The organism is Larkinella insperata, assembly GCF_026248825.1.
Lineage (GTDB): Bacteria > Bacteroidota > Bacteroidia > Cytophagales > Spirosomataceae > Larkinella > Larkinella insperata.
Genome location: NZ_CP110973.1, coordinates 1,441,446 through 1,499,116 on the forward strand (window position 1 = coordinate 1,441,446; position 57,671 = coordinate 1,499,116).

Annotated in this window: 45 protein-coding genes (2 of these 45 cut by a window edge); 25 read left to right on the top strand and 20 right to left on the bottom strand. The window is 54.1% G+C overall.

Annotation, left to right across the window (positions count from 1 at the left end; genetic code table 11):
- Nucleotides 1–238, top strand: the 3' portion of a protein-coding gene (locus OQ371_RS05820) for a cytochrome b5 domain-containing protein (protein WP_265992843.1). Its footprint begins 17 nt before the window's first position; the window shows 238 of its 255 coding nt (coding positions 18–255); its start codon lies beyond the left edge, outside the window; the stop codon is at nucleotides 236–238.
- A 20-nt stretch (nucleotides 239–258) separates the two neighbouring features.
- The gene (locus tag OQ371_RS05825; protein WP_265992844.1) at nucleotides 259–1,125 is read left to right on the top strand and encodes an N-acetylglucosamine kinase; all 867 of its coding nucleotides are present in this window, start codon (nucleotides 259–261) and stop codon (nucleotides 1,123–1,125) included.
- Nucleotides 1,126–1,204: 79 nt separating this feature from the next.
- Here the strand turns inward: OQ371_RS05825 and OQ371_RS05830 are convergent, their stop codons facing one another.
- Nucleotides 1,205–7,393 carry a putative Ig domain-containing protein gene (locus tag OQ371_RS05830; RefSeq protein ID WP_265992845.1) on the bottom strand — a complete coding sequence of 2,063 codons (6,189 nt, stop codon included), beginning with the start codon at nucleotides 7,391–7,393 and terminating at the stop codon, nucleotides 1,205–1,207.
- 495 nt (nucleotides 7,394–7,888) lie between these two features.
- Nucleotides 7,889–8,998 (bottom strand): glycosyltransferase family 4 protein, encoded by a 1,110-nt coding sequence (locus OQ371_RS05835; RefSeq protein WP_265992846.1) that lies wholly within the window; start codon nucleotides 8,996–8,998, stop codon nucleotides 7,889–7,891.
- Between the two features lie 244 nt (nucleotides 8,999–9,242).
- On the opposite strand from OQ371_RS05835, the gene OQ371_RS05840 reads away from it, so the two are divergent.
- The 10 genes from OQ371_RS05840 (at nucleotide 9,243) to OQ371_RS05885 (ending at nucleotide 19,697) form a co-directional block, all read left to right on the top strand.
- Nucleotides 9,243–10,316: a ferredoxin--NADP reductase gene (locus tag OQ371_RS05840; RefSeq protein WP_265992847.1), complete on the top strand. Its 1,074-nt coding sequence runs from the start codon at nucleotides 9,243–9,245 to the stop codon at nucleotides 10,314–10,316.
- Complete coding sequence (locus OQ371_RS05845) at nucleotides 10,316–12,097, top strand: M3 family oligoendopeptidase (RefSeq protein WP_265992848.1); 1,782 nt, start codon at nucleotides 10,316–10,318, stop codon at nucleotides 12,095–12,097. Before OQ371_RS05840 ends, OQ371_RS05845 begins: the two co-directional genes overlap by 1 nt.
- An 87-nt stretch (nucleotides 12,098–12,184) precedes the next feature.
- Nucleotides 12,185–12,430 (top strand): hypothetical protein, encoded by a 246-nt coding sequence (locus OQ371_RS05850; RefSeq protein WP_265992849.1) that lies wholly within the window; start codon nucleotides 12,185–12,187, stop codon nucleotides 12,428–12,430.
- 117 nt (nucleotides 12,431–12,547) lie between these two features.
- Nucleotides 12,548–13,288 carry a glycosyltransferase family 2 protein gene (locus OQ371_RS05855; protein WP_265992850.1) on the top strand — a complete coding sequence of 247 codons (741 nt, stop codon included), beginning with the start codon at nucleotides 12,548–12,550 and terminating at the stop codon, nucleotides 13,286–13,288.
- 225 nt (nucleotides 13,289–13,513) lie between these two features.
- Nucleotides 13,514–14,587, top strand: coding sequence for an NAD-dependent epimerase/dehydratase family protein (locus tag OQ371_RS05860; RefSeq protein WP_265992851.1), 1,074 nt, complete (start codon nucleotides 13,514–13,516; stop codon nucleotides 14,585–14,587).
- 64 nt (nucleotides 14,588–14,651) lie between these two features.
- On the top strand, nucleotides 14,652–16,325 hold the full coding sequence (locus tag OQ371_RS05865) for a hypothetical protein (protein WP_265992852.1): 1,674 nt from the start codon (nucleotides 14,652–14,654) through the stop codon (nucleotides 16,323–16,325).
- A 7-nt stretch (nucleotides 16,326–16,332) separates the two neighbouring features.
- A complete protein-coding gene (locus OQ371_RS05870) occupies nucleotides 16,333–17,283 on the top strand; it encodes a glycoside hydrolase family protein (RefSeq protein WP_265992853.1) in 951 nt (316 codons plus the stop codon).
- A gap of 321 nt (nucleotides 17,284–17,604) precedes the next feature.
- On the top strand, nucleotides 17,605–18,582 hold the full coding sequence (locus OQ371_RS05875; protein WP_310586614.1) for a glycosyltransferase family 2 protein: 978 nt from the start codon (nucleotides 17,605–17,607) through the stop codon (nucleotides 18,580–18,582).
- Nucleotides 18,579–19,340: a glycosyltransferase family 2 protein gene (locus OQ371_RS05880; RefSeq protein WP_265992854.1), complete on the top strand. Its 762-nt coding sequence runs from the start codon at nucleotides 18,579–18,581 to the stop codon at nucleotides 19,338–19,340. The genes OQ371_RS05875 and OQ371_RS05880 overlap by 4 nt, the downstream gene beginning before the upstream one ends.
- A 90-nt stretch (nucleotides 19,341–19,430) precedes the next feature.
- Nucleotides 19,431–19,697, top strand: a complete 267-nt coding sequence (locus OQ371_RS05885) for a hypothetical protein (protein WP_265992855.1) — start codon at nucleotides 19,431–19,433, stop codon at nucleotides 19,695–19,697.
- A gap of 51 nt (nucleotides 19,698–19,748) precedes the next feature.
- Here the strand turns inward: OQ371_RS05885 and OQ371_RS05890 are convergent, their stop codons facing one another.
- The 4 genes from OQ371_RS05890 to OQ371_RS05905 all read right to left on the bottom strand — a co-directional run bounded on the left by OQ371_RS05890 (nucleotide 19,749) and on the right by OQ371_RS05905 (nucleotide 25,021).
- The gene (locus OQ371_RS05890; RefSeq protein ID WP_265992856.1) at nucleotides 19,749–21,080 is read right to left on the bottom strand and encodes an MFS transporter; all 1,332 of its coding nucleotides are present in this window, start codon (nucleotides 21,078–21,080) and stop codon (nucleotides 19,749–19,751) included.
- A 92-nt stretch (nucleotides 21,081–21,172) separates the two neighbouring features.
- Nucleotides 21,173–21,595, bottom strand: a complete 423-nt coding sequence (locus tag OQ371_RS05895; RefSeq protein ID WP_265992857.1) for a DoxX family protein — start codon at nucleotides 21,593–21,595, stop codon at nucleotides 21,173–21,175.
- Nucleotides 21,596–21,803: 208 nt separating this feature from the next.
- Nucleotides 21,804–22,928, bottom strand: a complete 1,125-nt coding sequence (locus tag OQ371_RS05900; RefSeq protein WP_265992858.1) for a lactonase family protein — start codon at nucleotides 22,926–22,928, stop codon at nucleotides 21,804–21,806.
- 128 nt (nucleotides 22,929–23,056) lie between these two features.
- Nucleotides 23,057–25,021: a glycoside hydrolase family 97 protein gene (locus OQ371_RS05905; protein WP_265992859.1), complete on the bottom strand. Its 1,965-nt coding sequence runs from the start codon at nucleotides 25,019–25,021 to the stop codon at nucleotides 23,057–23,059.
- 172 nt (nucleotides 25,022–25,193) lie between these two features.
- On the opposite strand from OQ371_RS05905, the gene OQ371_RS05910 reads away from it, so the two are divergent.
- Nucleotides 25,194–27,266, top strand: a complete 2,073-nt coding sequence (locus OQ371_RS05910; protein WP_265992860.1) for a S9 family peptidase — start codon at nucleotides 25,194–25,196, stop codon at nucleotides 27,264–27,266.
- Between the two features lie 173 nt (nucleotides 27,267–27,439).
- Here OQ371_RS05910 and OQ371_RS05915 read toward each other — a convergent pair whose 3' ends face one another.
- The gene (locus tag OQ371_RS05915; RefSeq protein WP_265992861.1) at nucleotides 27,440–28,297 is read right to left on the bottom strand and encodes an AraC family transcriptional regulator; all 858 of its coding nucleotides are present in this window, start codon (nucleotides 28,295–28,297) and stop codon (nucleotides 27,440–27,442) included.
- A gap of 87 nt (nucleotides 28,298–28,384) precedes the next feature.
- Between OQ371_RS05915 and OQ371_RS05920 the strand changes: the two genes are divergently transcribed.
- Nucleotides 28,385–29,320 carry an NADP-dependent oxidoreductase gene (locus OQ371_RS05920; RefSeq protein WP_265992862.1) on the top strand — a complete coding sequence of 312 codons (936 nt, stop codon included), beginning with the start codon at nucleotides 28,385–28,387 and terminating at the stop codon, nucleotides 29,318–29,320.
- Nucleotides 29,321–29,394: 74 nt separating this feature from the next.
- Here OQ371_RS05920 and OQ371_RS05925 read toward each other — a convergent pair whose 3' ends face one another.
- Nucleotides 29,395–30,330, bottom strand: coding sequence for a ring-cleaving dioxygenase (locus OQ371_RS05925; RefSeq protein WP_265992863.1), 936 nt, complete (start codon nucleotides 30,328–30,330; stop codon nucleotides 29,395–29,397).
- Nucleotides 30,331–30,348: 18 nt separating this feature from the next.
- Complete coding sequence (locus OQ371_RS05930) at nucleotides 30,349–31,686, bottom strand: FAD-dependent oxidoreductase (RefSeq protein WP_265992864.1); 1,338 nt, start codon at nucleotides 31,684–31,686, stop codon at nucleotides 30,349–30,351.
- Nucleotides 31,687–32,204: 518 nt separating this feature from the next.
- Between OQ371_RS05930 and OQ371_RS05935 the strand changes: the two genes are divergently transcribed.
- Nucleotides 32,205–32,384 (top strand): hypothetical protein, encoded by a 180-nt coding sequence (locus OQ371_RS05935; RefSeq protein WP_265992865.1) that lies wholly within the window; start codon nucleotides 32,205–32,207, stop codon nucleotides 32,382–32,384.
- Nucleotides 32,385–32,469: 85 nt separating this feature from the next.
- On the opposite strand, the gene OQ371_RS05940 is transcribed toward OQ371_RS05935, so the two are convergent.
- Complete coding sequence (locus tag OQ371_RS05940; protein WP_265992866.1) at nucleotides 32,470–32,793, bottom strand: cupin domain-containing protein; 324 nt, start codon at nucleotides 32,791–32,793, stop codon at nucleotides 32,470–32,472.
- 172 nt (nucleotides 32,794–32,965) lie between these two features.
- On the opposite strand from OQ371_RS05940, the gene OQ371_RS05945 reads away from it, so the two are divergent.
- Genes OQ371_RS05945 through OQ371_RS05955 form a run of 3 tightly spaced genes read left to right on the top strand, consistent with a single transcriptional unit; the run spans nucleotide 32,966 to nucleotide 36,924 of the window.
- A complete protein-coding gene (locus OQ371_RS05945; protein ID WP_265992867.1) occupies nucleotides 32,966–33,751 on the top strand; it encodes a 2Fe-2S iron-sulfur cluster-binding protein in 786 nt (261 codons plus the stop codon).
- Between the two features lie 18 nt (nucleotides 33,752–33,769).
- A complete protein-coding gene (locus tag OQ371_RS05950; protein ID WP_265992868.1) occupies nucleotides 33,770–34,777 on the top strand; it encodes an FAD binding domain-containing protein in 1,008 nt (335 codons plus the stop codon).
- A gap of 20 nt (nucleotides 34,778–34,797) precedes the next feature.
- Nucleotides 34,798–36,924: a xanthine dehydrogenase family protein molybdopterin-binding subunit gene (locus OQ371_RS05955; protein WP_265992869.1), complete on the top strand. Its 2,127-nt coding sequence runs from the start codon at nucleotides 34,798–34,800 to the stop codon at nucleotides 36,922–36,924.
- 46 nt (nucleotides 36,925–36,970) lie between these two features.
- Here OQ371_RS05955 and OQ371_RS05960 read toward each other — a convergent pair whose 3' ends face one another.
- The gene (locus OQ371_RS05960; protein ID WP_265992870.1) at nucleotides 36,971–37,360 is read right to left on the bottom strand and encodes a DoxX family protein; all 390 of its coding nucleotides are present in this window, start codon (nucleotides 37,358–37,360) and stop codon (nucleotides 36,971–36,973) included.
- Between the two features lie 309 nt (nucleotides 37,361–37,669).
- Here OQ371_RS05960 and OQ371_RS05965 point away from each other — a divergent pair, with 309 nt between their 5' ends.
- From OQ371_RS05965 to OQ371_RS05985, 5 genes are all read left to right on the top strand, one after another.
- The gene (locus OQ371_RS05965; protein WP_265992871.1) at nucleotides 37,670–38,713 is read left to right on the top strand and encodes an NAD(P)-dependent alcohol dehydrogenase; all 1,044 of its coding nucleotides are present in this window, start codon (nucleotides 37,670–37,672) and stop codon (nucleotides 38,711–38,713) included.
- Between the two features lie 61 nt (nucleotides 38,714–38,774).
- Nucleotides 38,775–39,749, top strand: a complete 975-nt coding sequence (locus OQ371_RS05970; RefSeq protein ID WP_265992872.1) for an aldo/keto reductase — start codon at nucleotides 38,775–38,777, stop codon at nucleotides 39,747–39,749.
- Nucleotides 39,750–39,909: 160 nt separating this feature from the next.
- Nucleotides 39,910–40,812 carry an alpha/beta hydrolase gene (locus OQ371_RS05975; RefSeq protein WP_265992873.1) on the top strand — a complete coding sequence of 301 codons (903 nt, stop codon included), beginning with the start codon at nucleotides 39,910–39,912 and terminating at the stop codon, nucleotides 40,810–40,812.
- Between the two features lie 181 nt (nucleotides 40,813–40,993).
- The gene (locus tag OQ371_RS05980; protein ID WP_265992874.1) at nucleotides 40,994–43,465 is read left to right on the top strand and encodes a TonB-dependent receptor; all 2,472 of its coding nucleotides are present in this window, start codon (nucleotides 40,994–40,996) and stop codon (nucleotides 43,463–43,465) included.
- 84 nt (nucleotides 43,466–43,549) lie between these two features.
- Nucleotides 43,550–44,629, top strand: coding sequence for a fatty acid desaturase family protein (locus OQ371_RS05985; RefSeq protein WP_265992875.1), 1,080 nt, complete (start codon nucleotides 43,550–43,552; stop codon nucleotides 44,627–44,629).
- Between the two features lie 4 nt (nucleotides 44,630–44,633).
- Here the strand turns inward: OQ371_RS05985 and OQ371_RS05990 are convergent, their stop codons facing one another.
- Together OQ371_RS05990 and OQ371_RS05995 are read right to left on the bottom strand one after the other, a co-directional pair.
- The gene (locus OQ371_RS05990) at nucleotides 44,634–45,761 is read right to left on the bottom strand and encodes a carboxypeptidase-like regulatory domain-containing protein (protein ID WP_265992876.1); all 1,128 of its coding nucleotides are present in this window, start codon (nucleotides 45,759–45,761) and stop codon (nucleotides 44,634–44,636) included.
- A 153-nt stretch (nucleotides 45,762–45,914) separates the two neighbouring features.
- A complete protein-coding gene (locus tag OQ371_RS05995; protein WP_265992877.1) occupies nucleotides 45,915–46,349 on the bottom strand; it encodes a DUF4345 domain-containing protein in 435 nt (144 codons plus the stop codon).
- 276 nt (nucleotides 46,350–46,625) lie between these two features.
- On the opposite strand from OQ371_RS05995, the gene OQ371_RS06000 reads away from it, so the two are divergent.
- Entirely contained in the window at nucleotides 46,626–47,639 is a 1,014-nt protein-coding gene (locus tag OQ371_RS06000; protein WP_265992878.1) for a hypothetical protein, read from the top strand.
- 27 nt (nucleotides 47,640–47,666) lie between these two features.
- On the opposite strand, the gene OQ371_RS06005 is transcribed toward OQ371_RS06000, so the two are convergent.
- The 5 genes from OQ371_RS06005 to plsY all read right to left on the bottom strand — a co-directional run bounded on the left by OQ371_RS06005 (nucleotide 47,667) and on the right by plsY (nucleotide 53,280).
- Nucleotides 47,667–49,226 carry an ABC transporter permease/substrate-binding protein gene (locus OQ371_RS06005; RefSeq protein WP_265992879.1) on the bottom strand — a complete coding sequence of 520 codons (1,560 nt, stop codon included), beginning with the start codon at nucleotides 49,224–49,226 and terminating at the stop codon, nucleotides 47,667–47,669.
- Between the two features lie 2 nt (nucleotides 49,227–49,228).
- Nucleotides 49,229–50,182: an ABC transporter ATP-binding protein gene (locus OQ371_RS06010; RefSeq protein ID WP_310586615.1), complete on the bottom strand. Its 954-nt coding sequence runs from the start codon at nucleotides 50,180–50,182 to the stop codon at nucleotides 49,229–49,231.
- Between the two features lie 4 nt (nucleotides 50,183–50,186).
- Nucleotides 50,187–51,083, bottom strand: coding sequence for a DUF1207 domain-containing protein (locus tag OQ371_RS06015; protein ID WP_265992880.1), 897 nt, complete (start codon nucleotides 51,081–51,083; stop codon nucleotides 50,187–50,189).
- Between the two features lie 55 nt (nucleotides 51,084–51,138).
- On the bottom strand, nucleotides 51,139–52,518 hold the full coding sequence (locus OQ371_RS06020) for a dipeptidase (protein ID WP_265992881.1): 1,380 nt from the start codon (nucleotides 52,516–52,518) through the stop codon (nucleotides 51,139–51,141).
- Nucleotides 52,519–52,620: 102 nt separating this feature from the next.
- Complete coding sequence (gene plsY / locus OQ371_RS06025) at nucleotides 52,621–53,280, bottom strand: glycerol-3-phosphate 1-O-acyltransferase PlsY (protein ID WP_265992882.1); 660 nt, start codon at nucleotides 53,278–53,280, stop codon at nucleotides 52,621–52,623.
- 779 nt (nucleotides 53,281–54,059) lie between these two features.
- Between plsY and OQ371_RS06030 the strand changes: the two genes are divergently transcribed.
- Nucleotides 54,060–54,785 carry an alpha/beta fold hydrolase gene (locus tag OQ371_RS06030; RefSeq protein WP_265992883.1) on the top strand — a complete coding sequence of 242 codons (726 nt, stop codon included), beginning with the start codon at nucleotides 54,060–54,062 and terminating at the stop codon, nucleotides 54,783–54,785.
- Here OQ371_RS06030 and OQ371_RS06035 read toward each other — a convergent pair.
- Complete coding sequence (locus tag OQ371_RS06035) at nucleotides 54,782–56,692, bottom strand: tetratricopeptide repeat protein (RefSeq protein WP_265992884.1); 1,911 nt, start codon at nucleotides 56,690–56,692, stop codon at nucleotides 54,782–54,784. The genes OQ371_RS06030 and OQ371_RS06035 overlap by 4 nt on opposite strands.
- Nucleotides 56,693–56,698: 6 nt before the next feature.
- Nucleotides 56,699–57,671: the 3' end of a sigma 54-interacting transcriptional regulator gene (locus OQ371_RS06040; RefSeq protein WP_265992885.1), read on the bottom strand. It continues 1,082 nt past the right edge of the window; the window shows 973 of its 2,055 coding nt (coding positions 1,083–2,055); the start codon falls outside the window, past its right edge; it ends in the stop codon at nucleotides 56,699–56,701.

Genomic DNA, 57,671 nt, shown 5'->3' on the forward strand with positions numbered 1-57,671 from the left:
GGAATCTTTAAAAGAATACACCCGTTCGCAACTGGCGCTCCGCAACGGCTCCGACCGCGACGAAATCTGGTGTGCTTACCGGGGCATTATCTACGACGTTTCAGCCAGCCGACTCTGGCGCCAGGGCAAGCATTACGAGCACTGGGCCGGTCAGGACCTAACCGACGAACTGGCCGATGCGCCCCACGGCGAGTGGGTTTTTGGCCGCTTTCAACCCGTCGGGAAATTAATCAGTTAATCAGCAAATTTCAGTCCGAAATGATTCTCATCGCCGACAGTGGCTCCACCAAAACCGATTGGCGTACCATCGATCCGCGGGGTCAGGTGGGTCAGGCCCGAACCATTGGCTTCAATCCTTATTACCAGGACAGTGCCGCCATCGCGGCCGAACTGCAAACCAATCTGTTACCAGCCGTTCAAGAAACGGTAACCGATGTTTTTTATTATGGCACCGGCTGCAACAGTGAAGAATCGTGTGGGATTGTGGAAAAAGCCATCCGAACGGTGTTCCCCGACGTTAAAACCGTTGCGGTCAGCAGTGATCTGCTCGGGGCCGCCCGCGCACTCTGTGGCCACGAAACCGGCATTGCCTGCATTCTCGGAACAGGCTCCAACGCCTGCCTGTACGACGGCCGCGACATTGCCCAGCTGAGCGGCACGCTGGGCTTCTGGCTGGGTGACGAAGGCAGCGGTGGGTACCTGGGGAAAACGCTGGTGACGCGGTTTCTGCACGGTCAGTTGCCGCAGGATCTGGCCGACAAATTCCGGAAACGGTACCCGAAAGTAGATCGGCTGACGGTCCTGGATCATGCCTACAAACAGCCTTTCCCCAACCGGTATTTTGCGGGTTTTTCGAAGTTTCTGTTTGACAATCGCAGCCATCCGGCAGCGTACCAGATCGTTTACGACGCGTTCAGTCTTTTCTTCGACACCTACATCCGGAAGTTTTCCGACTCCGCCCAGTTGCCAATTCATTTTGTGGGTTCCGTTGCTTTCTATTACAGCGATATTCTGCGGCAGGTTGCCAACGACAAAGGCCTGACCCTCCGGCGTATTCTGGAAAACCCCATTGCCGGGCTAACGCTCTACCACCAGGATGCCGAGTCGTTATCGTCCGAAAGCTAGCGAATTACGATTGCCCCAAACGAAAAAAGCACCAGATCGTGCGGTGCTTTTTTCGTTTGTGAGATGAATGGCCTGACGGTTATTGCTTCAGCACTTTGATGACTTTCAAAACGCCTTCTTCGTTCTGAATCCGGAGGAAATACAGACCCGTGGGCAGTTGCAGCGTTTTCACGTCGAGCGCTACCTGACGCCGGTTGTTTTCAACGGTATTTCCCTGCAGTTCCCACTGACCACCGGCGGTGGATGTCAGCGAGAATTGATACGGCATGGCTTCCGATTGAGCGGGCAAGCTAACCGGCAGCGTCAGGTTGATAACCTCCCGAACCGGATTCGGATACACCTGCCAGGCTTCACCGGCGGCTTCGGCATTTCCTGCCATCCGACCCCCGCCCGATACAAACGAGAACGTAACGTTTTTGGTAGTGATCAACTCTCCGGTTCCGTTCGGTCCCGTAAAGGCCGCCAACCGAAGCACGTATTTCCCGGCTTCCGGCTTCATGCCGTTATCATCCCCGAATAAGCCATATGGCCCGTCGTTATCGACGTTGTTCTTTGACGATGTTCCCGTTAGTTCGAAGGCAATGCTGCCCACCGGCACGTTTGCGGTGGTGAACAGGTCCACGGCATTGGGCAGGTTGCGCACTCCAACGGCGTCGTTATCGTTCAGCGTTTGAATGACCTGACGCGAAGATTCATTTCCGGCTTTCATCAGTTGAACGGTCAGCTCGGGTTCGCGCACGGTCAGTTTGAACCGGATGCTGTGACTTTTCTGATCTTTCGTACTTTTCACCGTCACCGTGTATTCACCGGCTTTCTGGGGTTTGCCGCTCACTTTCCGGTCGGCCGCGGTGAAGCCAATGCCTTCCGGCAGACCGGTCACGTCAAGCTGTGAACCCGCTCCTACCTCTTCCAGCGTCGTGCTGTACGACACACCTTTGACAATAACCTGATCTTTGATGGGCGCATAACCATCCGCGCAAACCGTCGTGTAGCTGTACGTAACGACTTTCTGGCTTTGCCGGGCTTCAAGCACCAGCGTACTTCCCTCCCGCATGGTGAGGTCCAGCGTCTGCGTGGCTCCAGTGGTCCAGTCGGTTACGCCGGTCACCCGGTATTCAATCCGGGTTTTATCCCCGCCCTTGGTCCGGAACGTAATTTTTCCGGTCTGGCAATTGTAATCGGGAGCCAGCACCGCTAGCGCAGAATCCGTCGGGGGGGTTGGTTCTGCCGGGGTTGGCGGGGTTTCAGGTGTAGTTGGGGGCGTGGTTGGCGTATCACCGTTGCAGCTCAGGGTTTTGGGCGACCCTTTGAGCAGGTAATCCGTACCCGCCACCCGACCCCAGATCGAATACGTCTGATTGTTCTTCAGCTCCTGGGGCGTATCCCAGCGGTAGCCGTGGCTGCCGTTGCCCTTATCGCTGTCTTTCAGGTCCTGGCGGAATAAGCTGGCTTCAATACGACCCACTACTCTGGCCGACGACAGGCTGCTGCCCACCAGAAACTCGATGGACACCGGCGTGTTGGGCGCATCGCGGTTCCATACCCAACCCGCAATGCTCGAACAGTTGACCACATCCAGGAAACCTTCGTAGTTGCCGGTAAGGGGATTGGTGGGCGCGTTGGGTTCTGTTGGAGTAGCCGGAGTCGTTCCGTCTGTCACCGTCAATCTGACCTCAACACTGGTTTTTGCGCCCTGCTTATCGGTAGCCGTATACGTTAGCTTGTAGCTACCGGTCGTTGCGATCGTTCCGGTAAATACCCGGCTGACACGGTCAAAATCCGTTCCCTTCGGCAAGCCGCTGACCGAATATGCTAACGTCTCTTTCTCCGGATCAGTAAACGCTGGTAGAACCGTTTCGAAGGCCTTATTTACCGTTACGGTCAATTCTATCACGTTCGGAACAACTGGTGGTTGATTGGTCTGAACCGGATCGGTGGGTCTTCCGGGCGTGAGTGGCGCATCACCGTTGCAGCTCAGGGTCTTGGGCGACCCCTTCAGCAGGTAATCCGTACCCGCCACCCGACCCCAGATCGAATACGTCTGGTTGTTCTTCAGCTCCTGGGGCGTATCCCAGCGGTAGCCGTGGCTGCCGTTGCCCTTGTCGCTGTCTTTCAGGTCCTGGCGGAACAGGTTGGCTTCAATACGACCCACTACTCTGGCCGACGACAGGCTGCTGCCCACCAGAAACTCGATGGACACCGGCGTGTTGGGCGCGTCGCGGTTCCATACCCAGCCCGCAATGCTCGAACAGTTGACCACATCTAGAAACCCTTCGTAGCTGCCAGCGACAGGATTGGTGGGCGTTGTGGGTTCATTGGGAGCGTTTTCAACCGACACGATAAAGTTAATCTCAACGCTGGTCTTAACGCCCTGATTATCCGTTGCCGTGTAGGTTAGTTTGTAGCTGCCTGTTGTTGCGACCGTTGCAGTTAATACCCGGCTGACACGATCAAAATCAGCTCCTTTCGGCAACCCACTCATCGTGTACGCCAAGGTGCCGTTCTCCGGATCGGTAAAAGCCGGCAAAGTCACTTGATACGCCGTGTTAACAGTCGTTGATAAGGTTGAAACTGTTGGGGCTACCGGCGGTTGGTTGGCCGGGACCGGATCGGTGGGTTTTCCGGGCGTGGATGGTGTATCACCGTTGCAACTCAGGGTCTTGGGCGACCCCTTCAGCAGGTAATCCGTACCCGCCACCCGGCCCCAAATCGAATACGTCTGATTGTTCTTCAGCTCCTGGGGCGTATCCCAGCGGTAGCCGTGGCTGCCGTTGCCCTTGTCGCTGTCTTTCAGGTCCTGGCGGAACAGGTTGGCTTCAATACGGCCCACTACTCTGGCCGACGACAGGCTGCTGCCCACCAGAAACTCGATGGACACCGGCGTGTTGGGCGCGTCGCGGTTCCACACCCAGCCCGCAATGCTCGAACAGTTGACCACATCCAGGAAACCTTCGTAGCTGCCAGCGACAGGATTCGTTGAATTTGCTACGACAATGAGTCTGAAGCTCAATTCGCCCATTTCATTGCCTTTATCGTCCACCGCCTTGATGCTGAGCGTGGTAGTTCCCGTCTCGGTAGGAATTCCAGAAATGGTGCGGTTATCAGAATTGTAGGACAGTCCGGCGGGCAAACCGCTCACCTTATACGTGATGCCGGCACCCGGGTTCAGCAAGGAATAGCTGTAGGATTGCCCGACAACAATCGTCTGGTCGTCCAGCGTGGACGACGGTGAACAGCTCGTTTTGTAGACATAGCTCACCTCGCGGTCGCCCTGGCGGGCCAGTAGGCGAAGTTCGGCGCCGTTCCGCTTGTCCAGGTCGATGGTGAACGCCGGATTGCTGGTCCAGTCGGCAACACCCTGAATCGAGTACGTGATGGTGCTGCCGTTACCGCCTTCGGTACGAATGGTCAGTTTACCCGTCTGGCAGCTAAAGGTCGGCGAAAGCATGGCCAGCGGTTTGGAGGTATTTTCCCGAATCGTCAGCACAAACCCATCTTCCACCTTGGCACCCCGCTCATCCGTAGCCGTCAGGGTAACCGTGGTCTCACCGGTTTTGGCGGCCGTACCGGATATGGCCCGGGTTTCTTTATCGTACCAGATTCCTTCGGGCAAAGCACTGACCGTAATCTGGTAGGGGGTTGAAGCCCGGAAGGTTTCAGCCGGAATTCTGAGAATAAAAAACTCCCCCACCCGGTACGACTGATCGCTCATCGGGTTGGCCACCACCGGCGGCTCGTATCCTTTGCAGGGCGATGTGTAGGAATATTTCACTTCCTTGCCGTCCTGCCGGGCCTGAATTTCAAACGTTGTTCCGTTGCGCAGCCAGGGCGCCACCGTGAAGGTAGTTTCCGTTGTCCAGTCTTCTACAATCCCGACGGCCCGAAACTCGATCTTGGAACCGTCTCCTCCGCTGGTCCGGAACTTGATTTCGCCGGTGTTGCAATCCATCGTGGGTTCCAGCAGCACCAGTTGGTCCGACGAACCGGCGTTCTTGATCGTTAGCCGGAATTCGGTGGTAACGCTGGCGCCTTTGTTGTCCGTGGCTTTTACTTTGACGGTAACGGTTGCCGCCTGCGTGGGCGTTCCGCTAATCTTCCGAATCTCCGACTCATACACAAATCCGTCAGGCAGGCCGTCCACCTCAATGCTGCGAATCTCCCCGTCCGGATCCGAGAACGTTTCCTTCGCCAGTGTGTAGCTGAAATTCTTGCCGATGGTAGCCGTCTGAGCCGGAATCGTTTTGCTGACAACGGGCGGGCGGTTGACGTCTTCCTGCTTGGTAACGGTCAGCTTGAAGCTGGTTGAAACGCTGGTCCCCTTGTCGTCGGTGGCTTTCAGGGTGATGGTTGAAACACCTTCGTTGGTGGGCTTGCCACTGATGAGCCGCTTATCGGCATTGTACGACAATCCGCCCGGCAAATCGGCCACCTCGATGCTGGCAATCCGGCCGTCGGGATCTTTGAACGTTCCATCCGGAATGGTGAAAGCGTAATCCAGGCCGACATTCGCCGTACGATCGTCAATCGGTTTTGCCACAACGGGAGCCTCGTTTGCGTTCTGCCCCAACACCTTGATCTGAAACTGCGTCGTTACCGGCGTATTCTTGTTATCAACGGCCTGAACCGCTACCGTGATCGTTCCCGTTGCGTTGGGCGTTCCCGAAATGGTCACGCCGTTGGCCGAAAGCCCCAGCGCGGGCAGTCCGGAGGTAATTTCTACTTTGGTGATTGAACCGTCCGGGTCTTCAAACGTGCCCGAAGGAATGCTGTATTCAAACGGTCTTTCAACGTAAGCCGTCTGATTCGGAATGGGACGGCTCACGCGGGGGTCCTGGTTGGCGTTGTCTTCCAGCCAGTCCTCATCGATAACGATATTGACGGGCCGCCGACCGTTCTGGACGTACTGCCGCGACCATTGATCACTGGCGCGGTGTTCGGACTTGCCCACGTCGTCGCGGACCATAGCCGACAGCTTGTACGAAGTGTTGCTGGCTGGCTGAACCTGCGTAGCTGGCTGGCTGAGCAGGCCCCGGCTGACGACCCGCTGAATCACCTGGTTCAGTTTTTCGCGGGCATCCCAACCGCCAAAGTTGGCCAGTGTAACCAGTTGTGCCCCGTGTTCAAAGCTCTCCTCAACCTGCTCGTAGAACCGTTGAACGGATACGGTGGTGTGAAACAATCCGTCTACCTCATTGCAAACCCAGCCACCCGGCCGGACGTTGCTCCGTACGATGTCCATCGAAAACCGGTGGTTGTAATCCGGACCGTCGTTGATCTTCACACCGTCCGCATTCTGGGCCAGATTCCGGAAGGCAAACGAGCCGCGCAGACCGCTCTGGCGATCCCAAACGGAACCGTGCTGGTTGATCACCTGGATGGCCCCGTTTACTTCTTTGATTGTTCGGTTGGTTTCGTCCAAAAACCGCTTCAGCATCAGGTGACGAAATACGTACCAGTCTTCCCCCCAACGGCCTCGGTTAAACGAGATGTAGGGATCGGCCTGGTTGTAAGAGGGCGGGTTGACGGCTTCCCAGCGACTGAAGTCACTGCCCCAGCGTTTGTTCAGGTCTTCGAGCGAAAACCGTCCCTGTAACCACTGGCGAAAGCCCTGCTTCATCGGTTCGCCGTAATCGAAGGGAATCGGATAGGAACCGTTGGGGCCTTCGTTGCGGGGCGAATATTCGGCTTCCTGAATGGGTGATACCGTAGCGGAAAAAAAGAGCAGCTGGTCCTGCTGCTGTAAATACTGGTAATGCTGCGTGGCCTGACGGACAAAATCCTTCGCCAGATCCAGAGTAGGCTGGTGGGCAAAACTGAATTGCACCCCGCCCGCGAAATTCATCCGAGCATTGTCAGCCCCCTTCATGGATTCTTCAGCGCTCCAAAAGCCGTCGAGCAGGTTGGGAGCGCGAGCTAACTGGATTCGGATGGCTACTTTCATGCCCATCCGCAGGGCGGTGTTGACGTGGGAATCGACGACCCGCCAGTTGGGAGCACTGTTACGGGTCGGATAAACCTGGTCCCAGTGTACGGAGATCTCGGCTGCGTTACACCCCATGCGGGCCGCGTTTTCGATCCGTTCGTCGTCAATCCGGGGGTCCGTCTCGTAGTTGAATATCACGATGGCCAGATACCGCTGCCCACCGGGAATTTTAGGCGCCACCGAATACGTTACCGACGGTTTTGCACCGGCAAGAGCCACAGACTGCGGTGCGATCAGTAGGAGAAAGAAGAGGCAGAATAACGTTGAGAGTAATGTTCTGATCATCAGTGCAAAGGCTAAATTGAACTTACGCACAGCTTGATGAAGCACACAAAATCCTTGCACGCGTAGAGACCGTCCGCGCGCAATTTGTCTTGTGGTACTCACTCAAAGCTCATTTCGGTTTATTGAATTCGCAACGGAATGAGTTCCGCCCGAATTGACCGATTGGTAAGGTTGGCAGCAATTACCCCGTCGAGTAACTGCTAGTATTCGGTTTCGCACGTTTTGTGGACAAAAATCATTCCAATATATGATGCTCCTGGAATGAAAAGTAGTTTGAAACCAATCGGGGTACTGTCGTCACCGGATAAATGAATAAATGTAATTTTTACAATCCATAGAATTCGGTTTTGTACTGTTTATTTGTCAGACACGGCTATCTTAACTAAATGCACTAGCGAAGAATGTTGGAAAATATTGTGCAGATGTTTACATAATTTACTAACCGGCAACAAAAAGCGGTAATAATTCAATGAAATATCGGGAAAAATCAGTATATCAAAGGCGCAGTATAGCCGATTCCCAGCGTTTGGTCTGGATTCCGGCATCGAACTGATGACTCTTTTCCATGAGGATGTTCTCCTGATAAGCTCCCGGATTCTGCATCACTTTTACCATGCCTCTGCGGAACTCTTCGGGGGTTGGATAATTGATCAGTTCGCCCATTTCCGGACTGATAAATTCCCTGGCTCCCCCGGCGTTCGGCGCGACCAGCGGCTTCCCGAGCGAAGCCGCTTCGGTCATGATCTTCCCAAACGGTTCTTCCCGGGACGTCATCACCAGCCCGTCCGCCAGTTGCAGATAGTTGTAATAATCGTCGGTTTGCACATCAACGAAGCTTACGTTGGGCAGGTTGAGCGCTTTGACCTGGCTATCGACCAGGTAGTTCAGGCCGGTGGGTTTGGAGTTGCCCATCCAGATAAAATGACAATTTTGATCGGCCAGCGCCTGGGCAATGAACGGAAACAGATCCACGCCTTTGCGGTAAATGCGCGTGCCGACCATCGTCCAGACAAACGCACCCGGTTTGATTTTCAATTGTTTGCGCAGTGCTTCCACCCGCTGGCCGGAAAGGTTCTTGCGGTTTAAATCGACTACAGGATAGAGCAAAGCCGTCTTTTTGGCCCCCATTACGGTGGCCAGCTCACAGATTTGCCCGGTAACGCCAATAACCAGATCCGAATACGTCATGGCGTGCGCCATCTCCTGATACCCGATGGACTCAAAGGACGAATGCAGCTCGTGGATGTGCGAAATCGTTCGAACGCCCATCTGCTCGGCCAGTGACGACAGCGGAAACATCAGCACCGTATTCAGGTACCAATAATCGGCCTGATACCGTTCCTGAATCCGCCGGATGTTATTCTGATACACCTCTACACCCATCGCATTGGCCACCTTGGAATAGATCCGCTGGAGCCGTCCGCGATCAAACGGCGAGGTAAACAGCGGTATGTCCGTGGGCAATTGCTTCGTCAACGGCCCCTGCTGCTCGCTGTACAAAGCCGCGCGCAACTGGCTCCGGTCGAAATTTTGCAGGTAGGTCCACAACACCACTTCGGAGCCGGTAAACGAGCCATACGGCGTAAAAAATAAGATTTTTTTCATGGATAGAAACAGACTTCGGCTGCGAATATCCACCGAAATGCGCAGAGTACCGTTATACCAATTGAAATTTGCCCCCGTCAACGGCAAACCGGAAGGGCCGACAATTTGTTACCCGAACGATTGGCAATTCAATTGTATATTGCGGCTTCGTTGGCTTAACGGTTTCCTTTTACGGTTTCCCGCCCTGCATACTCACCGCTGACAGATCATCGAATACAGAATCGCTCCGGCGATTATTGGAATTATGGCAAATCGTTATTTTCTGAAAATAAAAGAAGTTATCCGGCAAACTCCCGATGCCGTTACGATTCATTTCTGGCACCCCATCAATGAAGTTATCCGGTACCAGCCCGGCCAGTATCTGACGTTTATTTTACCCATCGACGGCCAGAAGGTGCGCCGGTCGTATTCCATGTCCAGTTCCCCGCACACCGATGTGTCGCTGGCCGTTACGGTCAAGCGATTGCCGGGGGGGGCGGCTTCCAACTACCTTTGCGACAACGCCAAACCCGGCGACGTTCTCGAAACGCTCGAACCGCTGGGCACGTTTGTCCCGAAACTAGACCCCGGAAAGGAGCGCCGGATCGTGCTGATCGGGGCCGGAAGCGGCATTACGCCCCTGATCTCCATGATCAAGTCCATTCTGTACGTGGAGCCCCGGACGAAACTCTGGCTGCTGTACGGTAACCGGACCCAGGAATCAACGCTTTTTGGCAAGGAGTTGGACGAACTGGCCCGGCAGTCGGGCGGACGGCTCCGGATCACGTCCATGCTGAGTCAACCGGAAGCGGACTGGACCGGACTGGAAGGACGCCTGAATCAGTCAACTATTTTGAAAATTCTGGAAGAATTGCCGGTTGACGAACTCCGGCAGGCCGACTACTACATCTGCGGTCCGGACGGTTTGATGGACGAAGCCCGCGGGGCGCTCCGCATTCTGAACGTACCGAACGATCAGGTCCATAAAGAAAGCTTTGCCACGGCGGCTTCGCAGGAAACCCACGGTGAGGTCGTTGAAGAAGAAGCGGCTCCTTCGGCATCGTCAACTCCGGAGGTAACCATTCTGTACGAAGGCAGTGAATACAAATTTACCGTTGAGCCGCACCAGACCATCCTGGAAGCCGCCCTCGAACTGGACATCGACCTGCCTTATTCGTGTCAGGCCGGTATGTGTACGGCCTGCATGGGGCGTTGCCTGTCGGGGAAAGTGCACCTGGACGAAGAAGACGGTTTGGCCGAATCGGAATTACAGGCCGGTTACATCCTGACCTGTGTAGCACACCCCTTAACCAGTGATGTCGTAATCGAAATCGAATAATGGAGCCCACTTTAGTTATTCCAACCCGCCCGGCCCGGCCGTTTATTGGCGAAGATTTTGTTCTGAAAACCTGGAACGAAGTAAAACCGCTGTACGACAGCCTGGTGGAGCGCCCGATTCACAACGCGGACGAACTGCGTCAGTGGTTTGCCGACCGCAGCGAACTGGAGTCCTACCTGTCCGAGAATTTCGCCTGGCGGTACATCCGGATGACCTGCGACACGTCCGATCCCGAGCTGATCAACCAGTTTAACTTTTTCATTACGGAGATTCAGCCGCAGTTGTCGGCCTACGAAAACCGGCTGGACAAGCTGGCCGTTGAGAGCCCGTATCTGGCTGAACTGCGGGATAAAGGGTTCGACATTACCGTTCGGGGCATGAAAAAAGCCATCGAGATTTTCCGGGACGAAAACATTCCGCTGCAAACCGACATCCAGACCGAGCAACGCAAATACGGCGCAATTGTCGGGGCGATGACCATCGAAATGAAGAATGCGGAAGGGATTGAGGAAGAAATCACGCTTCCGCAGGCCAGCACGCTGCTGCAATCGCCCGACCGGGCCGTGCGCGAGGAAGTCTGGCGGAAAATTCAGGAACGGCGGTATGAAGACAAGGATTCGCTGGATGAGCTTTACGACCGGCTGGTTGATTTGCGTCACCAGATAGCCGTTAACGCCGGTTTTGCCAATTTCCGCGACTACATATTCGCGGCCATGGGCCGGTTCGATTATACCCCGCAGGACTGCTTCGCCTTTCACGCATCGGTGGCCAAAGCCGTGGTGCCGCTGCTGGATCAGCTCGCTCTGGAACGGAAGCAGAAGCTGGCCAGAGTCGATGCTTCGTTTGATACCTTGCGGCCCTGGGACGCCAAGGTAGACCCCGACGGGCTGCCCGCGCTGAAACCGTTTGGAACGGGTGACGAGCTGCTGAATAAAACCATCACCTGCTTTGGTCGGCTCGATGCCGCCGTTGGCAGTACTTATCTGAGCGATTGCCTGCGGATTATGAAGGCAATGGGCCACCTGGATCTGGAATCGCGCAAAGGCAAGGCGCCGGGCGGTTACAACTATCCGCTGGAAGAAATTGGCGTTCCGTTTATTTTCATGAATGCCACGTCGAGCCTGCGCGATCTGGTGACGATGGTGCACGAGGGCGGCCATGCCGTGCATTCATTTCTGACCCGCGACCTGCCGCTGAAACCCTTCCGCAACCCGCCAATGGAAGTAGCCGAACTGGCGTCGATGGCGATGGAATTGCTCACGATGGATTACTGGGATGTGTTTTTTGAGAATTCCGACGACCTGAAACGCGCCAAAATCCAGCACCTGGAATCCATTATCGAAACCCTACCGTGGGTGGCTACGATTGATAAGTTCCAGCATTGGGTGTACGAGACGGCGGCTGAACCTCTGAAGACGCCGGAAAACCGTCCGACGGCCTGGTTGCGCATCTTCGAAGAGTTTTCGGATACCGCCACAAACTGGCAGGGGCTGGAAAAATACGAAGCCTATTCCTGGCAAAAACAGTTGCATTTATACGAAGTGCCGTTTTATTACATCGAATACGGTATTGCCCAGCTGGGGGCCATTGGGGTCTGGATGAATTTTCGTCAAGATCCGCAAAAAGGGCTTCAGGGCTATATGAATGCCCTAAAACTCGGATATACAGCTCCGATCAGTGAAATTTACCGGGCAGCCGATGTTCCGTTTGACTTCTCGGAAGAGCACATTGGCCGGCTTATCCAGTTTGTCTGGAGTGAAATCGAGCGACTGAAAGGCTGAGTAGCGGCCACCGATAAAAATTAGAAGGAGTGTTGGCGAATTGCCCGGTAGTCTATAGTTTTGTACTAAATTTTGCAAATTGTTTGTATGAAAGCGCTTTTGAATAAAGGAGTATTTTTACTGGTTGTCGGTATGCTGGCATCCTGTGATTATCAGAAATATAACACGATTCGGCAGAAAGATTACCGGCAAGGTGATAAGTATGTATACGGCCCGGGCCTGGATTCACCCGCCGTGCAGACGAAGCGTCAATATCCTTCTCGTCCGGAACTGGCCGATCGGACCAACAAAATTCGTCAGAAGTTGTTCGGTCAAGTTAGTCAGGGCAATTAATTGCCCGTTTCCTTATCCATTTTCTATACTGTACTCCAATAAGAAAATAAGCCCTTCAAAGGTTAGCCCTATCTCATAAGCCTTTAATGTTGTACAAGAAAATCTCCTTTTCGGCTTATGTATAATGGCAAAAAAGCAATCGTCGTACTGCCCGCATACCGGGCAGCATTAACGCTTGAACGCACTTTCCGCGAAATCCCGTTTGACCTCATCGACGAGGTGATTCTGGTGGATGATGCCAGCCCCGACAATACCGTCGAAGAAGCTCGGCGGCTGGGTATCCGGCACATCATCCGCCACGAGAAAAACCGGGGTTACGGCGGCAACCAGAAATCCTGTTACGCCAAGGCAATCGAATTGGGCGGGGATATCGTGGTGATGCTACATCCTGATTATCAGTATACCCCCAAGCTCATTACGGCGATGGTCAGCATCATCGGTAACGATCTGTACCCGGTGGTTTTTGGCTCACGGATTCTGGGCAAAGGAGCTCTCAAGGGGGGGATGCCCATGTACAAGTACATTGCCAACCGCTTTCTGACCCTGATGCAGAACTTGTTGATGAATCAGAAACTATCGGAATACCACACGGGCTACCGGGCGTTTCTGGGCGATGTGCTCCGCGACCTGGATTTCTCCCATAACTCGGACGACTTTATTTTCGACAATGAAATGATTGCCCAGATTTTTTACAAGGGCCACGAAATTGCCGAAGTAACCTGTCCTACCAAATATTTCAAAGAAGCTTCTTCCATTAATTTCTGGCGAAGTAGTGTTTACGGATTGGGCGTCCTGAAGGTTTCCCTGTTCTACCGACTCACCAAGTGGGGACTGATGAACTGGAAAGTACTAAAATAACTCTAATGATCTTTTAATCTATTAAGCGTCACTATTTTCTATATATTGTGCGATAACAAGACCGTTTTTAGCCAGCGGGTCTTGCGCTTAGTTAAATTACACTAACTTTGCCTAGCATTTTGTTGTAAATCAAGGTTAATAAGCCGGTAGATATCTTCAGACTCAACCGTTTCAATACGTGACTATTTTTTAAAAATTTGTACTTTTCCGTAAACGCCATAATTTATGAACATCGCCTTAGTAACAGGTTCCGCCGGATTAATTGGTAGTGAGTCTGTGGCCTTCTTCGCCGACAAGTTTGATTTAGTGATTGGTGTGGATAACAACCTACGCCAATATTTCTTTGGAGCGGACGGCTCGACCGAATGGAATCGCAACCGGCTGAAGGATGCGTATCCGAATTATGAGCACTACACCGCCGACATTCGCAAAGTAGAAGAGCTGGAACCGATCTTCAAAAAATACGGTACCGACATTACGCTGATCGTTCATACGGCGGCTCAACCCAGCCACGACTGGGCGGCCCGTGAGCCCTTCACCGACTTTTCGGTAAATGCCACCGGCACGCTGAACCTGCTGGAGATGACCCGGCAAAACTGCCCGGAAGCGGTTTTCATTTTTACGTCAACCAATAAAGTTTACGGCGACAACCCGAACTACCTGCCCCTGGTTGAAACGGAAACGCGCTGGGAAATTGACGAGAATCACCCGTACTTCAAAAACGGTATCGACGAATACATGTCGATCGACCATACCAAGCACTCCCTGTTTGGCGCTTCGAAAGTTGCTGCAGACGTGCTGGTGCAAGAGTATGGCCGGTATTTTGGCATGAAAACCGGTATTTTTCGGGGAGGCTGTCTAACCGGGCCTAACCACTCAGGCGCTCAGTTGCACGGGTTCCTGTCGTACCTGATGAAATGTGCGATCACGGGTAACCACTACACCATATTTGGTTACAAAGGCAAACAAGTTCGTGACAACATCCACAGTTATGACCTGGTGAATATGTTCTGGCATTACTACCAGAATCCGCGGGCGGGCGAAGTATACAACGCCGGTGGAGGGCGTCACGCCAACTGTTCGATGCTGGAAGCCATTGCCGTTTGCGAGGAAATTTCGGGCAACAAGATGAGCTACAGCTACTCCGAAACCAACCGCATTGGTGACCACATCTGGTACATTTCTGACTTATCAAAATTCAAAGAACACTACCCCACCTGGAACTGGACGTATGACCTCAAACAAACGCTGGAACAAATCCACGATAGCATGGTGAAGCGTTTGCAGGTTCAGCTATAATTGCTCCATATGATTATGCAACTGTCAGCCGCTCCAGGGTGGCTGACAGTTGTCGTCAAAAGGTATGCTTAGTTTTGACTCGAACCCCGTTGTTTTTCTGGGAATCGGTTACGGTCTACTCTGGGTAGTCAGTGCATTGGCGGTGAGTTCGGTTTGGTTGCGTCCGAATACGGTCTGGCGAAGCCGAACTTTCTTTTTGCTGCTGGCGCTGGGTGCCGTTGCGTTCATGCGGCTTCCCTCGGTAGTTTTCAACCAGGAGCTGAATCCCGACGAAAGTCAGATGGTCGCTCAGGTAATTACGCTGCAGTACGATCCTGTTTTCTGGCGCTCGGTCGATGGCACCACCGGCGGTCCCCTGAATAATTACGTGTTGCTGATCCCGGGTTGGTTTGGTCTTTCTTACGATTACATTTCAACCCGTCTTACGGGCCTAGTCCTGATCCTCGCTACGCTTTGGCTACTGTTCCGAACGCTGGAATCCTGGTTTGGTGAGAACGTGGCCCGCTGGTCTCTGCTACCCCCACTGGTTTTGCTGGCCATGACCCAAAACGCCGATCTGGTTCATTACAGCAGCGAGTACCTTCCTAATTTTTTGCTGGGACTGTTGTATTACGGGTACGCTCGTTTTCTTCGGGAAACCATCCCGTCCGGCAGCCGACTTTATTGGTTTGGAATGGTTGCCGGAATGGTTCCGTTTAGTAAACTGCAAGCCGTTCCCATGCTATTCTGCGCCGGGTTGTTCGTTGCCATTGACATACTCACGCGCGCGAATCTGACGGGCGGGGTAAAAGCCAAAAAGCTGCTCCTATTACTGCTGGGCGGTTTAAGTTTCCCGGTGCTGGTCATACTTCTGACTCTTTCGACGGGGGTGTTTGAAGACATGATTACTTTTTACTTCATTGGTAATCTCAACTACGGCGGTGATGGTCAGTGGTCGTCCCACCTGCTTCGGCTTCCGGCCTTTCTCCAACGCGTTGAAGAGTTCAGCTGGTTTATGTGGCTTTCCGGATTGCTGGGAATCACGTTTCTGCTGTTTTTCGTCCAAAACCGCTTCCGGCTGCATACCAACCGGAAGATCTGGGCCTTTTTGCTTAGTCTGCTGGGCTTCACCTTCATGGCCATTACCCGCACGGGTACCGAATACATTCACCATCTCTTGTTTTTGGTTGTCCCCGTCGGCCTGTTGAACGGTTGGTTTCTGAGCGAAATTTCGCAGGCCAGCCGCGCCAACAAGCGATTGGCGCCCACCCTTGCAATTGTTACGCTGGCGGCTGCGCTGGTCCCGTACGGAGTTCGCTATGTAAGCCGGGCGCTGCATCGCACCCCGCTCAACTCCTATGTGCAGAATAGCCGCCAGGTGCCGCAGTCGGCGGTCACGCAGCGGATTTTACAATATGCCAAACCCGGCGAGAAGCTGGTGGTTTGGGGGTGGCAATGCAAATATTACGTCGAAGCTCAAATGCCGCAGGGCGTCAACGAGAACCACTCGATTCGCAGTATCTTTAACCACCCCCTGCGGGATGCGTACCAGAAACGTTACATTCGGGATATACGCCGTTCGATGCCCCCGGTTTTTGTCGATGCCGTTGGAAACTCGCTTTGGCTAAGCGACCGGGCCACGGAGGGACACGAAACAATTGCTCCTTTACGCGATTTAATTGCTACGAAGTACCGGTTTGCCGGTGAAATAGACAACACCCGTATTTACGTTCGCACCGACCGTTATCAACAACCCTAGTACACCTATGTGGATAAAAAAAGGATTGATTTACAAAACGGACGGCCAGAAGCCCTTCAGCCGTACGCACGCACAGGTTCCATTTGCTTTTCCGCTCAACGACGAGCGCCTGCGGGTTTATTTTGCCACCCGCGATGAAAACCGTTCATCATCAACCTCGTTCGTGGAGTTAGACGCCAACGATTTGTCGAAAGTGCTGTATGTGCACGATAAGCCCTGTCTGAGCAAAGGAGCCGTCGGAATGTTTGACGAAACGGGCGCTATGCCCTCCTGGTTCCTCAAACGGGGTGACGAAATCTGGTTGTACTACACCGGCTGGAACAAAAGCGAAACGGCCTGGTACCGGCTCGGCATCGGTCTGGCCATCAGCCGCGACGGGGGGCTGACCTTCGAGCGGGCGTACGACGGGCCGCTGCTCGACCGCTCAATTTATGATCAGGTCTGGGTGGCTCAACCCTGCGTGATGGTTGAAACGGCAGCCGACGGCACCGAACGCTGGCGGATGTGGTATTTGTCCTGCACCAAAATTGAAATCATCAACGACCACCCGGAACCGTTCTATGACGTTAAATACGCCGAGTCAAAAGACGGTATTACCTGGGAGCGCAAGGGTGTGGTTTGCGTCGGTTACAATGAATTTACGGATGCGATTGGCCGCCCGGCGGTAGTGAAAGACGGTGATTTGTACAAAATGTACTATTCTTACCGCAGCGCGACCGACTTCCGGACCAGTATCGAAAAAAGTTACCGAATCGGGTATGCCGAGTCAAAAGATGGAATTACCTGGGAACGCAAAGACGAGCAGGCGGGTATCGAGCGGTCGGCAGAGGGCTGGGACTCCGCGATGATGGACTATTGCCATTTGTTTCAGCATCAGGATAAGTGGACCATGCTTTACAACGGTAACGGTTTTGGAGCATCGGGCTTCGGCTACGCCGTTCAGGAAAGCAATCAATAACGAATCAGTCTGTAGATACTTGCAGTCTCACCGGGTCGGAAAAGTAGCCCGTTTGTTAGAATTCCACGGATTCAGTTGACATTACCGGCAGGGGAAGGTAGCTTTAAAGTACGTACTGGCTTGAATTGGTTTGGCACTATTTTAGACCTATTCATGGCAGTATGACCTAATCGATTCAAGGATCGGTGCAGCTCCATTGTACGAAATGACAGGAGAACCCATTCATTGAGCGCGGCTATCCGTTAGTTTACATACACAAGCCGCAGGCTGAACTGATCACCCCTGGCTTGCCGGTGGTTGGTCAGATGAATGAAATTTTTAATGAAGATGAAAGTAAGCGTTTCAATATTCGCCTACAACCACGCCAAATTCATTCGGCAAACGTTGGATAGCGTTTTATGCCAGCAAACGAATTTTGACTTTGAAGTGATTGTGGGTGACGATCTGTCAAAGGATAACACCCGCGAGATTCTGCTCGAATACCAGGCTCGCTACCCCGACAAAATCCGGCTGCTGCTGCACCCAACCAACATGGGGAACAACGGGATGTACAACGCTCTCAGTGTGTTCGAGGCCGCCCGGGGTGAATACCTTGCCCAAATGGACGGCGACGATTACTGGGTCAATCCGCACAAATTACAGAAACAGGCCGACATGCTCGATCAACACCCCGAGTATTCAGCCTGCTTCACCAATGCCCGGATTGTTTTCGAAGACGAGAATTATGATCCGATCATCCTGGTAACCGATAAAAAACCGTTTTATACCGTCGATGATCTGATCGGAGAAGATGAAATTTTCTTCATGGCTACTTCCAGCATTATGTTCCGGAAAAACGCCATTCCCAACTACCCGGACTGGTTCTTTCAGTCCCAGAGTGGTGACATTCCGCGGAACATTCTGCTGGCAAAAGTTGGTCCGATCGGGTATATTGACGAAATTATGTCGGTATACCGGAAAAACATCGGCGGAGCTAGTTACGCTGACAACGTTCAGGATAAAAAATTTCTGGATAACCGGATCCTGATGTACTCGAACATCAACCGCGAACTGGATTATAAATACGACAAAGTCCTGCGGAAAAACATTGCCCGGTATTACAAAATGATGCTGGACGCGCAGCAGTATAAAGACAGCTATTTCCGGCGCGCGGGCGCAGCTTTAAAATTCCTGTACCTGGGAAGACCCAAGGGGCAGATTGCCAAAGAAGTTATTCAAAAGTACGTTATGCCGGCGCCGGTATTTAAACTATACAGCGCCATCCGCTTAATGCCTTACCGACTAATGAACCGACCATGAAATTAAGCGTAGTTATTCCGGCCTACAACGAGCAGGAATCCATTCCTGAAACGTTGCGGTCTCTGTACCAGACCTTGTCTAAACACGGTATTCCGCACGAAATCTGCGTTACTAATGATAATTCCAAAGACCAGACCGCGCAGGTGCTGGAACAGTTGACGTACGAAATTCCGACGCTGGTTTATTACACCAATCCGGGTCCAAACGGTTTTGGGTACGCCGTCCGCTACGGTCTGGAACGGTTCAAGGGCGATTGTGTGGCCGTATTCATGGCCGATATGTCCGACGATCCGGAGGATCTGGTCAAGTTTTACAACAAAATGCTCGAGGGCGACTACGACTGCGTTTTCGGCAGCCGGTGGAACAAGGGCGGTAAGGTAATCGACTATCCTGAGTTAAAGAAAGTTATCAACCGGGTGGCCAACTTCATCGTCCGGATCATGATGGGGATTCGCTACAACGATACGACCAACGCCTTTAAACTCTACAAACGGGAAACGATGGAGGGTCTGAAGCCGTTTCTGTCGCCCCACTTCAACCTAACGGTGGAATTACCCCTGAAAGCAATCGTACGGGGCTACAGTTACGCCGTGGTTCCCAATAGCTGGACCAACCGGAAATACGGCGAATCCAAGCTGAAAATCAAGGAAATGGGCAGCCGCTACTTCTTTATTCTGCTGTATTGCCTGATTGAGAAGTTCTTCTCGCAGGGTGATTTCCGCAAAAAGACCAAACCTGCAGCACCGGTAAGCCGGTAAGCGGGAAATCTTCTTTGGGCTCAAACAGTAACGGTTTTTTACGGTTTATCTATACGATAAACTTCTTTTTCACCTGAAAAAACCAGAACCATGGCTGAGAAGAGCAAAGAGGAAATAGACGCTAAGCAGGCAATAAGCCCGGCAGGTTTGGGCGATCAATCGGTCAGCGGTACCAGCGGGCCAGGTAGTCAGATCCCGGATGAAGAGATACAGGATATTGCCCCGACGGACATCGAAGACAAATACCTGGATGGCGAGGAAGACCAAGTCGCGGCTAATGTGCGGGAAACCCATCCAAACCGAAATCGGGACGGAAAACCGCAACTCGATAAACCTTCGTACGGCGGAGGGCATTAAACAAAAAGGGCGCTGAAAGCGCCCTTTTTGTTTAATGCCGGCAAACCGGACCTACTCTGCGACGGCTGATTCGGCAGAAAGCTGCTGGTATTTTCCCGCCAGAATGTGGTAGGATTGGGAGCGCATGGCCAAAAGCGTAATAATCAGCCCAATCAGCCCGGTAACGGTGAACAAGAGCGCCAATCCCCGGTCTTTACCGGTTCCGAACCAGTCACCGATGAGCTCCACCCCCGCCCCGGTAGTCATGAACGGGATAAAAATCAACTCCGCAATCGGACCAATGATAAAAGCCGTGATGGGCGAAGCCGCCTGTTCAACGCTCTGCGCGAATCCGAAAACCCGTCCCTGCCGTTCGGGCGAAATCAGTTTCTGAATGATGGTCTGTTCGGCAGCCTCCACCACCGGAATCAGGCACATGTAGATAAACAGTCCCGCTGACAGCAACACGATAGACGCCTGAAGGGTAAAGAACACACAGACCGTCCACATGACAATGTTGGCCACAAAGAGCGTCTTCAGCGGTTTGGAGCCAAGCCCTTTTTTGGATACAACCAGCCCGCCAACGATAAAGCCCAGACTCAAAAAGCCCCACAATATGCCCCACACCTGCACCGATACGAGCGACAACCCGTAGGCATCCATCAGCGACATAAAAACGCCACCCAGGAAGTTGTTGAAGGTGTTAAAAAAGATGAGCGCCAGAAAGCCCGGAATCTGCTGAATCGCTTTCAAGGTTCCCCGAATGTCAATGCGCCGGGGGTTGGTCGTCTGATCCGGTACCGCGACAACGATTTCGGATTCCGGAATGGAAACCGTCCACAAGTGACCAACCACCAGACCGGTCAGCACAATGGCTACCACCAGCATCCAGTAAACACCCAGAAAAGCAATCGCCAAACCACTGAACAGGGAAGCCACCAGAAACGAGACCCCGTTGGCCGTACCCACCAGCCCGTTGGCCCTGTCCCGCTGGTCTTCTTCGATCAGGAGCGTGACCAGCGTTGCGATTGCAATGGTGCGGACGTTACCGGCAATGGCTCCCAGCAGCCCCAGCAGAATAAACGTCCAGAGCGTTAGGCTACCGGGGTTGGAAAAAACTGAAGCGGGCGTCACGCTGTACAGCAGCAGAGCGAGCAGGTAGAAGCCCAACGAAAACAGACTCGACCCCATCATGACCGCTTTCTTACGGTAATGGTCAACCAGCGACCCCAGGAAGAAACCCGAAAAGGCCACAGTTCCCAGGTAAATTCCGGCCATGACGGACGTTGCCACCACCGACTTGGTTTCCAGGTACAGCCAGAAGGTGAGCGCATACCAGACGCACGAGTTGGTTAGGGAGGCCACCAGCGTGTTCGCCAAAAGTGTATAAAATCGGTTGTTCATAACAAGGAGATTCACCGCACCAGGGGCGGTAAAAAATTATAGCATGATCCAATGCCGGACCATGCTATAACTTCATCTGGTATTGTTAAAGTTTAAACCGTTCGAAATGAATTTGGCTGCCACGAACGCACCCCTGATGACCCCAGCGCAACGGTTTCCTGTTTTTTGTGGTAGAAAATGTACGACGCGGCTCCCAGGCCCAGAAAAGCCAGCATAGGCAGCCAGTCGGTCGGTGTTTTCATGGAGCTGTAAACGCAGTAGGCCGCCCCCACCAGGTCGATCATCAGACCAGCGTAGGCCCACTCTTTAACCCGGGGGAAACCCGGCACCAGAATGGCAACCACCCCGAAGAGCTTCGCCCAGCCTAAGAAAGGAACCAAGTAAGCCGGCATCCCCATTTCTTTAAACCCTTGTACAGCCATTGGTAACACCAGAATATCAGGAATAGCCGAACCAAGCATGACAAACGCAAACAGCCCCGTAAAAACCCAGTACAGAATTTTCGTCTTTTTCATGGCAGTGTAATTTGTTGTTTAGTTAGATTAATTAGACAAATTTACTGGCTCACCCCTACTTAAACGGTGTGTAAAAACGACATTGACAGGGTGTATTGCGACAAGTTTCCGGCTCCCTTGTGAACCACGGCGGCACCTGAAATTTGCCATAAAAAAAGGTCAGGATTTGCTGATCCTGACCAACCCGGTTAAACCGTAAGACGCCGGCTTATTTGACCGTAAATAGCTTCAGGCAAACCGGCGCGGGGACTTTTATCTGCGTACCGGTTGGGTTCAACTGACCGGTTTTGCCGTCAATTTTGTACACAACAATGTTGTCGGTGTCCTGATTGGCCGCAAAGGCATATTCTCCTTTGGGATCAATCAAAAAATTACGGGGTGTTTTGCCATCGGTCGACTGTTGCCCGTTCAACGTCACCTTTCCGTCGTTCGCAATCGACAGAACGGCCAGCGCATTGTGGCCCCGGTTCGACTGGTAGAGGAACTTGCCTTTCGGGTCCGTATGAATGTCGGCGCTGGTGTTGTTGCCGGTAAAATCAGCCGGCAGCGTTTTAACGTTATCCTGCAACAGGGTCAGCGCACCGGTTTTGCTGTCGAGGGCAAACGTAGCAACGCTGGATGTCAGCTCTTCCACCAGGTACAGATATTTGCCATTGGGGTGAATGGCGATGTGACGCGGCCCCGAACCGGGTGCTACGCTGGCGTATGGGGTAGCCGCCGGTTTTACTTTGCCGCTGGCCTTGTCAAACTCATAGATGTATACCTTGTCGGTTCCCAGGTCGCAGACGTACACAAAACGGTTGTTGGGCGAAACCGTGGCCGAGTGAATGTGCGGTTTTTCCTGCCGCTGGGAGTTTGCCCCTTTTCCTTCGTACTTCAGCGTATCGGTGGCGGCTCCCAGCGTGCCGTCGTTCTTGATGGGCAGAACCGTGAACGTGCCTCCGCCGTAGTTGGAAACAAACGCCAGCTTACCGGTCTGGTCGACGGCGATGTGGCAGGGGCCGCGCCCGTGCGACGACTGTTGATTCATCATCGTCAGTTTGCCGGTTTTGGGCTCAATGGAGTACGAACTGACCCCGCCGGAATTGGCCGCAGCTTCGTTGACGGAATACAGGTACTTACCGCTGGGGTGAACGGCCAGAAACGAAGGGCTTTTGGCGTTCGAAACCGTCTGCAACTGTTTCAGTGAACCGGCGCTCCGGTCGAATTCGAGCACGTAAATCCCTTCGCTACCCCGGGTTGAATAGGTGCCGACGTAAATAATTTCTTTGGGCGATTGTGCTTCTGCCAGAGCACTAACGAGCAGAGCAAGTAACAAGAACAGTCTTTTCATAGTCAAGGGAAATAAGTCGGTCACAAAGCTAACAAAAAGGATAAGCCAGCGGTCCGATACCGGTTGTTTCTTTCACTATGGGCCATCATACATGAAAAAAACGATTTCGATGCGCCCCACTTCGCCAATCATTTTCTCCGAAGCCGAACCACAAACCCTCCGCCCGGCGCCAGATGGACGGGCAACGAATCCCGCGGCCGAACCGTCTGCGTCGAAAACTGATAATCCACCGGATTCCGGTCGGCGTTGGGGCCATCGGCGCAGCGCACGGCTTCGTATTCGCCCATCGGTAGAAAATCCAGCCTGAGGGTCAGATCGCGGGCAGTCCAGTCGGTCATTCCGGCAATGTACCAGTCCTGGCCCTTTCGCCGGGCGGTGACGATGTAATCGCCGAGTTGGGCGTCGAGAATGCGGGTTTCATCGTAGGTAGTCGGAAAGCCGCCCAGAAACTCCATGAAGCGCGGTTCGAGCAAAGCCTGCGACGGATTACCCGAAAAAATCGGCAACGGACTGTCGTACACCAGAAACATGGCCAGTTGGTGGCAGCGCGTGCCCTGCGACATCACCTTGCCCGCAATGGGCCGAAACTGGTCTTTCGTGGCGTTTTCGAGCAAACCGGGTTCGTAGTCCATCGGCCCGGATACCATGCGGATAAACGGCAGCAGGACGTCGTGTTCGGGTGTGGCCTTGTGGCTCCAGATGTTGTATTCCGATCCCAGAACCCCCTCCCGCGTGATGGCGTGCGGGTAGGTGCGGTCAAATCCGGCCGGTTTGTAGGCTCCGTGAAACATGATCATGATGCGGGATTTGGCGCAGGCTTCCGCGATACGCGTGTAAAACCGTACCATGAGTTGGTCGTCGCGGTCCATAAAATCAGTCATAATGAAGTCAACTCCCCAGCGCTGAAACTGCACCAGGGCCGGTTCCAGTTGCCGGTCGAGCGTCGATGCCAGCGTCCACATACTCAGCCCAATGCCCTGCGCCCGGGCGTACCGGGCCACTTCGTCCATGTCCAGCCCCGGCGTAATTTTAAACAAATCCAGGTAGTCGGACCAGCCCGCGTCCAGCAGAATCCGTTCAAAACCGACGCGTTTGGCGAAGTCGATGTAGAATTTGTAAGTCGCCGTGTTGATGCCCGCCCGGAACGACACGTTGAACAGGTTGATGTTCGTAATCCACTCGTCGGTACATTGCCCGGGCCTGATCCACGACACATCCGTCAGCCGGTTGGGCGCTCCCAATCGATACACCAGATCGGACGAGGGCAGATCGCGGTCGGAGCCAATCACCAGCACCCGCCACGGAAACACGCGCCGACCCGTCGTTCGGGCTATGTAATCGGCCCGGCGGGTGACGATGGCCTGCGGAAATTCACCCTGGGTCATCCGTTCGGCCAGCGGAAACGGGGCAAAAACACCGGTCAGGGCCGTTCCGTTTTTCGCCAGAAACATTCCGGGGTACTCTTCCAGATCGGACTCGGTGATGACAACGCGCGGCTTGTTCGAAGCGGCAACCAAGACCGGCGAAAAAGCCAGGGCCGTGTCGGGTACCTGGCTCAGCGGCTGCACCTGATAAAGTTCTTCAAACGAGGTATGAAACCGGTCGGCGTCGGCGCGGGGCTGCACGGCGGGGTAGTAAACCGTGGGATCGTCGGCAAATTCAAAGCGGGCTTCTTCGCTCCGAACGATAATCGAATCCGGGAAGCTGGTGCGAAAACGGTATGCAACGCCGTCGTTGTAAGCGCGGAAAATCAAGCTGTAATTTCCCCGGCATTCGACGGTTAGTTCCGTGTACTGATCCGGCACCACCCGGCGTTTAAGGGCCACCGGTGCCACAATTGAATCCCGCACGGTTCGGATACGGCTTTGGCGAACAACCGAATTGATGCCCAATCGTTTATCGTCCAGCGTTAGCGAAATGGCCGAAGGTTGCACGAGTGGCTGACCAGCGTGGGTGACCGAAAAAGTGATCCGGGTATCGAACACCACCCTCAGCGCCAGCCGGCCGTCGGGCGACGTAAGAGTCCGTTGAAACGGGCGGGCCGCAAACACCGGCGCGCAGAGAAGCAACAGAACGAGGCAAGAGAGTTTCATCGCAGAAAAGGTTGGGCGTTACAGCGGCTAAAGTAGGTAAAAAATAAGGTTTAGTGGCCCGGGGAAACGTCCGTCAATCCAACGGTCATCTTGGTTTTGTGGCGGAAAAAAGTAACTTTTGCCTGCCCGATAAACCCGGTGCATTCATCAACCTAAACGATACATGGTTTCAATGCGATTTAAACTTTACCTGCTGTTTCTGCTGTCGGCCAGTCCTCTCCTTGCCCAAAAACAACCGTTTACGGCGGCTCAGTTGTTTAAAAACGAAAAGACCGATCTACTCAAAACCCTGCCAAGCATACGGGATTGGGCCGACGATTCGCACTATCTGTTAACGAAGGACGAAAAAATTTTCTCGGTCGATGTGAAAACCGGTCGGGAGAGCGAGCATCCGATAAAAAACGATTGGGTCATGTATCCGCCCCTTAGCTCGTTAAAAAAGGGAGAAGAAAAGGCAAAGGCTCAGAACCTGACGGCCTCACCGAATCAAAAGTGGATTGCCTTTACGCGAGACAGCAAAAATCTGTATATCGCCGATTCGGCCAATAAAGAGCGTCAGCTAACCTCTGACGGTTCTGAGACGGTTTACAACGGCTACGCGGCCTGGTTATACTGGGAGGAGGTGTTGGGCCGAAACACGCAGCACAAGGCGTTCTGGTGGTCGCCGGACAGCAAATACCTGGCTTTCATGCGGTTCGACGAAACCAAAGTTCCGGTTTTCCCGATTGCCGGAGCCACGGGCCAGCACGGCTATCTGGAAAGCCAGCGGTATCCCAAACCGGGTGATCCGAACCCGCTAGTGAAAATGGGAATCGTGGAAGTCGCGACCGGAAAAACCGTGTGGGCGGATTACGACGCCAATGCCGATCATTATTTCGGTACGCCATTCTGGACGCCGGACTCGAAAGCCCTCTGGATGCAGTGGAAAAGCCGGGGGCAGGATACGCTGAAACTGGTGGCCATTCAGCCGGCGACGGGCGGAAGAACCGAGCTGGTCAGCGAAAGTCAGAAAACCTGGGTCGACTGGCTATCGGATCTGCATTTTGTCAAAGACGGCAGGCATTTTATCCGCATGAGCGACGAATCGGGCTGGATGCACCTCTACCTGCACACCATGGATGGCAAGCTGAAAAATCCGCTTACCAGTGGAGCCTACACCGTGACGGGCGTCTCGCACGTGGATGCCAAAAACGGCCTGGTGTATTTCACGGCCCGCAAGGAAAATTCGGCCCGCATCGATCTCTACAAAGTTAAATTTGACGGTAAAGGCCTGCAACGCCTGACGTTCGGGGAGTTCAGTCACCAGGTGCAGGTTTCGCCGGGCGGCAGTTACTTCATCACAACGTATTCTAACCTTCAAACCCCGCCGAAGATGGCTTTGCTCGACAAAAATGGCAAATTCATCCGGGAACTGGGCGATGCGAAAGGCCCCGCTTTTGACCGCTTTTCGGTCGCCCGAACGGAGCTGGTACGCGTGCCCACCTCCGACGGTTTTCAACTGCCGGTGGTTATCAAATATCCAACCAGCTACGACCCCAACAAACGGTATCCGGTGATGATCAGCATCTACGGTGGCCCCAACGCCGGGCGCGTGTACGACCGCTGGAGTTACTCGCCCCAGGAGCAATGGTACGCCCAGGATGGCCTGTTGCAAGTGGGCATCGACCACCGGGGATCGGGGCATTTTGGCAAAACGGGCCAGAACTTCATGCACCGGAATTTGGGCAAATGGGAAATGGAAGATTACGGCACGGCCGTCAAATGGCTGGTTGACAAAGGGCTGGCCGACCCGAAGAAAGTGGCGATAACCGGTGGCAGCTACGGCGGTTATGTAACGGCGCTGGCGCTAACGCGGGGCGCTGACGTTTTCACGCACGGAATTGCCAACTTCGGCGTAATGGACTGGCAACTCTACGATACGGAGTACACCGAACGCTTCATGGACACCCCCGCCGAGAACCCCGAAGGCTACAAAGAAAGCGCCGTGCTCAACTACGCCGACCGGCTGAAAGGTACGCTCCGAATTGTCCACGGTACGATGGATGATAACGTTCACATGCAGAACTCGATTCAACTCGTTGATACACTGGAAAATCTGGGCAAACACTTCGAGTTTATGGTTTATCCGGGCGCACGGCACGGCTTTGGAACTGCCAGCAAGAGCAGACACGCACAGGCTGAAACCGCCCGGTTTATTTACCGGTATCTCCTGGAAAAGCCGTTCCCGACGGACGTGTGGCCGTAAGCCTGTAATTAGATAAGATTCCAACAACCGCCCCGGCTTACTTCAAGCCGGGGCGGTTGTTTTATCCGTCGGTTGCTGCAATCATGCAAAACAATAGTGCTGGCTAGTTCTGCGCTATTCGTTCCGACAAACGGGCTATTGCGCCCGGTAGCTTTGCAACACCAATTCACGCATCAAGCTCCTGCCCACTCGGCCTGCCGCATCCGCTCGCGGTATTCCCGGGGCGAATGGCCGCTCTGTTTTTTGAAAAACTTATTGAGGTGGCTTTCGTCGGTAAAGTTGAACTCACTGGCGATCTCGTTGATGCGTTTGTCGCTGAACTGCAACCGGTGGGCAATCAGTTTAGTCTTATAGCTGGCGATGTAGTGTTGCATGGTTTCGCCGGCGTGCAGCTTAAAATACCGTCCCAGATAGGCCGTCGAGGTATTGAAACGTTCGCTTAGGTGTTCCGTTCGTAGCTTTTCCGGTTCGTAAATATTGGCCTGGATGTAGTGCAGGATGTCCATTGCCTTCTGTTCGGTACGCTCCGAAACGTCCAGCTCCTGGTATTTGGCGATGTTGCGGGCCACCACAATAATCAGCGTGTTGATCAACTGCTGAATTAGCTCCCGGTTATAAATATCCCGGTTAACGTACTCCCGCACAAGGGCGTCAATCATCGGGCGCACCAGTTGCTTGTCGGTCTGGTTTTTCAGGATGCAGCCGGGGCGGTGGTTGGCATTTTGTAGAATAAATTCCAGCTTCTGGATGCTGGCCGGTGGCAAGCCGCCGTCTTTCAGGTAGATGTCGTTGAACCGTAAAAAGAAAAAGGTGGTAGTCGTCTGAATGGCAAAAGAGTGGCAATCGTCAGGTGTGATTAAGAACATATGGTTCTCGTGGTACTCAAACTGGTTTTGGTTGATGCACTGTATCCCGGTTCCGGCAACGATGTAGACCAGCTCAAAGAAATTGTGCTGATGAGCTTCTTTCGGACCTTCATCCAGCGTTTTGTACGCAATGGTGTAAGGTTCGTACAAATTTTCTCTTACCATAACACAAATATACCGCTTTTAAGAAAAATTATACCGCTAATGGTACCCCTGCGTAGTATAAATTTGCCTCATCAAAAATCAAACAAGATGAAAGCAATTATTTTAAAACAGCCGGGTGCCCCCGACAGCCTGCAAATTGAAGAAGTGGCAACCCCCAGTCTGAATGAATGTGAAGTTCTGATAGCCGTGAAAGCCATCAGCATCAACCCCGTTGATGTGAAAAGCCGCGCCGGAAAAGGGGTCTATGGCCGAATCAAAGAAGAAAGTCCGCTTATTCTGGGCTGGGATATTTCGGGCGTGGTAACCGAAAGCCAATCGTCCCTGTTCAAAGCAGGCGATGAAGTGTTCGGCATGGTCAACTTTCCGGGACACGGCAAAGCCTACGCGGAATACGTGGCGGCCCCGGCCAGCCATCTTGCCCTAAAACCCGCCAACATCTCGCACGAAGAAGCCGCTGCGGCCACCCTGGCGGCTCTGACAGCCTACCAGGCGCTGGTCAAACACGCGAAGGTGCAGCCCGGGCAGCAAGTGCTGGTACACGCGGCTGCCGGTGGCGTAGGCCATTTTGCCGTCCAGCTTGCCAAACACCTGGGCACACACGTAGTGGGAACGTCTTCGGCAACAAACAAAGATTTCGTTCTGCAACTGGGCGCAGACGAGCACATTGATTACCATACCTACAACTGGGAACAGGCAACGCCCCAGTTCGACTTCGTGCTCGACGGCGTTGGTGGTGACAACATCGACCGTTCGCTGCACGTAACCAAACCGGGCAGTACGCTCATCAGCATCCCGTCCGGCCTGAACGAAGCCGTAACCGAAAAAGCCAAAGCCAAAGGCGTAAACGGCTACTTCTTTCTGGTCAGTTCAAACGGCGACGATATGAAGGTCCTGGCCGATTATCTGGAAAAAGGCATTCTGAAAGCGCACGTGTCGGAAACCTTTGCCTTTGCCGATATGGCCAAAGCCCACGAACAGGTAGAGAGTGGCCGTACGGTAGGCAAAGCCGTTGTGGTCTTGTAATCATCTCTGAAACAGATCCAACAAGCCGTCAGGTTAGGCAACCTGACGGCTGTCAGATAATGATTATAGCCTTCTTAGCCTAATGCAGGCAACCGCTGCTCAATCCGGCTCCGACGGCTTTCATACTGCTCCGGCAGTTTCAAATGGGTGCCCAGTTCGGTCAGCGGTTCATCGACCGTAAAGCCGGGGTTGTCGGTGGCAATCTCGAACAGCACCCCGCCCGGTTCCCGGAAATAGATGGAATAGAAATAATTCCGGTCAATTTGCCCGGTCACCTGCAAACCCCGATTGGCGAGCTTTTCGCGGAAACTCTCCTGAACGGTTTCGTCCTTCACCCGGAAAGCCACGTGGTGGATGGTTCCACCCGCCACCAGGCCGTTGGACTCACCCCGCGCTTCAACCAGATCCACAATGGCGGCATTCTCGACGGCGCTGGTCGCAAAACGGTACCGGTTAACGTGTTGCTCAACCAGCTTATAGCCAAACACGTCGGTCAGGATGTCGGCCGTCTCCTTCATGTCTTCAAGCGTCAGCGTGACGTTGTGGAACCCCTTGGTTGCCACGTCGGCTTTCACCTCTCCGGCTTCCCAGGGCTGGCGGACGTCGGGCGTTTGGGAAACAATCAGCTCCAGTTTCAGACCGTCGGGATCGAGGAAGGGCAGATACCTTTCGCCAAACCGCTCCGAAGGCTTGTTGTAAATGACGTTGTACTTATCAAACCGTTTCAGCCAGAAGTCGAGGCTGCCCTCGGGTACGGAGTAGCCAATCTCGGTTGCCATTCCCGTACCCCGCCGACCGGGTGCGATGCCTTCCCAGGGGAAAAACGTCAGGATGGTGCCCGGTGCGCCATTTTCGTTGCCAAAATAAAAATGGTAGGTATCCGGATCGTCGAAATTGACGGTTTTTTTGACAAACCGCAGCCCCAGCACATCCGTATAAAACCGGTGATTGCGCTGCGCGCTCGTGGCAATGGCGGTGATGTGGTGAAGACCCAAGAGTTGCTCTTCCATAGGATATAAAAATTTTGATCAGGCGAAATAGTTGAAAGCTTCGGTCATGGATGGATGGGTGTAAATTTCATCCGTCAGCCGGGAAAAGGTAACGCCGTTGTTCATGGCCAGCCGAATCAGGTTAATCAGTTCATGGGCCTCGGCGCAAAACAACGAAAAGCCCAGAATCTGGTCAGTCTCGGCATGGACGATGGCTTTTAGCAGCCCTTCGGTCTGGTTCAGAATCCGGGTACGCGGTACCACTTTGGCCGGTATTTTATGAATTCGAACCGGAAGCCCCTGCGCGGCTGCTTCCTTCTCCCGCAACCCGATGTGGGCGTAAGGTGGGGTTATAAACACCGAGAAGGGCACGTTTTTACGGTCGGTTACGGCCCGGCCCGCCGAGCCAAACAGTTGCTCGCGGATAATCCGGAAATCATCCAGCGAAATGTAGGTAAACTGCGGACCGCCATTGATATCCCCTAGCGCCCAGATGTGGGGTACGTTGGTTTGCAGGTAGTTATTGACCGGAATAAAGCCATGCCCGTCCGTCTGTACGCCCGCGGCCGCTACATTCAGTCCGTCGGTATAGGCCTGCCGACCCGTCGCAACCAGAATCGCATCGGCTTCCAAGGCGGCTTCACGACCATCGGCCAGGCTAACGGCAACGGTATCAAGCGCATCGCCGGGCTGAATTTCCTTCAGACGAACTCCGTTGTAGATGGTAATCCCTTTCTGTTGCAGAACGTTACCGATTTCGGCAGCCAGGTCGTCATCCTCCCGGGGCAGAAAGCGGGGCGACGTATCCAGCACCGTTACCTGTGAACCGTACTGCGCGTACATCGACGCGTATTCCAACCCGATGAATCCGCCCCCGATAACGACCAGCTTTTTCGGTAACCGGCTTTCTTTCAGCAGAGACGTGCTGGTGTAAATGCGCGACGAACCTTCCAGACCCGGTATCGTCGGGAGAAACGGGACGGTACCTGTATTGATAAAAATCCGGTCGGCCTGAATCTGGATTTCTTCGGACGACTGGGTTCGGACGGTTATATCGTGGGCGCTGACGAAGGACGCTTTGCCGGTGATGACGGTACTGCCCGTTAACGTATCGAGCGCGTTGAAGTTTTGCTGTCTCAAAAAAGCCGTCAGTTCGTCGGTTGCCCGGACGGCGTCGGCGTAGGGAACCTTCCGTTCGGCCTGCACTACCAGCGATTTGGTCGGAATACAGCCAATGTTGATACACGTGCCGCCGTACATCTGGTCGGATTGCTCCACCAACACCGTTTGAACCTGGTGTTTAGCCAGGTAAGCCGCCAGGGTTTTACCAGCCTTGCCGAAACCGATAATCAGGGCGTCCGTTTTTATTGATTGCATAAGCGACGAAGGAAAAAAATAAGGCCGTGTTATCGGCCCGGACCGTGTTTGTTCGGGGCCAATTTAACCAGTCTTCACAGTTCATGCTACAGGCTTGCCAATTCTTTCAAGTTCCGGGCCTGCGATGGGTCAGAAAATCTGGCTGCCCCTCTATTGCTTTATGGCAAACGCGGATTCAGGCTTGTCCGGCGATTTACATGCCAATTCACCCCTGATGTGGCAAACCACTCATCCTAACACCGTTGCAGCGTAATAGCCGCAGGGAGACCCCGTTTACGCACCCTGAATTCTCCGGAAAAATTGGAGTTCTCCAGCTTTTTTGAGCGTGCAAGCAGGCCCGCACTAAAGAGAAATAAAATTGCATTTTTACTACTAAAAATGGCCCAAAAATGATCTAAATGTAGATTCTTTTTGTTTTCTTAATGTAACCGGTATCTTGTTTTTAGTGCCTCTTACGGCACCCGGTTAATGGCGGGGCAGGTTCCGGTTTTCCCATTTATCACATTGGCAACAGATACATGAAAAAACAAATTGCACTCGAGTTGACCGAAAGCGAAGCGCAAATGCTGGCGTTTTTACTGCATACAGCTACCGACCAGTTTTACGCCAGTAAAATTCTTCGGGATCGGGCTAAAATCAGCCTGAAGGATTTGCGCACCGCCGAAACGGTCAGAAGAAAACTAACCCTTTCACGCTAGTCAGCCCCGGCGGCTTTCTTTGGCTTCTAAGGGTTAAATAAACAGACGGTAAGCCGTTTGACCCATCTGGCTGGCCATCTTTCGTTTAGTAAAAGATGGCCAGCCAGATGGTTTCCTCGTGTTCGGTGGTCCATTCGACCCGGTGTTTGACGTGAGCCGGTAAGTTCAGGTAACTACCCGCCGACAGCGTAACCGGTTTTTCCTGCCCCCAGAGCCTGAGCCGGGCTTCCCCCTTTACCACCAGCACCCATTCGTTTTCGGGTTGATCGTACCAGAACCCTTCCGGCGACGCGTGACCTTTGGAGACGATCCGTTCTATTTTGAGGCCCTTGTGCGTCAGCAATTCTTCAAACAGTTCTTCGGGCAACAAGCCCGGTATAGCCGAAAACAGGTTTCCGCCTTGCTCCATAATTCTGGTCAGTTCTGGCAAATGATTCCGCAAGCTAATACTTCCCGTTCAACGCCCAACCTTTTGTAAATAAATCGGTTTAGTAAAAACCCACTGCTTTTTGTAATTCCGCCACAACAAAGTTAAATCCGCTCAAATCTGGTAACACGAATCATCTAGCCTGAGAAGCTGCATGGAAGAAAACGAAAACGTTCCTCTGACGGAGGACGAAAAAAAGCTGTTTGAAGATCTGATGCCGGAGGAGCTCGACGAAATTATGGCAACCGGTGTCAACCGGCGTCATTTTCTGAAGCTCATGGCGTTGGCCAGCGGAGGGGTCCTGGCCCACCAGGCTTCCGCGGCCGAGCAGGTCTTCACCCGTCCAATCAGCGAGCCCTTGCCCGGTGAACCCGCCCCAGCTGCCATTGAAAACGGCGTGACGGTGACATTTCGGGTGAACGGTTCTGCCAAAAAACTGCTCGTGGATTCGCGCATGACGCTGCTGGACACCCTGCGTGAACGGCTGGGCCTAACCGGCTCCAAGAAAGGCTGTGACCACGGTCAGTGCGGAGCCTGTACAGTGATGGTCGACGGTCGACGGGTTTTGTCCTGCCTGACGCTGGCGGCCACCTGTGAAGGCCAGTCGGTACAAACCATCGAAGGGTTGGCTAAAGGGGCTGAACTGCACCCCATGCAGACGGCTTTTCTGAAACACGACGGCTTTCAGTGCGGCTTTTGCACACCCGGTCAGATCTGCTCGGCGGTGGCCCTGCTGGAAGAAGCCAAACAGGGGCAGGCCAGTTATGTAACGGCTACAGTGCGCGCCAAGCCCGCTCCGGTTGTTCTTTCGGATGAAGAGATTCGCGAACGGATGTCGGGAAATCTGTGCCGTTGCGGGGCCTATCCGAACATTGTAGCGGCTATTCAGGAAGTTCACAGTGGCAAACCCGTGGAGCAAAACTGGCAATTTGCGGGCTAATCATCTTTCCAACAGCGTATGAGACCTTTTAAATATACCCGGGCCAGCGACGTTTCCTCGGCCATCCAACAGCTCGCGGCCAATCCACGGGCCCGGTTTCTGGCGGGCGGCACCAACCTGCTGGACCTGATGAAAGAAGATGTGGAACGGCCCGACGAGCTGATCGACATTACCCGGCTTGGCCTTTCCCAGATTAAACTTATTACCAGCGGCACCCGCCAGAACGGAGTTGCCATCGGTGGTCTGGGCAAAAACGTTGATCTGGCCAACCATCCGCTGATACGCCAGAACTACCCGCTGCTTACCCAGGCCATTCTGGCCGGTGCATCCGGCCAAATCCGGAACATGGCCACCAACGGAGGAAACCTGTTGCAGCGAACCCGCTGCCCGTATTTTTACGAAGTTTCCATGCCCTGCAACAAGCGGGAACCCGGAACGGGTTGCGGGGCCCGGGAAGGCATCAACCGGTTGCACGCGATTTTTGGCTGGTCGGACCAGTGCGTAGCTGTCTATCCGTCCGACATGGCCGTTGCCCTGGCCGCACTGGATGCCGTCGTCAAGATTCGCAACGCCCAGGGACAGGAGCGCGAACTTCCGTTTACGGATTTTCACCGGTTGCCGGGAAATGAACCCGAGAAAGACACGAACCTAAACCACGGCGAACTGATAACGTCCATCGAACTGCCCCTCAACAAGCTGGCGTCCCACTCGTATTACCTGAAAGTTCGGGATCGGGCGTCTTACGCTTTTGCCCTGGTTTCGGTGGCGGCCGCGCTGGAACTCCAGGACAACCGGATCACGCAGGCCCGAATTGCCCTGGGTGGTGTAGCCCACAAACCCTGGCGGGCGTATACCGCCGAAAAGATGCTGATTGGTCAGGAAGCGACCGAGTCGGCTTTTCAACGGGCAGCTGATGCTGAAATGGCCCAGGCCAAGCCATTGGAACACAATCAATTCAAGGTTACACTGGGAAACCGAAGCTTGGTCCGGGCGCTGCAGATGGCCCTGGCGGGCAGCGGTTCCTGAAGCTTAACCAACTGAAACCCATGCAGGAAAATAACAAAGTAACCGGCACGCCGGTCAACCGGGTCGACGGAATTCTGAAAGTAACGGGCAAAGCCGCCTATTCAACCGACTACCCGGTCAAAAATATGGCCCATGCCGTTGTTTTCAAGAGCACCATCGCGGCTGGTAAAATCCGAAAAATCGATACGGCCGCGGCCGAAAAAGCACCCGGCGTTCTGGCGGTGATTACCCACGAGAACGCCCCCAAGCTCGATGTGGAAGGGGGCATTCGGGGGGGTGCTCTGCTGCAAAGTCCGGATATTAAGTTTTACGGGCAGCACATTGGTCTGGTGGTGGCCGAGACGTTCGAGCAGGCTCGTTCGGCAGCGCGGCTGGTAAAGGTTGACTACCAGCAGGATGCCGCGAAAACGGATTTTGAAAAACTGGCGAGTCAGGCGGTTCTTCCCAAAGACAAAGAACGCGCGGATGCCAAACGGGGGGATGCGCCAGCAGCCATATGGGGAGCCGCCCACAAGGTGGAAGCCGTCTATGAAACCCCGATTGAGCACCACCATCCGATGGAACCCCACGCGACAATTGCCCAATGGGAAGGCGATAATCTGGTGCTTTACAACAGTTCGCAGATTGTTAACGGTGCCCAGATGGCCGCGGCCAAGACGCTCCAGCTCAAGCCCGAACAGGTTCGCATCATTTCACCCTACATTGGCGGGGGCTTTGGCTCCAAGGGCGGTCAGTGGGCCAGCCTCGTGCTCACCGCCGTAGCTGCCAAAAGGGTAAATCGCCCGGTAAAACTGGCCTTGACCCGTCAGCAACTGTTCACCTCGGTGGGGTTGCGGCAGCACAATCTGCAAAAGGTGAGTCTGGCCGCTACGCCGGAAGGCAAGCTGATGGCCCTGGCGCACGAAACGACCACGCACTGCGCCATCGACAACGAGTTTGTTGAACCGTGTGGAGACTGCTCGAAAATCATGTACGATACGCCTAACTCGCTGATTACGTACCGTGTTGTGCCGATGAACCTGATCTTGCCGACGTACACGCGCGGACCGGGAAAATCCACCGGTAGTTTTGCGCTGGAATCGGCCATCGACGAAATGGCCTATCAGCTTCGCATGGACCCCGTTGAGTTTCGGCTAAAAAATCAGCCGGAACGCGATCCCTCCAGCGGCAAACCCTGGTCCTCCCGCGCAACTGTGCAGTGTTTGCGGGAAGGAGCCAAGGCGTTCGGGTGGGAAAAACGCAAGGCGGAACCGGGTCAGAACCAGCAGGGCAATCACCTGATCGGCTACGGTGTGGCCTGCGGTACCTACCCCGCCCACCAGCGCCCTACTTCTGCGGTGGTCAAGCTTCGCCGAACGGGTCGTGAGGTGACGGCAACCGTTGAACTGGCCGCGGCCGACCTCGGAACCGGTACGCATACCATCCTGGCCCAAACGGCCGCCGACGCCCTGCAGGTGCCGCTCCAACGCATTACGGTAAAAATCGGGGATTCCAGCCTTCCGCCGGCTGCGGGTGCGGTCGGGTCGGTGGGCGCGGCCAGTTACGCCAATGCGGTGCACGACGCCTGCACGAAAATTACCGACGAGTTAATCACCCGCTCCGGAAAACAGTTTTTAGTGCGTCCAAACGCGGCCCAGCTCATGGTTTCGGAAAACATAACCGATTTTCAAACCCGGGTAGATTCGAAACCGCCTGAAAACGTCGAAGACTACTCCTGCCATAGCTTTAACGCCAATTTTGCCGAAGTGTGGGTTGATAAAGCCACCGGCATGGTTCGCGTGCCGCGCTTTCTGGCGGTAACCGGCGCCGGAACGATTTTAAACCCCAAAACCGCCCGTTCCCAGATTATCGGGGGCTGCGTCTGGGGCATCGGCATGGCCCTGACCGAAGAATCGGTGCTGGATCCGCGCTGGGGCAATTTTGTCACCCGCTCCCTGGCCGACTACCACGTCCCGGCGAACCTGGATATTGGAACGATCGAAACCCGATTTATCCGCGAAGAAGATAAAATCGTCAATACCCTGGGCGTAAAAGGTATTGGTGAAGTGGGCATTGTCGGCGTAGCGGCTGCCGTGGCCAACGCCGTTTTCAACGCGACCGGCAAACGCATCCGGCAACTGCCCATCACGCCCGACAAACTCCTTTAAAAGGATCCGGCAAGCGCTAATCCAGGCTGCTTTTTAACTTTTGCAGTTACAAGTTGTCCGTGCTTTTCAGCGCCCAATAAACCAGCACCGGCTGAAAAAACAGACGGGTAAACCGCTTTTGGTCAGTATCCAGACCAAAGGCGTCCCGCTTATCCACGTATTGAGACACGTTACCGGGGAAAATTGCCGTAAAAAAAGCAGCCGCCACTTTCCCAACCGTCTGCTGATATTTCTCAGGAGTCAGGACCAGGCTGCTGCCCAGGGCTATCTCCGCGATGCCTGAATAAACGACCGTATCGTCTTTGGGCAACGGTACCCAATCCGGAACCTGAGCCTGAAAATCTCTGCGGGCAAAGGTCAGGTGACTGATACCGGCAAAAATCAAACTTGAGCCAAGAAAAACACGGGCTATTCGTTTAGCAGTTTTTTCGTTCATCGTTGTAGAACAATAGTGACATACTTAACATCAGAATACGGGTCATTTGTTACGATGTTTCCTTACTTTCTGGTATGCAATGGCAGAACGCGTGCGCAGCCAGACACTTTCAATAGATTTTCGGTTAAAAAACTCACATTTCCAAACCAAAGCAGTTGAAGGATTGAAGCGTAAAAAAGCCGTACAGGGTTACTCGTTGAACGCTGTTTCCTGGATCGGGAAGTTTTATCAGCCTTCACGCATTTTTACATCAAAAGCTAAAAACATTCAACAATCTGTTGCTTCGAGCAACCTATTAATCAAACTAGTATGATTGCAACGAAAGGTTATGCCGCCCAAACGAAAGATTCGGGCCTGGCGCCCTGGAATTTCGACCGACGCGAAGTTGGTGCACACGATGTTCAGTTTGACATTATCTATTGCGGGGTTTGTCACTCGGACCTCCATCAGATCAAAGGCGAGTGGGGTGGAGAAATCTTTCCGATGGTGCCGGGGCACGAGATTGTGGGTCGGGTGATAGCCGTGGGTGACCAGGTGACCAAGTTCAAAGTCGGCGATCTGGCGGGTACCGGCTGCATGGTTGACTCCTGCCGCGTCTGCGAAAATTGCCAGCACGGTCTGGAGCAGTACTGCATCAACGGCAATTCGCTCACCTACAACGGCCTGGAGCAGGATCACAAAACTCCTACCTACGGTGGTTACTCCAACACGATTGTGGTCAACGAAGATTTTGTCCTGCACATCTCCGACAAGCTGGATTTGGCGGCCACCGCTCCCCTGCTTTGCGCCGGTATCACGACGTATTCCCCCTTACGGCATTGGAAGGTAGGCAAAGGCCACAAACTGGCGGTTATGGGGCTGGGAGGTCTGGGACACATGGGCATAAAATTCGGCGTCGCGTTTGGCGCGGAGGTAACCGTTCTCAGCACATCGCCGAAAAAAGAGGAAGATGCCCGGAAGTTGGGCGCTCACAACTTCATTGTTACCAGTGATCCGGATCAGCTGAAATCCGTCACCGGGTATTTTGACTTTATTCTGGACACGGTTTCCGCCGAACACGACTACAATCAGTACCTGGCCCTGCTGAAAACCGATGGCGTCCATATCTGCGTGGGAGCTCCGCCAACGCCCTCCGCCCTGATGGCTTTCAGCTTGATTCCCGGTCGGAAGAGCATTGCCGGTTCAAACATTGGCGGTATTGCCGAAACCCAGGAAATGCTGGATTTCTGCGCAGAAAACAACATTGTGTCCGATATCGAACTGATCGATATCAAAGACATTCAATCAGCTTACGAACGGATGCTAAAAGGCGACGTGCGGTACCGGTTCGTCATTGACATGGCTACTTTATAACGAGTCGGGCAACAAACGGAGGAAAGGCCGATTAGTTATCTTCAAACCAAATTTTACGCGTATGGATTACATCCGATTGGGTAATACCGGCATGATGGTTTCCCGCATCTGCCTGGGTACGATGACCTACGGCACGCCCACCGAGCGCTGGCCCTGGGCCCTGAATGAAGAACAAAGCCGTCCTTTTCTCCGGCAAGCCCTGGACCTGGGAATCAACTTTTTCGATACGGCCGACGTGTATTCGGCCGGTGCGAGCGAGGAGGTAGTTGGCCGGGCGCTCCGGGATTTCGCCCGCCGTGACGAGATCGTGCTGGCGACCAAAGTGTACAACCCGATGGGCCCCGGCCCCAACGACCGGGGCCTGTCCCGCAAGCACATCCTGAGCGCCATCGATGCCAGCCTAAAGCGCCTGGGTACGGATTATGTCGACCTCTACCAGATTCACCGCTGGGACGCCAACACCCCCATCGAAGAAACAATGGAAGCTCTGCACGACGTGGTAAAAGCGGGCAAAGCCCGGTACATTGGCGCATCGTCTATGTATAGCTGGCAGTTTGCCAAAGCCCAATACACGGCCGATCGGCACGGCTGGACCCGATTTGTGTCGATGCAGCCCCACTACAACCTGGTCTACCGGGAAGAAGAACGGGAAATGTTGCCCTTTTGCGCCGACCAAAAAATTGCCGTCATTCCGTGGTCACCCTTGGCCCGGGGGCTGCTGACCGGTGGGCGCAGCAAAGAGCGGAACGAAACCGAACGGGCGCGGACCGACGCTTTTGGCCGATCGCTGTACAGCGAAGCGGACTTCAGCATCGCCGATCGGGTAACGGAAACTGCGCAGCAGCGGGGCATTCCCGCGGCTCAGGTTGCCCTGGCCTGGATGCTGAGCAAACCCGTCATTACCGCGCCCATCGTCGGCGCCAGCAAACCGGGCCATATCGAGGACGCCGTGGGAGCGTTATCGGTCCGGTTGTCGGAAGAGGAAATCCGTTACCTGGAAGAACTCTACCAGCCCCATCCGGTATCGGGTATGTAACCGTGACAAAGCCTTTTTACAGAAACGGCACTAGCCGCGTGGCTGAATTTAGCGGGATAGTTGGCTTCTGACCCGGTACAGGTTGACTAAATTTGTCCGCCAGAAAAACGAATGTTTCGCTCCATTCTGCAATTTTGCTGAAGTCAAATGTCTGATCCACATGCCTAAAAACCTTCTACTCAGCCTAGCCCTTAGTTTTACATCCGTTCTGTGCCTGGCGCAGCAGGAAATTCCGTTGTATTCCGGACCAGTGCCGAACGCAAAGCCGTCGGACGTCAAAGAAGTCAAAAGGCCGGATCTGGTCGTGTCCAACGTGGTTCAGCCCACGCTATCGATCTTTCTGCCGCCGAAAGACAAAGCCACCGGAGCCGCTGTGATCATCTGCCCGGGCGGGGGCTACGGTGTTCTGGTGATGAAGCGCGAAGGGTACGATGTGGCCGAAGCGTTCACGAAAATGGGCGTGGCGGCTTTTGTTCTGAAATACCGATTACCCAACGAAAAAACGATGGTTGATCCTTCCATTGGACCGTTGCAGGACGCGCAGCAGGCCCTGAAAACCGTTCGGCAGCGGGCAAAGGAATGGGGGGTCGATCCGGATCGAATTGGCATTATGGGCTTCTCGGCGGGCGGTCACCTGGCGGCCACGGCCGGAACCCATTTCAAAAAATCGGTTGTTGACAATTCCGAAGCCGTCAGCGTCCGGCCGGATTTTATGATTCTGATTTATCCAGTCATCAGTTTTCGGGACGGTATTGGCCACAGCGGGAGCCGCAAAAACCTGCTGGGCGCTTCCCCGAAACCGGAGCAGGTTACGCTGTTCTCCAACGAATTGCAGGTCGAAAGATCGACTCCGCCCGCTTTCCTCACCCATGCCAGTGACGATTCCGGCGTCCCGGTTAAAAATAGCCTGATTTTTTACGAAGCCCTTCAGCAACACGGCGTTCCGGCCGATCTGCACCTGTACACCAAAGGCGAACACGGTTTTCTGAAGACGCCGGCCTTTGAAGAGTGGTTTGGGCGAATCCGGCACTGGATGGATCAAAGTGGCTTGCTAACTCCCTGAATTTCCAGCTCCTTCGCCGGTTGAGCCGTGATAAAATCTAAAAACGCAGTAATCTTATTATCAGGAGTTACCGGAAGCTCTTTTTAGTACTGAATTTATATTTTTAGCAGTAAATTAGCGGATTATTTGTCTTGTTTACCGAGTACCTCCTGTTTATTTGCCCAAAGCCCTTAACCGCAGTATGAAAAAAATCCTACTTCTGCTATTGCTGTGTCTTGCCTTTTACGCCCGGGCGCAAAACCCGGCCACGATGCCGCAACTGCCCGGTATCCAGGCCAACATCAAAGCCAGCCTAAAAGCCAAGATCAGCGGAACGGTTATGGACGCTGCGCAGAACAAACCCGTTGAATTTGCTACGGTCGCCCTTCTGAACCCCAAAACCGAAAAAATCATCGGCGGAACGACCACCAGCGAATCCGGCAAATTCACGATCAGCGGGGTTGATGAAGGCACGTATCGGATCGTCATTAGTTTCATTGGCTTTGAAAATAAAACCATTAACAACGTCAACGTTGGCCCCGAGGGGGGTGAAGTCGCGCTGGGGATTGTGCAGATGCAAACCGACTCGCGCACCTTGAATGAGGTGGTGGTAACGGCCGAAAAACCGCTGGTCGAGGACAAGGACGACCGGATTGTGTACAACGCCGATAAAGACGCCACCAACGCCGGGGGCTCGGCCATTGATGTCCTGAAAAAAGTGCCGCTGCTGACGGTCGATCCCGACGGAACCGTGACGCTGAAAGGCAGCAGCAGCATTAAGGTCCTGATTAACAACAAACCGTCGAGCATCATGGCCCGGAGCATCAGCGAAGCGCTGCAGATGATTCCGGCCGAACTGATCAAATCGGTGGAAGTCGTAACGGCCCCCTCGGCCAAATACGACGCGGAAGGTACGGCGGGCGTGATCAACATCATCACGAAAAACCAGTTGCAGGGCCTGACGGGCGGCCTGAATGCATCCGTCGGCAGTCGGCGGGATAATCTGGGTGGCAATTTCAATTTTAAGCGGGATAAACTCAGCATTACGGGGTACGGGGGCGGCAACGTCAACAACTATTACGGCGGCTCGGAGTCCGTACGCCAGAATCTGCTGGGCGATCAGGTAATCAGCACCATCGAGCAGATCAACACGTACAAGAACCGGGGCCGGTCGGGTTTTGGCTCGGTGAGCATTGACTATGATCTGGATACGCTGAACCGCATCGGCCTCGACGCCAGCTTTGGGGGCGACAACCGGAATACGAACTCAACGCGCGACACCCGGGTTACATCCGACGATCCGCAATATTTCCGGCGGTACAACCACTCCCAGAACCGCAACCGGAACATGGATCTTAATTTCAACTATACCCGAGCTTTCAAACGCAGCAAAGAGCAGGAATACACCTTTCTGGCCCAGTATAACCGCAACAACAACCACAGCAACTACTCGCTCTACCAGATGCCGCTGCCGGAAAGCGAGGTGATCGACTACCGCGAACGCAATAACAACGACAACCAGCAGAATGAATTTACGCTGCAAACCGACTTCACCTACCCGCTTTCGACCATTAAACGGCGGATTCTCGAAGTAGGAACGAAGGCCATTCTGCGCGATGTGGGCAGCGATTACCGCCTGGAAAACGCCCTTGACGGTTCGCTGAACTTTCAGGACGATCCGCGCCGGGCCAACATGTTTGATTACCAGCAGTGGGTGTGGTCGTCGTACGCGTCGTTTCGGATGCGGACCCGCAACATGTGGGGCTTCAACCTGGGCGGGCGCCTGGAGATGACCAACATCACCGCCGACTTTGTGTCGACCAGCACGAAATTCAGCGACCGTTACCAGAACTTCCTACCTAATGTGACCGTTTCCAAGCGGTTTGGCGAAGAACGGCGACTCAAACTGAACTACAGCCAGCGGATTCAGCGGCCGTCCATTTTCTTCCTGAACCCGTACGTCAACTACGCCGATCCAAAAAACATTCAGTCGGGTAATCCCTACCTTGACCCCGAACTGGCCCATTCGGTCGAATTATCGTACAGCACATTTACCAAAAAAGGAACGACCGTGAACGCGATGGTGTTCGGGCGGCAAACCAACAACGCCATTGAGCGCATCACCACCGTTGATACAAGTGGCGTGTCGAGCAGTACCTACCGGAACATCGCCCAGAATGCAACCTACGGCATGAACCTGTTTGGATCGGCGCGCCCGGTGAAACAATGGACCATCAGCGGCTCGTTCGGACTCAACTACAACATCCTGAACAGCACGGCTTTGCAGATTCACAACGAGAACTGGAGCTACCAGTTCAACATGAATACTTCGCTGCAACTGCCCAACAACTTCAGCGTTCAGGCCAACGGCTCCTACAACTCACGACGGATTCAGTTGCAGGGGCAGTCGTCGGGCTTTTATTACTACGCTTTCTCGGGCCGCAAGGAATTCAAAAAACAAAAAGTTACCCTTACTGCCAATTTTGAGAACCCCTTCCGTCGTTATAACACCATCGAGACGCTGCTTCGGACGCCCACGTTTATTTCGGATGGTTCCAATTACAACGTCATTCGCAACATTCGGCTGTCGGTCAACTGGCGTTTCGGAAAAATGGATGCGGGCCAAAACCGCGAAAAGAAAAGAATCTCAAACGACGACGGCAAACGGGGATGACGGCCTGACGGTCGGCTCACCGCGGCTTGTTTCTGTCAATAAAATACGTACCTTACTCAACGTTTTATTGTAATCTGTTCACTAATGAGAGTGCTTCCGGCTATCCAAGACCCGACTTCCGTTGCTCAACCCTCCAACACTTTCGATCGCTTTTTGGCGCGTTTTATCCGTGATCCCCGCGATTTGCCGTTTGTTCATCTGACGTTGCGGATTACCCTCACATTGATACCGCTGGGTATTCTGCTGTTCATCCCGGCCATTTCCGGTTGGGTATGGTGGATGATAGCGGTGGCTTATCTGGTCACGTATTTTATTTACAAAGGTCCATTCGGACTGATGGGACACTGTGCGGCCCACCGTCCGTTGTTCAAACGGGAATACCGTCTGTTGAGTTACTACATGCCGACGGGTATGGCCCTGTTCTTCGGCATGACGCCGGAAACCTATGTGGGCCACCACATCGGAATGCACCACCCCGAAAACAACATGCCCGAAGACCTGAGCACCACCATGCCCTACCAGCGCGACAGTGTCAAAGGCTTTTTGCACTACCTGACCACTTTTTTATTTACAGGCGTTTTTACGCTGATTGGTTACCTCCGGCGTAAAAACCGCCAGAAGATGGCGATTAAAGCCATGAGCGGTGAAATTTCCTTTGCGGTGATGTGCGGTCTGCTGCTCTGGCTGAACGCTCCGGCAACGATTGTGGTGTTTTTGATTCCGTTTGTGTTTACGCGGATCATCAGCATGATCGGTAACTGGACGCAGCACGCCTTTGTCGACAGTACCGACCCGGCCAATGCCTACAAAAACAGCATCACCTGCATCAACGTAAAATACAACCGCCTGTGCTGGAACGATGGCTACCACATCAGCCACCACTGCCGCCCGGCCATGCACTGGAGCGAGCACCCGCACTTTTTCATGAAAACCATCGATCAGTACGCGTCCAACAAGGCAATCATTTTCGACGGTCTCGACTTTGGCCAGGTCTTCTTTCTGCTCATGAAAAAGCGTTACGACCGGCTGGCCCAGCACGTGGTGAACGTCAACGGCACGTTTCAGAACGAGCAGGAAATCATTGAATTGATGAAATACCGGCTGCAACCGATCCGCGAGTGGAGCGAAGCACCAGTCAAAAAGAAAAAAGCCGTTACCGTCTGAAAAGTTAGGGAGAAAGTTCGTAATCCAGCGGTAACAATTCAGCGATTTTCTCCCAACTCCAGTAACCTTCCACCAGAATTCCGAGCGGTTCGTAAAAATTGCCGTTGGCTTCAATGTCGACAAACGGATTCAGCATGTGAACAACGCTGGTCTGCGCACCACCCGCCCGGGGCGGAGGGCCAAACGGGCGTTGCATTCTCAGGTAGGCCAGATCTTCTTTTTCGTGCTGATACGTAACCTGAAACAAGCCGTCCATTTGCAGCCGGGTCTGGGTAGCCGTCGACACCTCCAGATTCAGCAGGCCGGCATAGCGCAGCGTATCCCGAATCAGATAACGAACCGTTTGGGGCTTTGATCGAACGGTATCCGGCTTCTCCACGATTCGCTGCACCAAAAAACCGTCTTCGGCCAGCGAACGCCGATGCAGCGCCCGCATGAAATGCATGGTGGAACCCAGATAAGCTTTCCGGCGGTTGGCAAGCCAGCGATTTTGTTGCCGGGCGTTACGGGGTACCATCGCTTCCAGCACGGGGTAACCCAGGTAGGTAACGGCTTTTTGCCGGGAATCAAACACGAACGATTCGAGCTGGTACTTAAGCCGGTAGCCCAGGGCCTGGTTTTCGATCAGCAAGGGTTCGCGGGCACCGGCCGTCAGGCGCAGGTTTGCCCGGTCGTCGTCAAACCAGAGCACTTCCGGATTCAGCAAGCGGCACCGGGCCGCGTTGACACTCTGCCCGATGAAATTCTTCCGAAAAAATGCCAGGTTTTGTTCCCAGTCCGGGTCGCGCCGGGCTTTTATCTTTACTTCCGCCAGTTGGTTCGCGGAAGGCGTAAGAAGGATGCGGTAATACTTCAGGCTGTCGGTATGAATCGGAATGACCAGCGTTTCAAAACCGACGTACGAAACCACCAAATCAAAGCGACCGGGAGGCAATTGGGTGATCCGGAATTTCCCGCTGTTATCGGTAACCGTTCCTTTGGTTGTGTTTGCCAGAAACACATTGGCCGAGGGCAGCGGCTCCCCGTTATCACCACTCACCACCACTCCCTGCAAGGAAGGCTGAGCCAGTAAGCCGTTTGTAATCAGGAGTAAATAGCCAGTCAGCCAGCGCACTATGATCTTTTTTACCATCTTCCAATCCGTCCCGCCGTTTTCCAACCCCGTAGGTCACCTGGCTTCTGTCGCAGTTCGGCTGTCCAAATCCGGGACCGTCGCGTCGGGCAACGGTCCCAAGATGGCAAAAATCAAAGTAAATAACTAATAGTTTAGTTGTAAAGTGTGATTTCAGGAGTGACTTACGCGCAACGAAGCCGCAGGGGCCGTCGCCCGGCTATTGGCCCATAGCAGCGCCACGGCGAGGGTGAATAACACGGATTCGGTGACAATCCATTGCCGCCCGAAATCGCCCAGCGCCCCCTCGGCAAAGATGGTGATGGCGCGCGACAGGGCGTAAAAGCCCCACAGAAGGCTCAGGAAAGCCAGCCCTTTGTTGACGTCTTTTACCATCAGATAGAGCAGACTGATGAAAATAGTCAGACCGACGCCCCCGTATACCCCCCGGATGGAGCTGAAAGCATCGGTATTGGTTAACTTCACGTGTACCAGGTCCATGACCGATTGCGGGTCGGAAAAGGCCATTACGCTAACCGATAAGAGGGCCAGTGCCGAAATTAAGATAAACCCCTGGGCGGCTCGTTTGAGAAATTGTTGTGTTTTCATGTGCTTTGTCGTTGTTGTTGTTTACGAAGCAAAATTGCGGAGCTTATTGGCATTAAATGTTGGTGCTGACCAATATTTAAATTTGCAATCGGGTTACCACCGTAATCAGAAGCCGCCTACTTTCGTAAAATTGAAAGCCGAGGTCTTTGTTTACACGCTGATTCTTGTCCTCATCACCTTTCTGGCGCTGAAGTTTTCCTTAAACCGCATTAGCCCGGAGCGGTTATCATTCCAGGAGGAGAAGCCGCCTACTGACATTAATCTTTTGCAACTCCCATGAAACACATACCGCAACAGCTCATCCGAATTGGGAGTGCGAAAAATGAAGCCAATCTATCCAAATCCCAAAGGGAGTTTAACCGCCTGACCCAGCAGATCGAGACGCTGGAAAAGGAACTGGCGGAATACCGGGCGGCCTCGGACCGGATTGAACAGCGTATTCAGACCGAACTGCTTCCCCTCCAACGGGAATACCACCAGCAACAGGCCAGTCTGGTGCACCTCTTCGACCGGGCGTACGAATCCGGAGAGTTCAAGGCCAACGAACGCAAAAAACTGGCGGACCTGATTCGGCATCTGGCGTTTGATTTGATTGCCGAGTACGGTTTTAATGAACTGAAACCGCTCTACGACAAATACGACCCTGACGGCTTCGATACCGCGGCCCGTTCGGCCGAAGAGCCGAAATCCGTCAGACAACCGCCGGAAGAGCCACCAGCGCCCCTGGAGGAAGAGCCGTGGCAGGCCGAACAACAACCTCCCCCGCGCCCTAAAAGCCAGAAAAAACTGGATCGGGAAGCCAGAAAACAGCTGGAAGAACGAAACACCACCAAAGCCGTGCGAACAGTATATATGGATTTGGTCAAGGCATTCCACCCCGACCGCGAACCGGACGAAACCGAGAAGCTGCGCAAAACCGAAATCATGCAACGCATTACGGAAGCCTACGAAAAAAGTGATCTGATGGCGCTGCTGCGGCTGCAACTGGAGTTTAACCGGATCGACCAAGACCACCTCGAAACGCTGGCCGAACAACAGGTGAAGTATTACAACAAAATTTTGAACCAACAGACGCAGGAACTGGCCGAGCAGGTAGCCAGTTTGCAGTGGCGACTATCGGTCCTGAGCGGCAGAACCCTACCAGTGACCGTCTCGCCCGCCAGCCTGGAACACCGGCTGAAAGCAGACGTGCAGGAGTTGAAAAGGGCCATTAAAAACCTCAAAAGCGAGCTAACGGCTTTTCAAAGTACGACGGTGCTCAACCAGTGGTTAAAGTCGTACCGGATGTAACTCCCCTGCGTTGCCGCGCCCAAAAAGCTATTGATCCAGATACCGCTTTAAATCCGAAATCGACCGGATACCCAGCCGGTCGGCCTGTCCCCGGCGCATCATCAGGGCGTAGGTGTTGTTGAACCCCAGGGGCGCCAGCCAGTTCAGTTTATAGCGATTCTGGAACTCGCGGCTGACGTATTGATAAACCGCTTTCCGGTCGGCTTTCAGCGAGTCGGCCAGGGCCGGGGGAGGTTGCAGAATGACGAGTAAACCCGTGCCGGTGTATTCGGGGTATAAGTCAATCTGCCCGGCCTTCAACGCATTGAAACAGATTTGAGTGCCGCCCAGGCCGGTTTTGGTGATCACTTCCAGCGCCGTACGGTTTTCGAGCAACTGCCGCAGAATTTCGGCCAGAATGTACTGTTCCGTGAAGATTTTCGTACCGATCACGACCCGTCCCTGCCGTGCTTTCCGGCCCGGCGGAAGCAGTAGCTTTTGTTCCGTCAAAAACCGCCGGGCCACAACTTCGGGCGATTCGTGCCGGTAATCAGCACGGTAATTTAACGCCGTCATGGCCGCGTCCGAGAGCCTGCCGTCCAACAGATGCAGCGTTTCCGCCAAGTCAGGATGCTGGTCCAGAACCGCCTGCCGCACCACCAGCGCGGCCTGGTAAGGCGGGAACGCGTTTTTGTTGTCGTCCAGAACCCGCAGATCAAACGCCTTGATCCGTCCGTCGGTTGAATAGCCGCTGATCATATCAACCTGCCCGCGGTGGATAGCTTCGTACATCAGATTCTGGTCGATCAGCCGGGGAGTCAGCCGCAGCCCGTACGCCTGGACCAAGCCGGGGTACCCGTCGGCCCGACCGTAAAATTCGTGCGCAAAGCCAACGACTAAACCACCCGAATTACCACCCGGCAACCAGTAAAACCCGGACAGAACCGGCGCCAGCAGCAGAAAAACCAGCGCCACCCGGCGCAACTGCAAGCCCCGCAATTGTTGCAGACGGGCCAGCAGAAAATCGAACAGAACCGCCAGCAGAGCCGCCGGAATCGCGCCCGCCAGCACCATGTTGGGGTTGTTGAGCGCAATCCCGCCAAAGATAAATTCACCCAGCCCGCCAGCCGCCACGTAGGCCGCCAGCGTGGCCACGCCCACGTTAATCACCGTTGCCGTGCGAATCCCGGCAAAAATAACCGGCAGGGCCAGCGGCAGTTCGAGTCGGGTCAGCACCTGCCCGGGCGTCATGCCCATACCCCGGGCGGTTTCTTTCAGCGCCGGGCTCACTTCCCGAATCCCGACGTAGGTATTCCGGACAATCGGCAGCAGCGCGTACAGAAACAGGGCGATAATAGCGGGCCAGCTCCCAATGCCCAGAATTGGAATCAGGAAACCCAGCAAGGCAATGCTCGGGATGGTTTGCAGAACCCCGACCAACGCCAGCAAAACAGCCGCCACTTTGGGCCGGTAGGTAATCAGAATGCCCACCGGCAGGCCAATCAGCAGGGCCAGGCAGAGCGACAGAAACGTCAGGCCGATGTGCGTCAGCGTCTGTTCCATCAGCTTGTCACTCTGCTGAACCACGAAGTCGAAAAATTCCCGCATGATTACGATGATTTCGGAACGAGTTGCTGCAGGGCCGACCAAATATCAGCCGCCCGGATTCGGATGGACCAGTCGCCAACCCGCAGCGCCCCCGACCCCGAACCGGTTTTGGTCAATTGCATTAAGGCATCATTCAGACTCATCGCCGGTTGCAACGCAATGGCGTCCGGTTCGGGTGATTCGGGCAGAATATACGGGGTGATGTCGTGCAGCGTAATTACCTGCAACTGAAACGCCAGCACCTGATCGCCGAAAAACCGTCGAACGAAGGTATGGGCCGGTTGCAGCAGCAATTCCTTCGGCGTGCCGAGTTGCAGCAGCCGCCCGTTGTCCATCACGCCGACGCGGTCGCCCAGTTCCAGGGCCTCCCGAACGTCGTGGGTCACCAGCACGACGGTTTTCCGGCGCAACTCGTCCAGATTCCGAAATTCCTGCCGGATTTCAGCGCGGGTGATGGGATCCAGTGCCCCCAGGGGTTCGTCCATGAGCAGAATCGGCGGGTTGGCGGCCAGCGCCCGGGCCAGCCCAACGCGCTGCCGCTGTCCTCCGCTGAGCTGATCCGGGTAGGCATTCAACTGCTTTTCCGGTAAGCGAAGCATGGCCAGCAGTTCGTACGTACGGTTGCGGATGCGGTTTTTGTTCCACTGCAACAGCCGGGGCACGATGGCGATGTTTTCCCCCACCGTGTAGTGCGGAAACAGGCCCGTTTCCTGCACCACGTAACCGATGGTGCGGCTTAGTTCGTGCGGAACCTGCTGCAGCGTGTCGATGCCGTTGATTTCCACCGTTCCCGAGGTCGGCTCAATCAGGCGGTTGATCATCTTGAGCGTGGTCGTTTTGCCCGAACCGCTCGTGCCCAGCAAAACCAGCGTTTCCCGTTCCTGCACCGAAAACGAAACGTCTTCAACCGCCGTATGGTTGGGGTAGCGCTTGGTCAGGTGCCGGACGTTGATCATGCTGTCAGATGGGGTTGAAGTAGACGCCAATGCCAAACCAGCGGGTTTTCTGCTGTTCGTAGACGCTGTAAGGACGGAAACCCGTGTAGCCTTCGAGCAGGAACGTCAGGTTGTTGGCCGTGCGGCCCAGCTCCAGCCCGATACCGGCTTTGATACCGGGTCGAAAATCGGTTTGCTGCCAGACTTTCAGATCCGCCCCACCGGCCAGCCGGGCGAAAGCAGACGACGGTTTGCGGTAAAAGAACCCCGCTTCGGCACTCAACCGTTTGCGTTCTTCCGGCTTTCGCAGCCCGATACCGACGCCGACGTACTTCCGTAGCCCGTTTCGTTCGTGGTTATAGGTCACATCGACCACTTCGTAATTGACCGGGTTGGGCAGGTAATAATTGATCTGGTTCCGGATCAGGTAATCGTCACCCAGGTGCGACGACAGGTGATACAGCCGGAACCGCCAGCTGTGGTGCCGGACTTTGAGGTTGTAAAGAAAGCTCAGCCGGTAATCGGTATTCATCAGCTGACGGCGCTGTTTGTTCTGGACCGGATCGTGATAAACTTCAAACTGCGTAAACGAAGCCACGTCGAAGGAAACTTCACTGCTGCGTTCGGCGGATTTGTACCAGCGAAAAACCGGTTTCCGAAGCCCGAACACAAACGGAACAATGGAGCCGTTGTATTTCGTACCGTCCATCCAGTAACCCGGCAGCACGCTCACGCTGGTCTGGGCTTCGATGGGGTCGAGCATGATGGGTTCGAACAGGTGCCCCTTCGGCAGGAATTCCCGGCGCGGGTAGCTGGCCCGGATCGGTGTGGACTGGCGGATCACTACCGTATCGGGCGCTTCCTGCGCCAGCGCACAAACCGACCAGAAAACCGCAAAAAAAGACAGCAAATAAGGGTTCATTGCGTAAAAAAACCTCCGGTTTCGGGCCGGAGGTATGGTAACAGAAAACGTTGTCTTAGGCGTCTACAACCGTCTGCTTCAGTTCGGCGTAGTGCTTGTAGAAGTAGGGAATGGTTTCGATTCCCTTGTAAAAATTAAACAATCCGTAGCTTTCGTTTGGCGAATGCAGCGCGTCAATGTCCAGCCCGAAGCCCATTAGAATGGATTTAACGCCTAGTTCTTTTTCAAACAGCGCTACGATAGGGATACTCCCCCCGCCCCGGGTTGGGATGGCGTCTTTCCCCCAGGCTTCGCGAAAGGCGCGCCGGGCGGCTTCAAACTCAACCGAATCGGTGGGCGTTACGTACGGCTGACCACCGTGGTGCGGAGTCACCGTCACCGTTACCGTTGGCGGGGCAATACTTTTGAAATGCTGGGTAAAGAGTTCGGTAATTTCATCGGGGTCCTGATTGGGCACCAGCCGCATGCTGATTTTAGCCTGCGCTTTACTCGGCAGAACGGTTTTGGCCCCTTCGCCGGTGTAGCCGCCCCAGATCCCGTTCAAGTCCAGCGTGGGCCGGATGGAAGCCCGTTCGGTTGCCGAGTAGCCTTCTTCACCAAAAACCGCGTTCAGACCCAGGTCGCGTTTGTATTCTTCCTCATCAAACGGTGCTTCGGCCAGCGCAGCCCGTTCGTCGGCACTCAGTTCGTCTACCTTGTCGTAAAAACCGGGTATTGTAATGCGGCCTTTGTCGTCGTGCAACGAAGCAATCATCTGACACAGCACATTGAGCGGGTTTTGCACGGCACCACCGTAGACGCCCGAATGCAGATCGCGGTTGGGGCCAACCACCTGCACCTCGACGTACGACAGTCCCCGCAAACCGGCTTCAATCGACGGCACATCGTTGGCGATAATGCTCGTATCCGAGATCAGGATCACGTCGCACTTCAGTTTCTCGCGGTTATCGGTTACAAATTTGCCCAGGTGCTCCGAGCCGGTTTCTTCCTCCCCCTCAATCATCACCTTGACGTTGCAGGGCAGATTTCCGGTGGCCAGCATGGCTTCGAGGGCCTTCACGTGCATGTAAAATTGCCCTTTGTCGTCGCAGGAACCACGGGCATAGATGCGTTCGTTTCGGATGGTGGGTTCAAACGGCGGGGTATTCCAGAGTTCGTAGGGATCGGCGGGCTGGACATCGTAATGGCCGTAGACCAACACCGTCGGCAGGGTATCGTCAATCAGTTTTTCGGCGTACACCACCGGATGGCCTTCGGTTTCGTGAATCTCGGCGTTGTCCAGGCCAGCCGTTGCCAGTTTTTCTTTGATAAACTCGGCCGCCCGGAGCATGTCCGGTTTGAATTTAGAATCGGCGCTGACGGACGGAATCCGCAGCAGCTCGAACAGTTCGGCTAGAAACCGCTCTTTATGTTCTGCAAAATAAGTTGATAGCATAGAGTTACCGGTTTTCGTCGGATTGACGAAGAAAAGACCATAAAAAACAACGCCCCGAAGTTAATCACTTCGGGGCGTCATGCAATTCTTCTATCTTGAAACTTATTCCTCGTCTTCTTTCTTCCGGAATTTAATCAGCCGGGTCCGGTTTTCTTCCCCGTTCAGCAGCCGGGTAATATTTTTCTGGTGGGTCAATACCACAAACAGAAAAACCAATACGCCAAATACAATCAGAAGCGGGTGTTCTTTTTGCCCGAATGCCTGCAATAGCAGCAGAACCGGGAAAGCCAGAGCCGCCGTCATAGAACCCAGCGAAACGTATTGGGAAGCAATAACCACGACCAGGAAAATACCGATGCAAACCGCAGCCACTTCCGGGTGAATCGCCAGCACCATGCCCAGCAGGGAAGCGACGCCTTTCCCGCCCTTAAAATCGGCCAGCACCGGGAAACAGTGCCCGATAACGGCCACCAAACCAAAAACCAGCTTAAAAGTCAGAATTTCGTGGGTGCCGATGACGTCAAAATACCACAGCAGCGAAGATAAGATGGTGGCGGTATAGCCTTTCAGCACATCGATCAGCATCACGATGGTTCCGGCCCGTTTGCCCAGCACCCGAAATGTGTTCGTGGCGCCGGCATTACCACTTCCGTAGTTGCGAATGTCTAATCCAAAAAAACCTTCACCATACCAAACGGCGGTCGGAATTGAACCCAGCAAGTAAGCGAATAACGTCGTTGCAATAATCAATAACACGTTCATTCAAGAAATCTACCGCTTCGGCGGTGCGACTGACATTGAGTAATAATTAATACAGAACCACCCGGAAACCGGGTGCGCAAAGACTCTTAACGTAGAAATTCTTGGTGGGCGGTATCAGCTACCGAACGACAAATTTAACTAAAAAATGGATGCTGCTACCTTGTAATAACACACAAACAATGAAAAATATTCATTTAATACCAACTAAATCATCCGAAAAAAATGGCCTTAATCGCTAAAAACAACGCTGAGTCCTACTTTTCAGAAAAGAATTGGACTTAAGTCATACCCTTTAAAAACGCCCGTTGGTATCCGGAAGTTTTGGAGGAGTAAAAAAGAACTCCAGAAATTCCGGAGTGTCTGGCAACCCGTTCCCTTCACCAGTTCCCTCCCATTCTGGAAAAACAGGCCTAATTCGCCCCTTTTTAAGGTCTTGTGCATGGCTGGTCTTTCTGGCACAAAAATCGCCAGGTCAACATAGCCAGGGATGTTTATCAGAGCGCGCGTTTTCCGGCATCCACACCACCCTCATCAACAAACTCGGTTACCACGATTCCTTCAACTCATGACTGCTCCGGAAGCCGATTGCCGCATCAGCGGAAAGCCGTCCAGGAGCCTCATCTCCAGTTCAAGGGAGTCAGGATGCTGCGGGAATACCTGAAATAATTCCGAAAACGACGCAAGCCCAACCCCTTCTGTCTGGGACCGGCGCGTTTGTCATTCATCGGAGCTAAGCCATTTGAATACACGAAAAATCGGATCATTTAATCAACCTGACAATGACAAATCCAATCCCTGAAACAACCGATCAAGCGGTTTCGGCCGGCGTAAAAAACGTAGTTCTGGTACACGGCACCTGGGCCGATGGCTCAAGCTGGTCCAAAGTAATTCCGCTGCTGGAGGCCAAAGGGCTGCATGTGCTGGCGGTGCAAAACCCGCTCACGTCGCTGGGCGACGACGTAGCTGCCACCCAGCGGGCGATTGAATTGCAGGACGGCCCGGTCCTGCTGGTGGGCCACTCCTGGGGCGGGGTCGTTGTTACGCAGGCCGGAAACCACGATAAGGTGGCCGGGCTGGTGTACGTAGCCGCGGTGGCTCCCGACGAAGGGCAGTCGTTTCTGGATGTGGTACAAACCGCCCCGGCGACTCCCGGTAACGACCAGATCCGCCCGGATGCGTACGGGTTCGTCAGCATGTCGCCCCAGGGAATTTTTGAAGACTTCGCCCAGGATTTGCCCGAAGCCGAACAGAAACTGATTCTGGCTACTCAGGGCCCCCAAGCCTTTACGGCTCTGACGGAGAAAATCACGAAAGCCGCCTGGAAACACAAGCCGTCGTGGTTTGTTGTAGCGGCCAATGACCGCATGATTAACCCGGATCTGGAACGAACGCTGGCGAAGAAACTGAATGCCTCCACCGTGGAAGTCAGCACCAGCCACGTGGCCATGCTGGCCCAGCCGGAAGCCGTTGCGGCCGTTATCCTGGAAGCCGCCGGACGGGTTTAGGCAAGAGGGTTCTGACCAAACGTCAGCTCAATTTGCACACCGTCCTGGCTGGTGACCTCAAGGGTACCGCCAATCTGCTTGCTCAATCCCCGAATCAGAGTCAGGCCCAGGCTACGGCTCTGACGGGGATCAAAGTCGATCGGTAAACCAACCCCATTGTCGCGGATGCGCAACCGGTAGGCGTTGCCATTCTCCGCGTGCAGGGCAATGGCGATGAGGGCGTCCTGATCCGGCAAAAAAGCGTACTTCAGCGAATTGGTGACGGCTTCGTTGATAATCAGTCCCAGCGGAACGGCCAGGGTGACATCCAGCTCGACCGTCGTTACCTCCAACTGCTTTTTGAGCCTGCTGCGGTATTCGAAGGAGTCGATCAGGTAATCAACAATGTCGGCAATGTACCGGTCCATCGGAATGCTCGACAGCCGCTCGGACTGGTAGAGATTCTGGTGCAGCAACGCCATGGCGTGTACCCGGTTCTGGCTTTCCCGGATGGCCGAAAGGGCCGCTTTGTCTTTCAGGTAAATGGACTGGGAGTTGAGCAGGCTCGTGATAATTTGCAGGTTGTTCTTCACCCGGTGGTGAATTTCCTTGAGCAGCCACTCCTTTTCTTCCACCAGGGATTGAAGTGACTGATTTTTCTGGGCGATCTCCCGGTTGTTGCGCTGGTTGATTCGGGACTGGTTGTACAACAGCCCTAAAATAATGAGCAGCAGCGTAATACCGGCAAACGTAACGTTTCGGATCAAACTCGACCGCCCTAGTTCCAGCTCATTTTGTTTATTGATGAGATTCAGTTGCTTGATGCGATCTCTGGACTTACTCAGCTCATACTCTGATTTCAGGGCATCGATGTGCTCCGACATGGACTTATAAAAAAAACTGTCGGCCAAGGCGTGTTCGCGCTCTTTGGTCGTCAGGGCTTCTTTATAATTGCTCTGCGCTTTATAAAAGCCCGTCAAATCTTTCAGGTAACGCATCTCCTGCCGGTGCGCGCCTTTGGCTCTGGCCAGCAAAACCGCCTGTCTGGCGTAAAAAACGGCTTTAGGCAGGTTATCGTTTCCGTACGTTTTTGCCAAACCAAACAGCGACTGCAACTCCCGCAGGTAATTATCAATTGCTCTCGACCGGGCCAGTGCCTGCTCCTGCAGCTGAATGGCTTTTTCTTTTTGGCCTTCTTTGGCGTAAACGGCCGCCAGGTTATTGATTAACGTGATATTTAGCCCCTGGTACTCCAGCTTGTTATTACTCAGCCGAATGCCTTTTTCCAGGTAGTGTTTAGCGGTTTTCAGGTCGCCCGTCTGCCGGTAAATGACCCCAAAGTGGTTGCAGATGTTGAGCGAAATATTTGAAAACGGAAGCCGTTCGTCATACCGTTCTGCAATTTTCAAATACCGCAGGGCCTGGTCATAATGTTGCTGGTCGAGGTGAGCCCAGGAAATGCTGTAGTTGGCCTCCATCTGCCCAAACGCATCTCCGATTCCTTCCGACGTTTTCAACGCCTGTAGAAAGTGGCGGATGGCTTCGTCGTAGTTCCCGTTTCGCAGGTGAACAACGCCGATGCGGATGGTAACGGTCGCGATGCTCTTCTTTTCCCCCGCTTTTCTGAACAGGGCCAGCGCCTGCCGGTATTTCTTCTCCGACTGTTCGTACTGCCCCTGATTGTCGTCGATCATTCCCAGTTGAACCAGCATCCGGGCCACACCCGTACTGTCTTTCTGCCGCCGGGCCAGTGCCATTCCTTGCTGCGCAAAATAGGTGGCCGAATCCGGTTTGTGATAGCGATACTGCTTCACCAGTCGCTCCAGTTCCGCCATGTTTTTCGGCTTTTGCCCGGCCACCGGCGGCCCCGGAACCAGGAAGCCGCAAACCGCACTGACGATAAAAAAAACAATCCGTTTATACTGCATAGCCGATCAGGAAACCGCGTCCGGGTTGTAGACGGTCAGAACTTTTCGGATACCCAGCTTTTCCATGCGGTATTCCAGCGTCGTGGGTTTCAGATTGAGGAGTTCGGCGGCCCCGCCGTTGCCGCGGATGCGTCCGTTGGTCTGCTTCAGAATACCCAGAATGTACTCCCGTTCGGTTTCCTGCTGAATCTGCTTGACATCCAGCAGATCGCGGGGCTGCGCAGACGGTAAGGCCCCGGCATCCCGGCCGTTCTCCCCCGAACCGGACGCCAGCAGGTTGACCGAAAACGCACTCACCAGCGGCCGGCCCAGTTCCAGCGGAGTCTGGCCGTTGTTCAAGATAACGGCCTGTTCGATGACGTTTTCCAGCTCGCGGATGTTACCCGGCCACGAGTAGTTAACCAGTTCGCCCAACACCCGGTCGTTGATGCCACAAAACGGTTTGCCAAGCTTGCGGGCCGACTTCTGCGCGAAAAATGTCGCCAGCAACGGTATGTCGCTCTTTCGTTCGCGCAACGGCGGCAGGTGAATCGGAAACGTTGACAACCGAAAGTACAAATCCATGCGAAAACGACCCTCGGCCACTTCCTTCTCCAACTGCCGGTTGGTGGCGGCAATAACCCGCACGTCGGTTTTAATCAGCGTATTCCCACCCACGCGCTCAATCTCCTTTTCCTGCAACACCCGCAGCAGCTTGGCCTGAAGCTCCAGCGGCATTTCCCCGATTTCGTCCAGAAAAATAGTGCCGCCTTTGGCCAGTTCAAACTTGCCGATACGCCGGTCCAGCGCCCCCGTGAATGCGCCCTTTTCGTGCCCGAACAACTCCGACTCAATCAGCGTTGCGGGCAGGGCCGCGCAGTTGATCTTGACCAGAATTTTGTCTTTGCGCGACGACAGATTGTGGATGGCCCGGGCAAAAAGCTCTTTTCCCGTTCCGCTTTCACCCAGTATCAACACCGTTGTATCGGTGGGTGCCACC

Coding starts and splice junctions, on each gene's coding strand:
- OQ371_RS05825 (WP_265992844.1), top strand. CDS start 259: ATGATTCTCATCGCCGACAGTGGCTCCACCAAAACCGATTGGCGTACC.
- OQ371_RS05830 (WP_265992845.1), bottom strand. CDS start 7,393: ATGATCAGAACATTACTCTCAACGTTATTCTGCCTCTTCTTTCTCCTA.
- OQ371_RS05835 (WP_265992846.1), bottom strand. CDS start 8,998: ATGAAAAAAATCTTATTTTTTACGCCGTATGGCTCGTTTACCGGCTCC.
- OQ371_RS05840 (WP_265992847.1), top strand. CDS start 9,243: ATGGCAAATCGTTATTTTCTGAAAATAAAAGAAGTTATCCGGCAAACT.
- OQ371_RS05845 (WP_265992848.1), top strand. CDS start 10,316: ATGGAGCCCACTTTAGTTATTCCAACCCGCCCGGCCCGGCCGTTTATT.
- OQ371_RS05850 (WP_265992849.1), top strand. CDS start 12,185: ATGAAAGCGCTTTTGAATAAAGGAGTATTTTTACTGGTTGTCGGTATG.
- OQ371_RS05855 (WP_265992850.1), top strand. CDS start 12,548: ATGTATAATGGCAAAAAAGCAATCGTCGTACTGCCCGCATACCGGGCA.
- OQ371_RS05860 (WP_265992851.1), top strand. CDS start 13,514: ATGAACATCGCCTTAGTAACAGGTTCCGCCGGATTAATTGGTAGTGAG.
- OQ371_RS05865 (WP_265992852.1), top strand. CDS start 14,652: ATGCTTAGTTTTGACTCGAACCCCGTTGTTTTTCTGGGAATCGGTTAC.
- OQ371_RS05870 (WP_265992853.1), top strand. CDS start 16,333: ATGTGGATAAAAAAAGGATTGATTTACAAAACGGACGGCCAGAAGCCC.
- OQ371_RS05875 (WP_310586614.1), top strand. CDS start 17,605: ATGAAGATGAAAGTAAGCGTTTCAATATTCGCCTACAACCACGCCAAA.
- OQ371_RS05880 (WP_265992854.1), top strand. CDS start 18,579: ATGAAATTAAGCGTAGTTATTCCGGCCTACAACGAGCAGGAATCCATT.
- OQ371_RS05885 (WP_265992855.1), top strand. CDS start 19,431: ATGGCTGAGAAGAGCAAAGAGGAAATAGACGCTAAGCAGGCAATAAGC.
- OQ371_RS05890 (WP_265992856.1), bottom strand. CDS start 21,080: ATGAACAACCGATTTTATACACTTTTGGCGAACACGCTGGTGGCCTCC.
- OQ371_RS05895 (WP_265992857.1), bottom strand. CDS start 21,595: ATGAAAAAGACGAAAATTCTGTACTGGGTTTTTACGGGGCTGTTTGCG.
- OQ371_RS05900 (WP_265992858.1), bottom strand. CDS start 22,928: ATGAAAAGACTGTTCTTGTTACTTGCTCTGCTCGTTAGTGCTCTGGCA.
- OQ371_RS05905 (WP_265992859.1), bottom strand. CDS start 25,021: ATGAAACTCTCTTGCCTCGTTCTGTTGCTTCTCTGCGCGCCGGTGTTT.
- OQ371_RS05910 (WP_265992860.1), top strand. CDS start 25,194: ATGCGATTTAAACTTTACCTGCTGTTTCTGCTGTCGGCCAGTCCTCTC.
- OQ371_RS05915 (WP_265992861.1), bottom strand. CDS start 28,297: ATGGTAAGAGAAAATTTGTACGAACCTTACACCATTGCGTACAAAACG.
- OQ371_RS05920 (WP_265992862.1), top strand. CDS start 28,385: ATGAAAGCAATTATTTTAAAACAGCCGGGTGCCCCCGACAGCCTGCAA.
- OQ371_RS05925 (WP_265992863.1), bottom strand. CDS start 30,330: ATGGAAGAGCAACTCTTGGGTCTTCACCACATCACCGCCATTGCCACG.
- OQ371_RS05930 (WP_265992864.1), bottom strand. CDS start 31,686: ATGCAATCAATAAAAACGGACGCCCTGATTATCGGTTTCGGCAAGGCT.
- OQ371_RS05935 (WP_265992865.1), top strand. CDS start 32,205: ATGAAAAAACAAATTGCACTCGAGTTGACCGAAAGCGAAGCGCAAATG.
- OQ371_RS05940 (WP_265992866.1), bottom strand. CDS start 32,793: ATGGAGCAAGGCGGAAACCTGTTTTCGGCTATACCGGGCTTGTTGCCC.
- OQ371_RS05945 (WP_265992867.1), top strand. CDS start 32,966: ATGGAAGAAAACGAAAACGTTCCTCTGACGGAGGACGAAAAAAAGCTG.
- OQ371_RS05950 (WP_265992868.1), top strand. CDS start 33,770: ATGAGACCTTTTAAATATACCCGGGCCAGCGACGTTTCCTCGGCCATC.
- OQ371_RS05955 (WP_265992869.1), top strand. CDS start 34,798: ATGCAGGAAAATAACAAAGTAACCGGCACGCCGGTCAACCGGGTCGAC.
- OQ371_RS05960 (WP_265992870.1), bottom strand. CDS start 37,360: ATGAACGAAAAAACTGCTAAACGAATAGCCCGTGTTTTTCTTGGCTCA.
- OQ371_RS05965 (WP_265992871.1), top strand. CDS start 37,670: ATGATTGCAACGAAAGGTTATGCCGCCCAAACGAAAGATTCGGGCCTG.
- OQ371_RS05970 (WP_265992872.1), top strand. CDS start 38,775: ATGGATTACATCCGATTGGGTAATACCGGCATGATGGTTTCCCGCATC.
- OQ371_RS05975 (WP_265992873.1), top strand. CDS start 39,910: ATGCCTAAAAACCTTCTACTCAGCCTAGCCCTTAGTTTTACATCCGTT.
- OQ371_RS05980 (WP_265992874.1), top strand. CDS start 40,994: ATGAAAAAAATCCTACTTCTGCTATTGCTGTGTCTTGCCTTTTACGCC.
- OQ371_RS05985 (WP_265992875.1), top strand. CDS start 43,550: ATGAGAGTGCTTCCGGCTATCCAAGACCCGACTTCCGTTGCTCAACCC.
- OQ371_RS05990 (WP_265992876.1), bottom strand. CDS start 45,761: ATGGTAAAAAAGATCATAGTGCGCTGGCTGACTGGCTATTTACTCCTG.
- OQ371_RS05995 (WP_265992877.1), bottom strand. CDS start 46,349: ATGAAAACACAACAATTTCTCAAACGAGCCGCCCAGGGGTTTATCTTA.
- OQ371_RS06000 (WP_265992878.1), top strand. CDS start 46,626: ATGAAACACATACCGCAACAGCTCATCCGAATTGGGAGTGCGAAAAAT.
- OQ371_RS06005 (WP_265992879.1), bottom strand. CDS start 49,226: ATGCGGGAATTTTTCGACTTCGTGGTTCAGCAGAGTGACAAGCTGATG.
- OQ371_RS06010 (WP_310586615.1), bottom strand. CDS start 50,182: ATGATCAACGTCCGGCACCTGACCAAGCGCTACCCCAACCATACGGCG.
- OQ371_RS06015 (WP_265992880.1), bottom strand. CDS start 51,083: ATGAACCCTTATTTGCTGTCTTTTTTTGCGGTTTTCTGGTCGGTTTGT.
- OQ371_RS06020 (WP_265992881.1), bottom strand. CDS start 52,518: ATGCTATCAACTTATTTTGCAGAACATAAAGAGCGGTTTCTAGCCGAA.
- plsY (WP_265992882.1), bottom strand. CDS start 53,280: ATGAACGTGTTATTGATTATTGCAACGACGTTATTCGCTTACTTGCTG.
- OQ371_RS06030 (WP_265992883.1), top strand. CDS start 54,060: ATGACAAATCCAATCCCTGAAACAACCGATCAAGCGGTTTCGGCCGGC.
- OQ371_RS06035 (WP_265992884.1), bottom strand. CDS start 56,692: ATGCAGTATAAACGGATTGTTTTTTTTATCGTCAGTGCGGTTTGCGGC.